Source organism: Nitrospira sp., assembly GCA_024998565.1.
GTDB lineage: Bacteria > Nitrospirota > Nitrospiria > Nitrospirales > Nitrospiraceae > Nitrospira_A.
In genome coordinates, this window is sequence record JACOEM010000004.1 from 170,502 (window position 1) to 227,054 (window position 56,553).

The 56,553-nt window shown below is 58.9% G+C and carries 56 protein-coding genes and 3 tRNA genes (2 of these 59 running past the window's edge); 28 read left to right on the forward strand and 31 right to left on the reverse strand.

The window, feature by feature from the left end:
* Positions 1 to 246 carry the start of a nucleoside triphosphate pyrophosphohydrolase gene (gene mazG, locus H8K11_08800; GenBank protein MCS6263846.1) on the reverse strand. Its footprint begins 660 nt before the window's first position, so the window shows 246 of its 906 coding nt (coding positions 1-246); it begins with the start codon at positions 244 to 246; its stop codon lies beyond the left edge, outside the window.
* Between the two features lie 131 nt (positions 247 to 377).
* Between mazG and H8K11_08805 the strand changes: the two genes are divergently transcribed.
* From H8K11_08805 to H8K11_08830, 6 genes are all read left to right on the forward strand, one after another.
* Positions 378 to 806: a DUF1844 domain-containing protein gene (locus H8K11_08805; protein ID MCS6263847.1), complete on the forward strand. Its 429-nt coding sequence runs from the start codon at positions 378 to 380 to the stop codon at positions 804 to 806.
* A 207-nt stretch (positions 807 to 1,013) separates the two neighbouring features.
* A complete protein-coding gene (locus tag H8K11_08810) occupies positions 1,014 to 3,311 on the forward strand; it encodes a HAMP domain-containing protein (protein ID MCS6263848.1) in 2,298 nt (765 codons plus the stop codon).
* Positions 3,312 to 3,344: 33 nt separating this feature from the next.
* The gene (locus tag H8K11_08815) at positions 3,345 to 4,745 is read left to right on the forward strand and encodes a sigma-54-dependent Fis family transcriptional regulator (protein ID MCS6263849.1); all 1,401 of its coding nucleotides are present in this window, start codon (positions 3,345 to 3,347) and stop codon (positions 4,743 to 4,745) included.
* A 219-nt stretch (positions 4,746 to 4,964) separates the two neighbouring features.
* Positions 4,965 to 6,002, forward strand: a complete 1,038-nt coding sequence (locus H8K11_08820) for a phosphoribosylformylglycinamidine cyclo-ligase (GenBank protein MCS6263850.1) — start codon at positions 4,965 to 4,967, stop codon at positions 6,000 to 6,002.
* Complete coding sequence (locus tag H8K11_08825) at positions 5,992 to 6,666, forward strand: phosphoribosylglycinamide formyltransferase (GenBank protein MCS6263851.1); 675 nt, start codon at positions 5,992 to 5,994, stop codon at positions 6,664 to 6,666. The genes H8K11_08820 and H8K11_08825 overlap by 11 nt, the downstream gene beginning before the upstream one ends.
* A gap of 72 nt (positions 6,667 to 6,738) precedes the next feature.
* Positions 6,739 to 6,814: transfer RNA gene (locus H8K11_08830), tRNA-Ala, on the forward strand.
* Here H8K11_08830 and H8K11_08835 read toward each other — a convergent pair.
* A complete protein-coding gene (locus H8K11_08835; GenBank protein ID MCS6263852.1) occupies positions 6,793 to 8,478 on the reverse strand; it encodes a recombinase family protein in 1,686 nt (561 codons plus the stop codon). The genes H8K11_08830 and H8K11_08835 overlap by 22 nt on opposite strands.
* A 578-nt stretch (positions 8,479 to 9,056) precedes the next feature.
* Here H8K11_08835 and H8K11_08840 point away from each other — a divergent pair.
* Positions 9,057 to 9,560, forward strand: a complete 504-nt coding sequence (locus H8K11_08840) for a JAB domain-containing protein (protein ID MCS6263853.1) — start codon at positions 9,057 to 9,059, stop codon at positions 9,558 to 9,560.
* A gap of 215 nt (positions 9,561 to 9,775) precedes the next feature.
* On the opposite strand, the gene H8K11_08845 is transcribed toward H8K11_08840, so the two are convergent.
* The 7 genes from H8K11_08845 to H8K11_08875 all read right to left on the reverse strand — a co-directional run bounded on the left by H8K11_08845 (position 9,776) and on the right by H8K11_08875 (position 14,629).
* Positions 9,776 to 9,988, reverse strand: coding sequence for a hypothetical protein (locus H8K11_08845; protein MCS6263854.1), 213 nt, complete (start codon positions 9,986 to 9,988; stop codon positions 9,776 to 9,778).
* A 160-nt stretch (positions 9,989 to 10,148) separates the two neighbouring features.
* Positions 10,149 to 11,153, reverse strand: a complete 1,005-nt coding sequence (locus H8K11_08850) for a hypothetical protein (GenBank protein MCS6263855.1) — start codon at positions 11,151 to 11,153, stop codon at positions 10,149 to 10,151.
* Positions 11,154 to 11,232: 79 nt separating this feature from the next.
* On the reverse strand, positions 11,233 to 11,508 hold the full coding sequence (locus H8K11_08855; protein ID MCS6263856.1) for a DUF2523 domain-containing protein: 276 nt from the start codon (positions 11,506 to 11,508) through the stop codon (positions 11,233 to 11,235).
* Complete coding sequence (locus H8K11_08860; protein ID MCS6263857.1) at positions 11,505 to 12,755, reverse strand: hypothetical protein; 1,251 nt, start codon at positions 12,753 to 12,755, stop codon at positions 11,505 to 11,507. Before H8K11_08860 ends, H8K11_08855 begins: the two co-directional genes overlap by 4 nt.
* 109 nt (positions 12,756 to 12,864) lie before the next feature.
* The gene (locus H8K11_08865) at positions 12,865 to 13,128 is read right to left on the reverse strand and encodes a hypothetical protein (protein MCS6263858.1); all 264 of its coding nucleotides are present in this window, start codon (positions 13,126 to 13,128) and stop codon (positions 12,865 to 12,867) included.
* Between the two features lie 200 nt (positions 13,129 to 13,328).
* Positions 13,329 to 14,321, reverse strand: a complete 993-nt coding sequence (locus tag H8K11_08870; protein ID MCS6263859.1) for a replication initiation factor domain-containing protein — start codon at positions 14,319 to 14,321, stop codon at positions 13,329 to 13,331.
* Positions 14,318 to 14,629 carry a helix-turn-helix domain-containing protein gene (locus H8K11_08875; protein ID MCS6263860.1) on the reverse strand — a complete coding sequence of 104 codons (312 nt, stop codon included), beginning with the start codon at positions 14,627 to 14,629 and terminating at the stop codon, positions 14,318 to 14,320. The genes H8K11_08870 and H8K11_08875 overlap by 4 nt, the downstream gene beginning before the upstream one ends.
* Positions 14,630 to 15,402: 773 nt before the next feature.
* Between H8K11_08875 and H8K11_08880 the strand changes: the two genes are divergently transcribed.
* Positions 15,403 to 22,578: a VCBS repeat-containing protein gene (locus H8K11_08880; GenBank protein ID MCS6263861.1), complete on the forward strand. Its 7,176-nt coding sequence runs from the start codon at positions 15,403 to 15,405 to the stop codon at positions 22,576 to 22,578.
* A 7-nt stretch (positions 22,579 to 22,585) separates the two neighbouring features.
* Entirely contained in the window at positions 22,586 to 23,170 is a 585-nt protein-coding gene (locus tag H8K11_08885) for a hypothetical protein (GenBank protein ID MCS6263862.1), read from the forward strand.
* A 611-nt stretch (positions 23,171 to 23,781) separates the two neighbouring features.
* Here H8K11_08885 and H8K11_08890 read toward each other — a convergent pair.
* The 5 genes from H8K11_08890 to H8K11_08910 all read right to left on the reverse strand — a co-directional run bounded on the left by H8K11_08890 (position 23,782) and on the right by H8K11_08910 (position 28,270).
* A complete protein-coding gene (locus H8K11_08890; GenBank protein MCS6263863.1) occupies positions 23,782 to 24,111 on the reverse strand; it encodes an Hpt domain-containing protein in 330 nt (109 codons plus the stop codon).
* On the reverse strand, positions 24,108 to 25,877 hold the full coding sequence (locus H8K11_08895; protein ID MCS6263864.1) for a response regulator: 1,770 nt from the start codon (positions 25,875 to 25,877) through the stop codon (positions 24,108 to 24,110). The genes H8K11_08890 and H8K11_08895 overlap by 4 nt, the downstream gene beginning before the upstream one ends.
* Positions 25,878 to 25,959: 82 nt before the next feature.
* Positions 25,960 to 26,964 carry a diguanylate cyclase gene (locus H8K11_08900; GenBank protein MCS6263865.1) on the reverse strand — a complete coding sequence of 335 codons (1,005 nt, stop codon included), beginning with the start codon at positions 26,962 to 26,964 and terminating at the stop codon, positions 25,960 to 25,962.
* Between the two features lie 44 nt (positions 26,965 to 27,008).
* Positions 27,009 to 27,656, reverse strand: coding sequence for a response regulator (locus H8K11_08905; protein ID MCS6263866.1), 648 nt, complete (start codon positions 27,654 to 27,656; stop codon positions 27,009 to 27,011).
* Between the two features lie 164 nt (positions 27,657 to 27,820).
* On the reverse strand, positions 27,821 to 28,270 hold the full coding sequence (locus H8K11_08910) for a GatB/YqeY domain-containing protein (protein ID MCS6263867.1): 450 nt from the start codon (positions 28,268 to 28,270) through the stop codon (positions 27,821 to 27,823).
* 173 nt (positions 28,271 to 28,443) lie between these two features.
* Between H8K11_08910 and H8K11_08915 the strand changes: the two genes are divergently transcribed.
* Positions 28,444 to 28,656, forward strand: a complete 213-nt coding sequence (locus tag H8K11_08915; protein MCS6263868.1) for a hypothetical protein — start codon at positions 28,444 to 28,446, stop codon at positions 28,654 to 28,656.
* Between the two features lie 27 nt (positions 28,657 to 28,683).
* Here the strand turns inward: H8K11_08915 and H8K11_08920 are convergent, their stop codons facing one another.
* Positions 28,684 to 30,114, reverse strand: a complete 1,431-nt coding sequence (locus H8K11_08920) for an MFS transporter (protein MCS6263869.1) — start codon at positions 30,112 to 30,114, stop codon at positions 28,684 to 28,686.
* A 194-nt stretch (positions 30,115 to 30,308) separates the two neighbouring features.
* On the opposite strand from H8K11_08920, the gene H8K11_08925 reads away from it, so the two are divergent.
* The gene (locus H8K11_08925) at positions 30,309 to 30,950 is read left to right on the forward strand and encodes a hypothetical protein (GenBank protein MCS6263870.1); all 642 of its coding nucleotides are present in this window, start codon (positions 30,309 to 30,311) and stop codon (positions 30,948 to 30,950) included.
* A 79-nt stretch (positions 30,951 to 31,029) separates the two neighbouring features.
* Positions 31,030 to 31,305, forward strand: coding sequence for a hypothetical protein (locus H8K11_08930; GenBank protein ID MCS6263871.1), 276 nt, complete (start codon positions 31,030 to 31,032; stop codon positions 31,303 to 31,305).
* A gap of 6 nt (positions 31,306 to 31,311) precedes the next feature.
* Here the strand turns inward: H8K11_08930 and H8K11_08935 are convergent, their stop codons facing one another.
* A complete protein-coding gene (locus tag H8K11_08935; protein ID MCS6263872.1) occupies positions 31,312 to 31,809 on the reverse strand; it encodes a glutathione peroxidase in 498 nt (165 codons plus the stop codon).
* A gap of 141 nt (positions 31,810 to 31,950) precedes the next feature.
* The gene (gene htpX, locus H8K11_08940; GenBank protein ID MCS6263873.1) at positions 31,951 to 32,868 is read right to left on the reverse strand and encodes a protease HtpX; all 918 of its coding nucleotides are present in this window, start codon (positions 32,866 to 32,868) and stop codon (positions 31,951 to 31,953) included.
* 215 nt (positions 32,869 to 33,083) lie between these two features.
* Between htpX and H8K11_08945 the strand changes: the two genes are divergently transcribed.
* The 3 genes from H8K11_08945 (at position 33,084) to H8K11_08955 (ending at position 35,025) form a co-directional block, all read left to right on the forward strand.
* Complete coding sequence (locus tag H8K11_08945) at positions 33,084 to 33,530, forward strand: cupredoxin domain-containing protein (GenBank protein MCS6263874.1); 447 nt, start codon at positions 33,084 to 33,086, stop codon at positions 33,528 to 33,530.
* Positions 33,531 to 33,581: 51 nt separating this feature from the next.
* Positions 33,582 to 34,583, forward strand: a complete 1,002-nt coding sequence (locus H8K11_08950; GenBank protein MCS6263875.1) for a squalene/phytoene synthase family protein — start codon at positions 33,582 to 33,584, stop codon at positions 34,581 to 34,583.
* Positions 34,584 to 34,653: 70 nt separating this feature from the next.
* A complete protein-coding gene (locus tag H8K11_08955) occupies positions 34,654 to 35,025 on the forward strand; it encodes a hypothetical protein (protein ID MCS6263876.1) in 372 nt (123 codons plus the stop codon).
* A gap of 132 nt (positions 35,026 to 35,157) precedes the next feature.
* On the opposite strand, the gene H8K11_08960 is transcribed toward H8K11_08955, so the two are convergent.
* From H8K11_08960 to H8K11_08975, 4 genes are all read right to left on the reverse strand, one after another.
* Complete coding sequence (locus H8K11_08960; protein ID MCS6263877.1) at positions 35,158 to 35,454, reverse strand: hypothetical protein; 297 nt, start codon at positions 35,452 to 35,454, stop codon at positions 35,158 to 35,160.
* A complete protein-coding gene (locus tag H8K11_08965) occupies positions 35,451 to 35,834 on the reverse strand; it encodes a hypothetical protein (GenBank protein ID MCS6263878.1) in 384 nt (127 codons plus the stop codon). Before H8K11_08965 ends, H8K11_08960 begins: the two co-directional genes overlap by 4 nt.
* Positions 35,835 to 35,897: 63 nt before the next feature.
* Entirely contained in the window at positions 35,898 to 36,248 is a 351-nt protein-coding gene (locus H8K11_08970; protein ID MCS6263879.1) for a (2Fe-2S) ferredoxin domain-containing protein, read from the reverse strand.
* A 38-nt stretch (positions 36,249 to 36,286) separates the two neighbouring features.
* The gene (locus H8K11_08975) at positions 36,287 to 36,655 is read right to left on the reverse strand and encodes a hypothetical protein (protein MCS6263880.1); all 369 of its coding nucleotides are present in this window, start codon (positions 36,653 to 36,655) and stop codon (positions 36,287 to 36,289) included.
* A 162-nt stretch (positions 36,656 to 36,817) separates the two neighbouring features.
* Here H8K11_08975 and ald point away from each other — a divergent pair, with 162 nt between their 5' ends.
* From ald to H8K11_09025, 10 genes are all read left to right on the forward strand, one after another.
* Positions 36,818 to 37,921: an alanine dehydrogenase gene (gene ald / locus H8K11_08980; protein ID MCS6263881.1), complete on the forward strand. Its 1,104-nt coding sequence runs from the start codon at positions 36,818 to 36,820 to the stop codon at positions 37,919 to 37,921.
* Positions 37,922 to 37,956: 35 nt separating this feature from the next.
* Positions 37,957 to 38,033 (forward strand) — tRNA-Pro (locus tag H8K11_08985).
* 440 nt (positions 38,034 to 38,473) lie between these two features.
* The gene (locus tag H8K11_08990) at positions 38,474 to 38,764 is read left to right on the forward strand and encodes an acylphosphatase (GenBank protein MCS6263882.1); all 291 of its coding nucleotides are present in this window, start codon (positions 38,474 to 38,476) and stop codon (positions 38,762 to 38,764) included.
* Between the two features lie 11 nt (positions 38,765 to 38,775).
* Positions 38,776 to 39,774, forward strand: a complete 999-nt coding sequence (locus H8K11_08995; GenBank protein ID MCS6263883.1) for a sigma-70 family RNA polymerase sigma factor — start codon at positions 38,776 to 38,778, stop codon at positions 39,772 to 39,774.
* A 24-nt stretch (positions 39,775 to 39,798) separates the two neighbouring features.
* Positions 39,799 to 40,314, forward strand: a complete 516-nt coding sequence (locus H8K11_09000; GenBank protein MCS6263884.1) for an adenine phosphoribosyltransferase — start codon at positions 39,799 to 39,801, stop codon at positions 40,312 to 40,314.
* 210 nt (positions 40,315 to 40,524) lie between these two features.
* Entirely contained in the window at positions 40,525 to 40,995 is a 471-nt protein-coding gene (locus tag H8K11_09005) for a TraR/DksA C4-type zinc finger protein (GenBank protein MCS6263885.1), read from the forward strand.
* Between the two features lie 119 nt (positions 40,996 to 41,114).
* Entirely contained in the window at positions 41,115 to 41,813 is a 699-nt protein-coding gene (gene queC, locus H8K11_09010) for a 7-cyano-7-deazaguanine synthase QueC (GenBank protein MCS6263886.1), read from the forward strand.
* 96 nt (positions 41,814 to 41,909) lie between these two features.
* Positions 41,910 to 42,086 (forward strand): hypothetical protein, encoded by a 177-nt coding sequence (locus H8K11_09015; GenBank protein ID MCS6263887.1) that lies wholly within the window; start codon positions 41,910 to 41,912, stop codon positions 42,084 to 42,086.
* 26 nt (positions 42,087 to 42,112) lie between these two features.
* Positions 42,113 to 42,505: a cytochrome c gene (locus H8K11_09020; protein ID MCS6263888.1), complete on the forward strand. Its 393-nt coding sequence runs from the start codon at positions 42,113 to 42,115 to the stop codon at positions 42,503 to 42,505.
* 189 nt (positions 42,506 to 42,694) lie between these two features.
* Positions 42,695 to 43,522 carry a hypothetical protein gene (locus H8K11_09025; protein ID MCS6263889.1) on the forward strand — a complete coding sequence of 276 codons (828 nt, stop codon included), beginning with the start codon at positions 42,695 to 42,697 and terminating at the stop codon, positions 43,520 to 43,522.
* A gap of 85 nt (positions 43,523 to 43,607) precedes the next feature.
* On the opposite strand, the gene H8K11_09030 is transcribed toward H8K11_09025, so the two are convergent.
* Positions 43,608 to 44,339: a hypothetical protein gene (locus H8K11_09030; protein MCS6263890.1), complete on the reverse strand. Its 732-nt coding sequence runs from the start codon at positions 44,337 to 44,339 to the stop codon at positions 43,608 to 43,610.
* A gap of 298 nt (positions 44,340 to 44,637) precedes the next feature.
* Between H8K11_09030 and malQ the strand changes: the two genes are divergently transcribed.
* The 3 genes from malQ to H8K11_09045 are packed head-to-tail and all read left to right on the forward strand — an operon-like array spanning position 44,638 to position 49,496.
* The gene (malQ, locus tag H8K11_09035; GenBank protein ID MCS6263891.1) at positions 44,638 to 46,899 is read left to right on the forward strand and encodes a 4-alpha-glucanotransferase; all 2,262 of its coding nucleotides are present in this window, start codon (positions 44,638 to 44,640) and stop codon (positions 46,897 to 46,899) included.
* A 30-nt stretch (positions 46,900 to 46,929) separates the two neighbouring features.
* Positions 46,930 to 48,081 (forward strand): hypothetical protein, encoded by a 1,152-nt coding sequence (locus tag H8K11_09040; protein ID MCS6263892.1) that lies wholly within the window; start codon positions 46,930 to 46,932, stop codon positions 48,079 to 48,081.
* Between the two features lie 20 nt (positions 48,082 to 48,101).
* On the forward strand, positions 48,102 to 49,496 hold the full coding sequence (locus tag H8K11_09045) for a sigma-54-dependent Fis family transcriptional regulator (protein ID MCS6263893.1): 1,395 nt from the start codon (positions 48,102 to 48,104) through the stop codon (positions 49,494 to 49,496).
* Between the two features lie 7 nt (positions 49,497 to 49,503).
* Here the strand turns inward: H8K11_09045 and H8K11_09050 are convergent, their stop codons facing one another.
* The 9 genes from H8K11_09050 to H8K11_09090 all read right to left on the reverse strand — a co-directional run.
* Entirely contained in the window at positions 49,504 to 49,950 is a 447-nt protein-coding gene (locus H8K11_09050; GenBank protein ID MCS6263894.1) for a hypothetical protein, read from the reverse strand.
* Positions 49,947 to 50,201 carry an Lrp/AsnC ligand binding domain-containing protein gene (locus tag H8K11_09055; GenBank protein ID MCS6263895.1) on the reverse strand — a complete coding sequence of 85 codons (255 nt, stop codon included), beginning with the start codon at positions 50,199 to 50,201 and terminating at the stop codon, positions 49,947 to 49,949. The genes H8K11_09050 and H8K11_09055 overlap by 4 nt, the downstream gene beginning before the upstream one ends.
* A gap of 126 nt (positions 50,202 to 50,327) precedes the next feature.
* Entirely contained in the window at positions 50,328 to 52,040 is a 1,713-nt protein-coding gene (locus H8K11_09060) for a hypothetical protein (protein MCS6263896.1), read from the reverse strand.
* A gap of 107 nt (positions 52,041 to 52,147) precedes the next feature.
* On the reverse strand, positions 52,148 to 52,642 hold the full coding sequence (locus H8K11_09065; protein ID MCS6263897.1) for a response regulator: 495 nt from the start codon (positions 52,640 to 52,642) through the stop codon (positions 52,148 to 52,150).
* Between the two features lie 37 nt (positions 52,643 to 52,679).
* Positions 52,680 to 53,483 carry a hypothetical protein gene (locus H8K11_09070; protein MCS6263898.1) on the reverse strand — a complete coding sequence of 268 codons (804 nt, stop codon included), beginning with the start codon at positions 53,481 to 53,483 and terminating at the stop codon, positions 52,680 to 52,682.
* A 203-nt stretch (positions 53,484 to 53,686) separates the two neighbouring features.
* Positions 53,687 to 54,376 carry a hypothetical protein gene (locus H8K11_09075; protein ID MCS6263899.1) on the reverse strand — a complete coding sequence of 230 codons (690 nt, stop codon included), beginning with the start codon at positions 54,374 to 54,376 and terminating at the stop codon, positions 53,687 to 53,689.
* A gap of 867 nt (positions 54,377 to 55,243) precedes the next feature.
* A tRNA-Arg gene (locus H8K11_09080) sits at positions 55,244 to 55,320 on the reverse strand.
* Between the two features lie 110 nt (positions 55,321 to 55,430).
* The gene (locus H8K11_09085; protein ID MCS6263900.1) at positions 55,431 to 55,721 is read right to left on the reverse strand and encodes a hypothetical protein; all 291 of its coding nucleotides are present in this window, start codon (positions 55,719 to 55,721) and stop codon (positions 55,431 to 55,433) included.
* Between the two features lie 201 nt (positions 55,722 to 55,922).
* On the reverse strand, positions 55,923 to 56,553 hold the end of the coding sequence (locus H8K11_09090; protein ID MCS6263901.1) for a DUF4340 domain-containing protein. Its footprint extends 740 nt past the window's final position; only the last 631 of its 1,371 coding nucleotides appear in the window; the start codon falls outside the window, past its right edge — the gene reads right to left on this strand; its stop codon occupies positions 55,923 to 55,925.

The window sequence follows — 56,553 nt, forward strand, 5'->3', positions numbered from 1 at the left end:
GTCGATGGTGAAGGTGCCCGCTTCAGTGCCGATCTGGCTGTGAAACAACACCTGCAACAGGACGTCGCCCAGTTCCTCCTTCAGCTTGGCGAAATCCTGCCGGTCGATGGTGTCGAGGGCTTCATAGGTTTCTTCGATCAGGTAGGGCTTGAGGGATTCGTGGGTCTGCTTGCGATCCCAGGGGCAACCGCCCGGCGCCCGAAGCCTGGCCATGATGGCCACGACATTATCGAAACGTGCTGACATGCGATCCCCTCCGTCGCGCCACTCTAACTGAGTTTTTCAGCACCTTCAACGGGGCCTCTCGTCTTGCGCCTCTTCAGGCCCTGTGGTAGGGTACAGCCCTGCATTTTCCATTAGTTGATCGGAGGTTTTTTATGGGTGATGACAAGGAGCAAGGATTCGTCATCCGCGATCGTCGAGGACGGGGTGAAGATGTCCCTCCACCGGCTCAGGCGGCTACGCCTCCGGCAGCAGAGCCCTCGGCCTCCGCACCTCATCATGACCATGATGCCGATTCTCATACGCATGCAGGACATTTGCCGGTCAACTTTTCCTCCTTCGTCATCTCCATGGGGAGTTCGGCTCTGATGCTGATGGGGGAGCAACTCGATCCTCAGCAGCCAGCCATGCCGCTGAACCTTCCTCAAGCCAAAGAAATCATCGATCTACTGTCCATGTTGGAAGAAAAAACGAAGGGCAACCTCACTCCGGACGAGCAGGTCGTGATGAAAGACATGCTCTATGCCTTGAGGATGAAATTCGTCAGTTTGACCTCCGGGAAATCGACGCTTCACACCCCGTAGCCCCGTGAGTTGCTTCAGCGAGCCGTCCTGCTTTGCGGTGTCGGTCCTTCCTTCGGGTGATACTGTGTCCTGCAATGCTCCTGCTCCCGGCCGTTATGCTCGATGAAGCGAGGGTCGGGTTCCGCGCGCCCTCTTTTGAGACTCCACCTGGAATTGGTTATAGTGAGGCAGGATCGAATGGGCCGGGCGTGAGTCGGAGTATCGAGAATGCCTGAATCGACGGATATGACGAAGCTCATCCCCCCGGGGGTGCTACGGGAGAAAGAGCCGTCGACGCCTGCCTCCATCGAGAGCGAGCGGCGGAAGCGTCATGTTCGGCCCGTGTGGATCGTCCTGATCCTGCTCCTGCCCTGTCTCGCCCTCACCTTTTACTACGCTCAAATGGCGGTGCCGGTCGGGGAGGAGTCGGATTCCTTTCTCCCCAGCACCGGGTATGCCTTCGTGCTGCTGCTGGTCAATCTCGACTTGATCGGCTTCGTCGTCCTGACGCTGCTCCTCTCGCGCAATCTCATCAAAGCCTATTTCGAACGGCGACATCGGCTCGTTGGGTCGGGGTTCCGCGCGAAGTTGGTCGCCGCCTTCATCGGCTTTTCCCTGATTCCCACCGTGCTCCTGGCCCTGGTGGCCAGCGGCCTGGTCAACAAGGCGGTCGATGTCTGGTTCAACGACCAGATCGAGCACGTGATGAAGGATTCTTACGAGGTGGCGCGTATGCACCATGCCGGTCATGTGTCCCTGGCGATCAACAGCGCACGCGCCATCAGCCACGAGATTTTTCGCGAGGAGTTGCTCTTGCCCGAGCAGCGGGATTTGCTGGTTGCGGCGATCGCCCGGAAGCGCGCGGAATATGCCACGGCCGGGATCGAGGTGTTTTCCTCGAAGATGGAAACGTTGACCAAGTCGCTGGATCCAGAGGTGCCGGTGGCGGTGCTCGATCTGCCGATCGGCCAACTGGTGCTACAGGTGATCAACGGCAAGCAGGAACTCACGTCCGTCCAGGAAGCACAGACGGGACGGCTCGTGAGGGCCGGTGTCCCGATCGCCTCCAGCATCCGCCGTGGGGAAATCGACGGGGTGGTGGTGGTCGATGCCTATGTGCCGGAGTCGTTGCTCGGCAAGATGGAGAGCATCGGGCGTCAATATACCGAATACAAACAGATGAAGGCGATGAAGAACCCCATCAAGGCAGGCGCGTATCTGCTGGTGGCGGTCATCACGGTCATGATTCTGTTCAGTGCGACCTGGTTCGGGTTTTATGTGGCGCGTGGCATTACCGTGCCGATTCAACGGTTGGCCGAGGCGACGGAGGCGATCGCTCAAGGGGATTTGTCCGTGCGCATCGAAGCCAAGGCGACGGATGAGATCGGCACCCTGGTCGAATCCTTCAATCGCATGACCGCCGATCTGCAGAGCAGCAAAACGAAGGTGGAAGAAGCGAACGTCTCGCTTCGGCAATCCAACCTCGAGCTGGATCGTCGACGCGCTTACATTGAAACGGTGGTGGATACGATCGCCGCGGGACTGCTCTCCATCGACCGGCAGGGGATCATTACCACCTTCAATCCCTCTGCGGAGCGTATGCTGGGATTGTGGGCCGATCGGTTTCGGGGCCGGTCCGCCAACGAGGTGTTCAAGGAATACAAACTGGATCTGTTCCAGTCCGTCTACGATCGGATGCTGGTCGATCAGCGAGACAATATTGCGCTCGAAGGACAGTTGGATTTGCAGGGGCGGTTTCTGACCATCGGGGTGCATTGCTCCCGCATGAAGGATGAGTCGAACAAGGACCTCGGGTTCGTGCTGATTTTCGAAGACCTCTCAGAATTGATCAAGGCACAGAAGGCAGCGGCCTGGCGAGAGGTCGCGCAACGGATCGCTCATGAGATCAAAAATCCGTTGACGCCTATTCAGCTCTCGGCGCAACGGCTGCGAAAAAAGTTCCAGGATAAGGCTCCGGATTTCGATCGCATCTGCGACGAGTCCACGCAAGTCATCATCAACGAAGTCGGCAGCCTCAAACAAATGCTGGACGAGTTCTCGAAGTTTGCGCGGATGCCGGCCCCGCACATGACGGTGAACTCGCTGGATGATGTGGTGAAAGAAGTGGTGGCGCTGTATGACAGCGCGCATCGCGAAGTGGAATGCGTGGTGACGCTCGATCCGGATCTGCCGCTCTTCAATTTCGATCGGGAACAGATCAAGCGTGTCCTCGTCAATCTGTGCGATAACGGGATCCACGCGATGAACCACAAGGGACATCTGTGGATCACGACCCGGTATGACACGAAACAGCGTCGCGCGGTCGTCACGGTGGCGGATGAAGGGACGGGTATCGCGCCGGAGGATCAAGAGAAATTGTTCGTGCCCTATTTTTCCCGGAAGAAAACGGGGACCGGGCTGGGACTGGCGATCGTGCGGCGGATTGTGACCGATCACGACGGCCAGATTCACGCCGGAAACCATCAGCCCAAAGGGGCCTTGTTCACGTTCGAATTGCCGGTGTGAACGGCTCCTGCCGACGCGTAGTGTGGAGAAGACATGTCTGCTTCGATTCTGATCGTCGATGATGAAGTCTCTATCCTGAACTCCTTGAGCAGCATCCTGGAGGATGAAGGGTATGAGGTCAGCGTGGCCAAGAGCGGCATCGAGGCGCTCAAGCTCTGTGCCGTGAGCCCTCCCGAACTGATGATGCTGGATATCTGGATGCCCGACATGGATGGGTTGGAGACGCTCCGGCGTTTGCGGGAGCTGGTGCCTCAGACGCAGGTCATGATGATGTCTGGGCACGGGTCGATCGAGACGGCGGTGAAGGCCATCAAGCTCGGGGCCTACGATTATATCGAAAAGCCGCTCTCGCTCGAAAACGTGACGCTACGGGTCAAGCATGCCTTGGATCAGCACCGGCTTGAGCAGGAGAATCGGACGCTGCGCACGAAGGTGGAGCGGAAGTTCGAACTGATCGGGCAGTCACCGGCAATGCGGCAGCTCAAGCAGATTATTGAAACGGCGGGGCCCACGAACAGCCGGGTCCTGATCGGCGGCGAGAACGGAACGGGGAAGGAGCTCGTCGCCAGGGCGATCCATCAGCACAGCGCCAGGGCGAACCGCCCGTTTGTGGCGGTGAACTGCGCCGCCATCCCTGAAACCTTGATCGAGAGCGAATTGTTCGGGCACGAACGCGGGTCCTTCAGCGGCGCCACAACGATGAAGCGGGGTCAGTTCGAACAGGCCGACGGCGGGACCCTGTTCCTGGACGAAATTGCGGATATGAGTCTGAGCACCCAGGCCAAGGTCTTGCGCGCCCTTCAAGAGCAGCAATTTACGCGGGTCGGCGGGACCAAACTGATCAAGGTCGATGTACGGGTCCTGGCGGCGTCCAACAAGGATCTGCTGAAGGAAATCGAGAAGGGCACGTTCCGGGAGGACCTGTTTTACCGGCTCAACGTGGTACCGATCGTGGTGCCGACCTTGCGGGATCGCCGTGAGGATATCCCGCTGCTCGTGAAACATTTCCTCCATGTGCATGCCGAGGAGCAGGGCTTGAAGATCAAGCAAGTCTCGCCGGAGGCCATGGAGGTGTTCATGCAGTATGAATGGCCGGGCAACATTCGCGAATTGCGTAACCTGATCGAGCGGCTCATGATCATGGTGCCAGGGCCGGTCATTGAGGCCTCGCATGCGTCGGTGGCGTTGCAGGTGCGTCCTCAGCTGTCCGCTACGCAGCAGGCGGCCGGGGCGCAGGCGCCGAATTCCCTCTTGACGAGGCACTACGACTCGCTTCGCGATGCCCGCAATGCGTTTGAAAAGGAATTTATCGCCCGCAAGTTGCGTGAACATCATTGGAACATCTCCCGCACGGCTGAAGATCTGCAGATCGAGCGCAGCCACTTGCATCGCAAGATTAAGTTGCTCGATGTCGAGATGCGGCCCGAGATGTAGCCGGGCTGCTGAAACAGGTCCCCAACATCGTTCTCGGCTCGAATCGATCCTCAACCTACCCCAGAGGGTACGCCTCCGGTTCTTTCTCGCCTGCGGCCTTGTTGGATGACCTGTTTGAGCAGCCCCTGTAGTTTGACCGTTGAGAGTCACACGAAGGGTGTGAACGCGTGAGACTAATTGTTGACCCGCTATCAGTCAGCTCGTTAAGATGCGGCCCCAATGACTACCTATCGTGATGCCGGTGTCGATATCGATGCCGGCGATGAATTCGTCGAGCGGATCAAGCCGCATGTTCGGGCGACCTTTCGCCCGGAAGTGATGACCGATCTGGGCGGCTTCGGAGGCCTGTTCCGATTCCAGGCGAATCGCTACCAGGATCCGGTGCTCGTCTCGGGCACCGACGGAGTCGGGACCAAACTCAAAATCGCCTTTCTCATGGACAAACACGACTCGGTCGGGATCGACCTGGTGGCGATGTGTGTCAACGATATTGCCGTCAGCGGCGCAGAACCGCTCTTCTTTCTCGACTACTTTGCGACCGGGAAATTGTCATTGAAGACGGCAGAAGCCGTGGTTCGCGGGATTTCCGACGGTTGCCGCCAGGCCGGCTGCGCCCTCATCGGCGGAGAAACCGCCGAGATGCCCTCGTTCTATGCGGAAGGCGAGTACGACCTGGCCGGTTTTGCTGTGGGGGTAGTCGATCGCCCGAAGATGATCGACGGCCGGCAGATTGTTCCCGGGGATGCCGTGATCGGGTTGGCCTCAACCGGTGTCCACAGCAACGGCTTTTCGCTGGTGCGCAAGGTGTTGTTTGAGAAAAGTCGACTGACGGTCGAGAGTGTGATGCCGGAACTCGGCGGTGCGCTGGGTGAGACCCTGCTGACGCCGACGCGGATTTATGCCAAACAGGTGCTTTCGTTGGCCGAGGCTTGCCCGATCAAGGGGATCGCGCACATCACCGGCGGTGGAATCACCGAGAATCTGCCACGCGTCTTTCCGGCCCGCTGTGGGGCGCGCATTCGACGAGGCTCATGGCCGGTGCTGCCGATTTTTCAGACGATTCAGGAACGCGGGAGCGTGGATCTGAGCGAGATGTACCGCGTCTTCAATATGGGCATCGGGCTGATTCTGGTCGTGGCTCCGGAACATGTCGATAGAGTGATTGCCAAGGCCGTCGAATTAGGCGACCGGGCCTATTACATCGGCGACATGATGGCGCAGTCCACGGACGAGGGTGTGGTCGAATATGTCGGGTAAGTCGCCTCGATTAGTGCGGCTCGGTGTGCTCGTCTCCGGCCGGGGATCGAATCTGCAGGCAATCATCGATGCCATCGAGGCGGGGACTCTGTCGGCTGAAATCGCGGTCGTGCTCAGTAATAAGCAGGATGCCGGCGGGCTGGAGCGGGCGCGAAAGCATGGCGCGCCGGCAGTCTGGCTCGATCCGAAGCCCTATGCCGGCCGTCCGGACAGTCGCGAGGCCTACGATAAAGCGGTATTTGAGGTGTTGCAGAAACACGAAGTGGATCTCGTGCTCCTGGCCGGGTACATGAAGATCGTCACGACCGTGCTGATCTCGGCCTACGAGAACCGGATGATGAACATTCATCCGTCCCTGCTTCCGTCGTTCCCTGGTCTGGATGTGCAGAAAAAAGCCATCGACCACGGATGCAAAATCGCCGGTTGCACCGTGCACTTCGTGACCGAAGGGGTCGACGAGGGGCCGATCATCATTCAGGCGGCCGTGCCGATCCTCGAAGGAGATACGCCGGATACTCTGGCGACTCGCATCCTGGAACAGGAACACCGGATCTATCCTCGCGCGATTCAACTCTATGCGGAAGGCAAATTGCGCGTGGAGGGACGGCGGGTATCGGTGGCGGAGGCAGGACCGGTGGCGACAGGATTTCACAACCCCGGATAAAGTCTTGCGCCGATCTGTAACTTCGTATGGAGACCCGGGCTCCGGTTGTGTATAATGCCGCGTGAGAGTTGTGGGGGGCTAGCTCAGTTGGGAGAGCACTACGTTCGCAACGTAGGGGTCGGGGGTTCAACTCCCCTGCCCTCCACCACTTTGATTGATAACCTTCACGCCAGTCAGTAAACGGTCGAATGTTCCCGTGGCAGTGAATCGATAGCCTCGCTTCCCGCCCTCCTCGACGGGCTCGCATGAAATGTGACCGTCAAGCAGTTTCCTGAGCATCTGGCGCGCGAGCGGAACCTGTCGGGTGAGCAAACCAGGGATATCTCCTAAGCGGGTTCTCAATTCCTTGACCAGCTGCTTCTCGTTCACGTAAGCCATTTGGGCAAGCTGGTCCAGTCTCGTCAATTCCCCTAGCAACGTCTTCTTCCTAGCCTCCTCCTGGCGGAGTGATGCGTCAATGGCATCTGTTGCCTTGCCATTCGCTATATGTTCCACCAGGTGATGCAGTCGTGTTTCAATTAAAGAGAGTTCCCGTTCAATAGTGACGCGTTCGTCAGGTAGCTTCTTCTGTTCTTTCCTAATTCGCTCCAAGGCCTCCGCAACGGAGGCTTCCAGGACCTGATCGTCTAGCATGTTGTTTATAGCGTGCAGGATGGCTGAGTCGAGAATATCCTGGCGGACTTCCACGTTGTTACTGCAGACGGTATGACCTCGTTTGTGGTGGTAGGCACAGCGATACACGGTGCGGTCATAGCGTTGTTTCGCAGTTCGCTTTATTGCCACGATCGAACCACCACATACGATGCACTTTGCAATGCTGCTGAGTAGATAGGAAGACCGGTGATCTTCGCCGGTAGGTCGTGAAATGAGGCGACCACCTTCCCCGCGCAGATAGGCATTCCTATTTTGTGTTCTACGCTGTTCAACCTGCTCCCACAGCATGGAGGAGATGATCCTCAATTCTGGTGCGTCGATACGAAGCCATTCCGATTGAGGACGCTTTCGTTGCTTCCGCGTTCCGCCGAGTTGAATTGCTTGGGTTCTATTCCAGAGGACCATACCTCGATAAAGGTCACGTTGGAGAATGTCCCGAAGCGCTGTTGGGCACCAGCCAAGATTCCCACCGTGAGGAGGCGAGACGCGATCCTCGTTTAACGCCTTAGCGATGCTTGCCAGACCAAAGCCTGATGCGTACATTTCGAATATTCGCACGACTGTTTTAGCTTGTTCGGTATTGATCCTTCTAACAACGTGCTGTCGGTGCGGGGTACCATCATTGTTCGCTTGGCTGCTGTAGACGGGGACGTTATCGTAGCCGAAAACCTTGTTGCCCGTGACGTGGAGAGCTTTGGCTTTTCGGAGCATGGCATCATAGGTACGCTGGCTCGCTTTTTCTCGCTCCATTTCTGCCGAGAAGTTCGTCAGGCTAAGCATCACCTTGTCGAGGGCATTATCAAGCTTTCGTTCTTGGTCAGTAAGATAGAAGAATATCCGCACGCCGCTATCGATGATTTGCTTGAAGGCATAGCTCGATTGGATAGCCTCACGGCCCAATCGAGACTCTTCGCTCATGATCAGCACTTGGAACGCTGGACGAGGCTTAAGCGCATTCATCAATCTTAGGAAACCCTGCCGCTTGAGGAATTCTGCGCCGGATATGCCGTCATCAGAATAGATATGTTCCTGCGCAACCGTCCAACCCTTTCGGACGGCAAACTCCGTTGCGTGCTGAATCTGCCGAGTAACCGATTTCTCCTCATCGTTAAATCCGACCTGTTCCGTGGATTTCCTGGCGTAGATTGCCGCAATCATCTCAGCCTCCTTCATCACCCGCTCACCTTGAGGTTCATACCCACTAGGTGACTATTCCAGAGCTCAGGGATTATTCGTTTCTGTCTGATGAAGTCAACTTCAATTTACGGTTGGTATGGGGAGGGGAACTAACCGTAAATCGGCTAAGTGATTGAAGATCAGCGAGAAGTGCCTCCGCAAGAATTGCAGATATTTCGTTGCGTAGGCGAGGGGAGAGGGGGGAATTGCCAGAATCTGAGTGGCCTACGCTTTCCCTTGTATTGATGAGCAGTTTTGGGCTTGTGGGTTCCAACTGAACTGTTACTCCTGATCTTGTCGTACCAGGGAGAGTCTCACGACACCACCATCCCCCCGACTGAAGCGCCCGCCGTTCCGTCGGCTTAGGACGAAGATTGAGCCCCCAATGGGTACGACTCGGGGCCGGGGAGCAGCGGAGCAGGCCTTCCCGGTCCCCTCCGTGCCGGTCTCCGCCCCTCCAGGCCTGCCCGCTGCGAGAGCCCCGTGCCGCCTCCTTCGTTACGCCCCACCCTTGGTTGGTGAAGGGTGGGGCTAGAACATAATTTCAGAAGGAGGCGGACATGTCCGTTGATAGCTCTCTCGGTTCCTCGAACGGTGTACAGCCACTGAAACCGGTTCGCAAATACGGAATCCCTCGGTACCGTGTGACCCTCGTGCGCGAGGGCCGTGCCATTCCAGCTGCGGAATCGGTGCATACGTCGGAAGGCGCTGCGGCGATCCTCCGGCCGTTGTTTGCCGGTCTGGATCGGGAACAGTTCCTCATCTGTGGTCTCGATGCGAAACATGGTCTGATCGGGATCAATGTGGTCTCCACTGGCTCGCTCAATCTGACCATCGTCCATCCTCGCGAGGTCTTCAAGCCGCTCATCTTGATGAATGCCGGTGCCTGGATCTGCGCCCACAACCACCCCTCCAGTGACATCGCGCCGAGCCCCGAAGATCGCATCTTGACCAAACGGCTGCGTGAAGCTGGCGAACTCTTCGGCATCACCCTCCTCGACCATCTGATTCTGGCCGAAGAACACTACTACAGCTTTGCCGACCAGGGCTGGCCCGGCGCTTAGCGCAGGAGCCGCAATACCCAGGCGGCCCCGGCGGCCACCAGCGCGAGCCCGATCGCGGCCGTGCCCCAGGCGACCAGGTCCACAGCCAGTGCATTGCCGATCGTTTGAATCTGTTGCGCCGTCATTCTGCCTCCTCATTGTCATCGCTCTCAGCCTGTTCTCGTTTCTGGATGAAAAAAGAGGCAGGCTGCTGCCAGCCTGCCTCGATGGGCTCGCTAGCCCACAATCGCGCGTACGCGCTTAAAGGCGTAAATCGCCAACGCCACGCCAATCAAGGCCGTGGCCCACAAGAGCAGATCGGCCCGCACCGTGGCCACATCCGCCGACACCGGAAACAACTGCGCCTGTGAGAGCGCCGGGACACCCAAGGCGAACACAAACGCCATGAGCAGCCCCCCGAGCCCTTTCACCCAACCCCATCCCTTCATACGGCACCTCCTTGTGCTGGTGGTGGTTCCGTCCACCCACGCCACCGGATGACTCGCCGGCGGACGAGCGCCTCAGTAAGTCTGAGGCAGAATCAACTTGATGATCAGGCCGACGGCAAAACCGCCGAGCCAAAAAATGGCCGTGAAATAGGTCATCGCCTCAATCGCCGGCAGGTCCATAGAACACTCCTTCGCCAATCAGTCGCATCGATCCTTCTTCGTACACTTCGGAGACCGACAGGCCATAGCGCCCGGTAATCTGCGCGGCGGTCAGGATCTCGCCGCTGTCCAAGAGATACCGCCAGCCTTGACGGTCCTTGCTCATTCCGGCACCGCCAAGAATCCGGACCGGTCGTCTCGGTGGAACCGGAGCCGCAGGAGGTGACGGAGCCAGGCCCAAGGGATTGAGCAGGGTGCCCGAGCCTTGAACCGATGGCCCCGACGCGATGGACGGCACAGACGGTGATCCGGCGGGAGTCGGCTTCGTGGAGCCCAGGGACGACCAAGGCCGCCAAACCATGAGCGTCAGAGCAAACAGCCCAGCCGCGATTCCGATCGCCACCCGCGCCGACTTGAAGACGGTATGACTGCGTTTCTCTTCTCGAATGGCTGCTGACGCGTAACTCGAATAATACGCGTAGATGGCCGGGGAATAGGTGCCGACGAAAGCCCGGATCACCTCGTGGTCCTCCGGATTCCCACGCACCTTGCCCTGATACTTTTTCGACAGGCCCACGAAAGCCAGCTTCCGAAACTTCACGGTCGCTTCGATGAGCCGTGTGACTCCTTGCGACATCTGCCGGAAGTCCTGACTCATGAGCAGGATATCCACGCCATAGTGCCGATGCGTTTCGAGCCAACGCAGGAGACCCGGTTCCACCTTCTGCATGGACCGAAAGACGGTTTGCGCTTCATCGATAATCACGGCCGAGCCGGGTTCGACATGGGGAAAGGCTTGGAGGACCTCGACGGAGTCCTTCCAGATCGTGATTTGTTGTTCGAGGGTGTCGAGGGCGATCCCCGTGAAGAGGGACAACCGGTCCAGATAGATGCCATCCACCGCGATATAGAGCCGCCGGCCTTGTTTCACCCAGGGCAGGAACTTCTCGCAGATGGCGTGATAGGACTTGCCTGAGCCTGGCACCCCTTCATACAGTTCGATCATCGAAGACTCCTGAGATAGACCCAGATCCACAGCGCCAAGATCACCGTCCACGCATAGGCCCACCCGATCACGAGCTGGTTCATGAGCCCCACCGCACAAACGGAATGGTTTGGAGAATGAATCGCGTGCCCATGGCGCTCGCCACGATGGCCAGCGCCTGACTCATGCCCGTCGCGCCCAGCACCCACGCGTATTGATCAGGAATCACCGGCAGGATGAGCCCTGCCGTGCCGATGGTGGCGAGCGTGCTGTCCGCCACAGAGAGAACAGAATCCCAGATGCCCAGGCCCCAATCCGTGAGGGAGAAGAAGAACTCCTGCAGCCAGCAATAGATGAGGGTCAAAATCGCCGTCATGTCGTCTGGCCTCCTCCCACAAAGATGATGCGGTAGGCGGCGATGGAGGCTGTGGCAATCACCAAGGTGCGCAGGACGGTGAAGAACCAGGCCCATTGATTAAAGTCCACTTGCTGGCTGCCGAAGAAGGCCGACGGTAAGGCAATCACCGGCAAGGTCGATGGCCAGGTGAGCGACTTCAAGAGATTCAATGTGCCGAGTAACCCACTGCTGGCCCAGATGGTCTGATGCGCTTGCAGGACCGTCCCAAATGTTCGGTTTTCATGTGCCCCGACCGCACAGGAGGTCGTGGCTTGGGTTTCTTCGTGCTGCGTCGTCGAGCCGTCTGGATTCTGTGTTGTCGTTGTGGTTGTGGTCGTCGTCTGCTGTTGTGTATTTTGCTGCGGCGTACTGGCCGGGGGTGGGACCGTGTCCACCACGACGATATCACCGGCAGGGACCGGCTTCGGTTTCACGGTCGTCGGCATTTCGGTCGGCGTCACCGCTTGGGAGATCGTGGTATCGGCCGGCTGTGTCGTACCGATGGTGCCGACAGGATTGGTGTGAGCCTCGACCGACTTCGGATCGCTGGCCGGAAGGCCTCCGACGAAGTTGGCCACTTGCTGCTGCGTCGGCGAAATCAAACCCTCTTGAATCGGTGAGGTGGAGCCGGGAATGCCTGTTCGATGGCAAACATACAAGGTATATCCGCCGACGGCCGGACCATTCACAAAGAAGTTGCCGGTAAAGAAGACGGCCGTACTGAGACTCTGAAACGGCCCGACGACCCAATCATGCTGATATTCCGTATCGACTGCGCACAGCGGAACATTGGTTGCGCTGAATTGAATGGTCGCATTGGGATAGGCCGGATTCCCTGGCGTGTTCGTGCCAAAGCCGGGGAACGTCTGTACGCCGGCATTCGTGCTTGCGATCTGCCACCCGCCTGGCGTCGAGGCGGCAGTTTTGACCGCTGAAAGATCGGCCTGTGAGTAATACATCTGGGCGAGCACCAGGCCGGCACTCACCCCCAGAGCCGCCCACCCAACCGGACCGGCCACCATGCGAACCGCCATCGAAGTGACCGACGGCGCGAGCGCAGCGGTCGCGACTTGGGAGGCTAGCGCCGACCGTTGCGCCGCCAGATAAGCAATGCGTTCGGCCTGAGCCACCACCCGCGAATACTGCGTCGCGGTCTGGCCTAACGATTCGCCTGGCGCGACACAGAGTGAGACGAGCAGGGCCCAGACAAAACCCAGATATGTCATGAGGGAAAGTAATTTCACAACCGTCCGACTCCAAGGCCGGCGAGGAAGGCCAGTAACAAGACCGCCACGAGTAGAATGGTGAGATCCACTGGCCTTCCTCCCCCTGCGATTACTTCAGGACTTCCAATCCAGACAAATCGAAGAAGACGCGGCCCGTCTGCTCGAACTTCCGCACTTCGATGGAGGCACGGGCCTGTTTGCCTTCGGCCTGCTTGCAGACCTCGATCAATGGCATCTGATCCTCCGGAATCCCCAAACGCAGCACTCCCGGATCTTTGCCCTTCACATAGAAGTCCACCGATCTGTAGACCTTGCCTTCCCGGCTCCTCCGTTCCACATAGCCCTGCACTGCGCCCTCCGCTTTGACTTGCATCGTCGAGACCTCCTGAATAGTGAGTGAATTTCGAGTCAGCCAAGCGCCTGACCCATACGCCCCGGCCTTCGGACCGGGCTTTTGGCTTCAAACAGAATTCCGAATCGCATGCCGTACAGCTCAGATACAGAGCGCCCTGTAGCCACTTGCACCGACAGCCTCTGGTTCCACATCCTGGACACATGCGTCGCCACGACCCGTTATGAAACTCTAAGGACATAGGGGGTCCCTCGCTTACGCTGCTTCAGCAACGCATAGTGCTTCTGTGTCCATCGTTTGGTACCCGCATAGATCATCTCGAACAGAAACTGATCCCCTCGACAGGCAACGACGACCGCCAGCATGGGACTGATGGCGTTCGCGAGCCAGGCCGCCACATCATCCAACCGCTGCTGAATCCGTTCGACGACGAGCCGGCATCGCATGAAGCCTTCGGTGAGGGCTTTCCACCAGCCCACTAACGGCGCTCGGTACTTCTCGTAGGATTCGGCCTCTCGCGTGGTCTCGCGGAAATCGACGTAGGAACGCAGCACGCCAACCAAAAACGCCCGCCAATCTTCCGGATCGAGGGTGAGGAGCGCTTTTGCGCAGGCTTGAGCCCGATCCTGCTTGAATTCCAATTCCCAGCGCACACCGTACAATCCCGCGTCGTCTCGGCCTTTGGTTTGGAGTTCCAGCCGCTTGTCATAGACCCGCAGCATCGTTTGACTCTCGCGGCTCCCAAAGTAGAGTGTCTCTCCGGTCCGGACGCCCTCCCGATGATTTGAGGCTTGGATGACTTTGAATTGCTTCGATCGGCTCACTAATTGTCCGGCCTCCACAGCCAGGCGGACGGTCTCCACTGCGACAGACGCCTCCCGGTCGTCCAGCGCCACATCGATGCGCGTGACATGGCCTTTCTGGGCAAAGATCCAGGCCAGCACGGTCTTCAACTTGGTCTCGTCCCACTGGGAGACGATCCCAGCCGAGAGATCCACATGCACTTCTTTCGGATTGCGAGGGGCACCCGTCCCCAACTTCCCAACTCCGGTCTTCCCCTGCGTCATGAACTGCGCGATGGGATAGCCACGAAACCCGGTCTCACTCTGGAACCAATCACCACCAACTAGCGCAATCACCTCGGCGACGTCAGCCTTTGGCAGCGTGAAGGCCAACCAATCGATGGTCTGCGTGAACCCTCCAGAACCTGTCATTTCTTCCTCCTTGGGGCCTGTGCGATAGACGCCCCCGTCTTACCCAGTCGGGGGCGGGGCCGCTGCGCGCGCCGCCGGCTGGCGCCGCCGGTCGCGCTGCGCTGTCCCTCCTTCTTCGTGGAAACGACACCGGTCAGACTGTGCCCCTTGGCCTTCAGGGCCTCCTTCACGCGTTCGAGGTCGAAGCGCACAAACCGACAGAATCGATCCACGGGAATCTCCCCCTTGCGGTACGCCCGGCGGATTGACTTCGGACTGACTTTGAGGACGGCGGCTAGCTCATCGACGGTCAACCAGGTTTGTTCCATCACGTCTCCTTTGCGTTGCGGCACACGATGCATGGCCGAACCATACGCATCGGCGTGCGGTGGTGAAAGAGCCCGTTCGTGGACACTAGGGGACAGCAGGGGACACTGGGGGACAGGAGTTCACGGTAGAAAAGACCAGCACGCAGAACGCCGTCAGGAGGCTGTCGGGGCGAGATCGAAGGATCACCACAATCTCCTCATCGCAGACGGCACTCACGCATGCCGCTCCAGACGTGGCGAAACCAGCACGCCTGGATTTTAGAGCAACACATCCAGACTTGAACGCTATGGGGAAGACGTGAGTGTGGTCACTACGTAGTCGCATACCTCGTCATCGTGATTTCGGTAAAAATATGCCGCTAGGGCCAAAAAACATGCGCTAGAGATGAATGGCCCTATTTGGCGAAGCAGGTACTGCTGTTGCCCCGTCAGCCCGACAGTGGCTCTCATACTCTGCAATTCAAATGCACACCATGGCATCCCCGTAACGACACGGAATTGTGTGGCTTATCGCGTGGGGAAGGCCCGAGAAGTCAGGCGGGCGCAAAAAACGGTCTCTGGCAGTCGAAATTTGACAGGCCTTATTGATCGGATTGCATGGCAGTTTATCTGACGCGGTTGGCTCGAACGCAGCACGATCCATTTTTACATTTTGCTGTGGCAATTCCAGGTCTGGTGGTAATCAACAGCATCTACGTAGTGCGAGAACGCAGACATTTGAGAACACATTCATGATTCAAAATTCGTATCCATCTCGAAGAGGAGTGCTCCCTATGTGGCCTCATAACACCCGTTGGTTGTCTCTGGTGATGCTCTGCGCCAGTCTTGCAGGTGTCGTTATGCCGGTTGCGGCGAAAGAGACGGACACGGCTGAGCCGATCCAGGGAATCAGCGCGTCGGTCCAGCCCGATCTGTTCACCGGCGTGCTGACGACCAGTGTCCCGCTCCTCGTGCCGCCGGGGCGCCACGGGATGCAGCCGACACTCGCTTTGGCGTATGAGAGCAGTGGCGGTAACGATTGGGTCGGGATGGGCTGGAAGTTGGGCCTCGGCGCCGTGGAGCGGCAAACCCGCTTTGGGGTGGATTACGCCGCACACGACTATACCCTGGGCGTGAACGGTATCGCTGGGGATCTGGTGCCCGCGCCGTCACCGGCTCCCAGCACGGAGTACCGACTGAAAATTGAAGGCCCGTTTGTGCGAGTCCAGCGACTCACCGCCGGGGATGGCCAACAATATTTTGTCGCGACAGACAAGTCCGGCACGACCTATTCATTCGGGCAAACGGCAGCCTCTCGCGTCGTTGACCCGGCTGATGCGGCCCGTATTTTTAAATGGGGCCTGGATCGCGTGGAAGATCGGGACGGCAATTATCTGACCGTCAGCTATACCAAAGACCAGAACCAGATCTATTTGAACGAGGTGGCCTATGCCGGCAACGGCAGCACCACGCCAACCAATGTGGTGACCTTTCACCTCGAAGACCGTCCCGATACGCAAGCGCTGTATGTACCGAACTTCAAGGTTGTGACGGCGAAGCGGCTCAAATCGATCGATGTGCAGGCCAACAGCGCACGGGTGCGCGCCTACCAGGTGACCTACGCCAGTAGCCAGACCACCGGACGATCGCTCTTGGCGTCGATCCAACAGTTTGGGAGTGACGCCGTCTTCAATGGCTCCTACGCGATCACCAGTGGGACGGCGTTGCCGCCGGTAAGCTTAGGCTATGAAGCTGAAACCATCGCGTTGGGGGAGGACAGTGTCTGGGGAACCAGAAGTTATGGGATCAATTGTATCGGCACACCCAACTGTCGCCCGGCGGTGAGTTTTGCCGATGTGAACGGCGATGGCCGAGCCGATGTGGTCTATGAACGGACCGATGTGACGGAATTTCGCGTCCTCCTCTCGTCCGGGACGAGTTTTGGCACCGATACGGCCTGGGGCTCGCGGGCCTATGGCGTGGCCTGTGCCGGGGCCTCCAATTGTCTGCCGAACTTCACCTTCGCGGACGTGAATGGAGACGGCAAGGCCGATTTTATCTATCAGCGTACGGATGTGGACGAGTTCCGCGTGCTGCTGTCCACCGGCACCGGCTTCGGGACCGATACGGCGTGGGGCTCGAAGAGTTACGGCGTGGCCTGTCTCGGCAACTCGAATTGCCGACCGGGCTTTGCCTGGACGGACGTGAACGGGGACGGCAAGGTGGACTTTGTCTATCATCGATCGGATGCCGATGAATGGCGCGTGCTCCTGTCCACCGGCACCAGCTTTGGGACGGATACCGCGTGGGGGACGAAGGCCTACGGGATTGCCTGCATCGGGGCGACCAATTGTCAGCCGAGTTTTAGCTTTGTCGATCTCAATGGGGACGGCCGCACAGATCTCGTCTACGAGCGCACGGGGACGACGGAATTCCGCGCCCTGCTGTCCACCGGGACGGCCTTTGCCACGGACACGGCGTGGGGATCTCGGGCCTATGGGATCGGCTGTGCCGGTGCGTCGAATTGCGTGCCCGCCTTCGGGTTCTTCGACGGCAATGGGGACGGCAAAGCGGATTTTATCTATCACCGCGTGGATGCCAATCAGTTCCGTGTCCTCCTCTCGACCGGCAGCGGGTTCGACACCGATACAGATTGGGGTGACAAGGATTATGGAGTCGCCTGTGCCGGGTCCAGCAACTGCCAACCGGCGTTTGGCTATTTTGATACGAACGGGGATGGCAAATCGGATTTTGTGTACAACCGCGACAATTCCAATGATCTCCGTGCGGTCGTGTCCAACGGAGCCGACTACAATCCTGACGCCCTGTGGGGGACTCGTGGAGCGGGCATCTCCTGTGTGGGCCCCCCGACCTGCCAACCCAGTTTCTCCTATATCGATGTCACCGGCGACGGCAAAGCCGACTTTACCTATATCCAGTCGGATAACAATAACCTGCGGGTGGCGCCGAGTGGTCCCGGTAAGTTTCTGCTGACCTCCGTCACCAACGGACTCGGCGGGGCGACGACGATTGCCTATGTCTATTCGCCCCAATATACGAACACCCAGCTTCCCATCCCGCTGGCGACGGTGAGTTCCCTCACGACCTGCGACAACTGGAGTGGATCATCCTGTACCGGGACTTCCTCCGTCACCTCTTATCTGTATAGCGGCGGGTTCTATCACATTGCCGAACGGGACCTGCGGGGGTTCAACTACGTCAAGGTCACCGGTCCGACCGGCCCCAGCGGCGAACAAGCCATCACCGAAACCTGGTTCCATCAAGGCAATGATGTCGCGGTGGACACCAACAATCCCAATGTGGCCGTCGGCTACACCAAGGGCTTGGCCTATCGCGTCAAGGTCACCGATGCAGCCGGGTATATCTTTTCGAATACGACCACGGCCTATGTGGCCGACAGCGACAGCGCCGCCCCCTACTTTACGCCGGTGGCCCAGGTGGATGGGTCGCTGGATAACGGGGCCAAACAAACCCGGACGGTCTATGCCGACTATGACGCCTATGGCAATGTTCTGCGCGAAGACCAGTCTGGTGATTTGAGCACGACCAGTGACGATCGAACCGTCGTACGGACATTCGGCAATAACACGACCGATTGGCTGCTCGGCTTTCCGACCAGTGAGACGGTTTATCAAGGTATCGGGCTCAGTCCACAGGTGGCTCAATCCACGTTCTATTATGACGGCACGACGAGTTGTACCACCGCCTCGACCAACCAGACGCCGACCAAGGGACATCTGACCCGCACCGTGCGATGGCTCAACGGCGGGACGAATCCCGAAACCCGGATGGCCTATGATGCCTATGGCAATCTCGCCTGTACGCGGGATGCGAACGGCAACACCACCACGCTCACCTATGACGCGACCAACACCTTTCCCACCACGGCGACCAATGCGCTGAGCCAGGTCACGACGACTCAGTATTATGGCGTTGGCGGTCAAGGTCTCACGAACGGGGTCTTCGGACAGGTCAAGAGCGTCACGGACGCCAACAGCCAGACGGTGGCCTATGAATATGACACGCTGAGCCGCCTGACGAAGACCACGGCGCCAGACGGGCTCGTGACAACGACCACCTACAACTATGGCTCCGGGTTTTCCGTCGGCACCCAGCATGTGCTGACCAGCAGTTCCGGTGCCGGCGTGACGACGGCCTTGACCAGCGCGAACTACTTCGATGGTCTGGGTCGCTCAGTGAAGACAGAGTCCAGCGGGCCGGACAGTGCCACGATTGTGACGGAACTGGAATATGACATTCGGGGCGCTGTGCGTAAACGGAGCTTGCCCTACTTCAAGACGGTCGAATCCGTCACCGGTCGCTGGTCCACGCTGCAATACGATGCGTTGGGTCGGCTGACACGCCTCGACTTGCCAGACGGCACCCGGAGCTTGGCCTGTACCAGCGCCTGGGTGACGGTGGCCATCGATACGGCCAATCACCGGAAGCGCGAGACCAAGGATGCCTACGGCCGGACGGTCCGTGTCGATGAGTACCAAGGCACCACCAGCACCTGTGACACCACCGTCGGCAGCCCCTATGCCACGACGACCTATCAATACGATACGCTGGGCAACCTGCTGTCCGTCACCGATGCCAAGGGCAATGTGACGACCATGACCTACGACACCCTGAGCCGCAAGACGGCCATGCATGACCCGGACATGGGCGACTGGAGTTATCTCTACGATGCCGTCGGCAATCTGACGAAGCAGACGGATGCAAAGAGCCAGTTGCTTTGGTTTCGCTATGACGCCCTCAACCGGCGCACGCAGAAGGATTTTACGACGCAAAAATCCCCCGGCGCCGGGGATGTTGTCTACACCTACGATGGCGGCACGTACAATCGGAACGGTCGCCTCCAGCAGGTCGTCGATGCCTCGGGCACCGTGGTCTTTCGCTACGATGCGCTCGGGCGGATCACGCAGACCGACAAGACCCTGGATGGGACGACCTATACCACGCAGAGTACCTATGACGGATTGGGCCGCCTCCTGACCGTGACCTATCCCGGTAGCCCGACGACCGTGATCAGTTATGCCTACAACGGGCCGCTGTTGGAGAAGGTGTTCGATGGCACGACGACCTATATTCAGTACAGCCAATATAATGCGCTCGGTCAGGCAGGGCTGACGCGCTATGGCAATGGTGTGACCACCACGAAGACCTACGCCCAGACCACCAACACGGTCTGTTCCCAACAGAATTTCCGCCTCTGCACTCTGAAGACAGCCGGACCGGCGGGGGTGCTGACGGCCAGCGCGGCGGCTCCCGGAACGGCCGTCAACCTGTCCACCGAAGGCACCACGGATTGGGCACACTGGGGGTTGACGAATGCGTCCAGCTTTAACCACAAGAGTGGCGTGACGGCGCAGATCAGCACGTTCTTTGCGGTGGGCGGCGGGACGGCCCAGCGCTTTGACGATAATCCCACCACGTATACGTGGACGGGTGGAACCCCCACGTCCAGTGCCACGAACAGTCCGACCGGCGTCTACATCGTCGGGCTGAACAAGGGCTTCCAGCTCACGGTTCCCGCCGACACCACGCCTCGCACGGTGAAGCTCTATGTGGGCGGGTGGGGCGCGCAGGCAAAATTCGAAGCAATTCTGAGCGATCAGAGCGCGGCAGGATACACGGACACGTCCTTCAACGATTCCGGCAGTGGGGATGGGACCAACCGCGTCTATACATTGACCTATCAGGCGGCATCTCCCAATCAGACCCTCACGCTCACCTGGACGGTGACGGGCATGAATGACTCTCAGTGGGGGAACGTGTCCCTGCAAGGAGCGACTCTGGTCACGGGGTCAGTCAGTGGCGCCCTCGCCGGGGGTCTCGCCACGCCCAGCGCCACGGTGACGCTCTCGACTGAAGGCACGACGGATTGGGCCCATTGGGGCCTGACCACCGCCAGTAGTTTCAACCACAAGAGCGGCATCACCGCACAGATCAGCAATTACTCGGCTCTCGGAGGAGGCACCGCCGCACGCTACGACACCAACCCCAACGGGTACAGCTGGACAGATGGCACGCCGACGGCCAACGCCACGAATTCGCCCACAGGTCTGTACATCAATGGCTTGAATAAGGGGTTCCAGATCACGGTGCCGGCCGATACGACCTCACGGACCGTCAAGGTCTATGTCGGCGTCTGGGGCGCGCAAGGCAAACTGGAAGCCACGTTAAGCGACAGCAGTGCCAGCGCCTATGTGGACACCTCCGTCACCGATCCGGGAGGGAGTTCAGATGGCATCGCGCGCGTGTATACCTTGACCTATCGGGCTGCATCGTCGGGTCAGACCCTCACGGTCAAGTGGACCGTGGAGACGATGCATGAGGCGCAATGGGGGAATGTCACCTTGCAAGCGGCCACGTTGGTGACCAACAGCAACAGCGGCACGGTCTATCAAGATCTGCAGTATGCCTACACGGCGGATGGGAATCTCACCACCATTGCGGACCATACGGTCGCAGGCGGGGTCGGGGACCAGGCCATGACCTACGATAGTTTGGACCGGCTGACTGAGGCCGAAGGCCCATATGGGAGCGGTGGGGCGACGGCGTCGATCACCTATAGTTACAACGAAATCGGGAATCTGACGGCCAATTCACAGGTGGGCAGTTATACCTATCCCACCAGTGGCTCAAGCAGCGTGCGCCCGCATGCCGTGAGCACGGCAGGCAGCAACACGTATAGCTACGACGGCAACGGGAATATGACTGCCGGGGCGGGCCGATCATTCACCTACAACCTGGAAAACAAACCGCTCACGATCACGATTGGCGGACAGACAACCACGTTCGTCTATGACGGCGATAATGGGCGGGTGAAGAAGGTCGTGGGGAGCACGACGACGCGGTATATCAGCCGGCTCTATGAATGCGAGAATGCCAATTGCTCGCGGATGATCTTTGCCGGGTCCGAACGCGTGGCGACGCTGCCAGCGAGCGGAGGCATCCACTATTATCACCAGGACCATTTGGGCTCGTCGTCTGTCATTACCGACGAGAGCGGTGCAAAGGTCCAGAATCTCTCGTATTTTCCGTACGGTGCAACCCGCACGAACAGCTCACCGGTCACGCCGGCGGTGGATGTGCCGTACAAGTATACCGGGCAGGAACTGGATGCCAGTACGGACCTCTATAACTATGAGGCGCGTCAGTATGAGGCTTCGTTAGGACGATTCGTTTCTCCCGATACGGTGGTGCCCGATCCGTTCAATCCGCAAGACCTCAATCGCTATGCGTATGTGCGAAACAGTCCCTTCAATTACACGGACCCAACGGGGCATCTTACGTGTGAGAATCAGTATACCAGCGACTGTATCAGGCAGTGGCTTTATGATCTCTTCGGCGTGGACCGCACTGGCACTCCACCGACACAACCGCCACAATCGCCTCCCCCCGACAGTCCGCCTGTCGTGCCAGTCCGTGAAGTGACCGTGAACGACACGCGGCTGCCTCCGCCCATTCAATTGCCGCCCTTAGACTTCTTTCCTCCGTCGCCACCGCCCTCACTCCCGAATTGGGGAGTTGGACCGCCTAGAGGTGAAGACACCAGGAATATTATCAACGAAATAGCCCAAGATGTCGTCGGGTCAGCGCTTCTGAGCGGACAGATGGCGGCAGTTGGGAAAGTTTCCTTGAAGGCGATCATGAAGGTAATCAATGCGGGCAAGTTGTTAAAGTCTAGCAAATCTTCTAAGTTGTACGAGCATGCCGGTCCCATGGGGAAGGAAGAGAAGGACCGCGTCTTCAAGTCTCTCACCGTCAACACTGAGGTCGAGAAAAAAGATACCAAAAAAGGTCCGGTATACATGGCCGAAACTGAAGAAAGTGGGCTACTAAAATCCAGAGATTTCTCGTCTGGAGTTCCACCAGAAGGAAATCGACCGACGATTGACCTCGAGCTTCCCGGTCAACCGACAATTAAACTTCGGTTTTAGGTGACGCATGATCAATGAATCAGTGATCTCAGTACCCCGCGACGAATTCAACAGGGACCTGCTCGCGCTGCACAACAGAGTCTTCTCACAAGCTGAAGACAGCCTCGTTCTTGCAGACATGTTAAGGCCGTTTGTCGAATCATCCTGGGAGACCATTCTGGTTCCTGGACACATTTTTGCCATGGACGAGGCTGCATTCGCGGCGCTCGCCGGCGCGGCGATGAAGATGGGCGATGACCGCATGATCGTGACGGAATCAGAAACATTGCCTCACTATGGGGATACCTTTCGGATCGTGTGGGATCAAAAGGTGCTAGAGAATCTTAGAGGTCTTTCATATATCACTGGCATGGAGCTGCATGTCTATGGCCAGTCTGGGACGTGGGGACTGATGTGTTATTTGAATGACTTTAGCCTGCTTGGAGGAACCCCTGCGGTGATGACCGCCTATCTCGAGACGGTAGGCGGTCGAGAACGAGCCAGAACTCAATTTATTGCCTACGCGGCAGACGCATGGTTCGAAATACCTCCTATGAAGCAGGTTCAAATCCTGAAACGAGTCGGCTGGTCATTCGATGATGCGGCGACCTGAAGCAACGATAAAGTAGGTGTTGGTAGCCTGCCTAACGACTGCTGTTCATGAGTGTTCTATATCGGACATCCTATTTGTAAGTCATTGTAAAACCGTGTATGGGATTGAAATGTTTCAGTACCTAATACATTGTTTACTTGTCGACTGGAGCCCTTTTAAGGCAAGACCTTGGCGCTCAAATACAGCCAATACAACTACGCCGCAAACGCAACCCCTGAAATTTTAAACGAAACCGCTTGTGCCAACGATGGGTGTAGCGGCTGCCCTCCACCAAACCTCATCTGTGCGATCCGAATCCAATCGGTTAGCTCCTTCCGTCCTGATCAAACCCGACACACCTCCTTGGGTGCCCCCGCATAGCCTTCTTTCCTGTCCCTGTTCTCATCACGAATTCTCCTCAGCATACTTGGCCGCAATCTTCAGTCTCTGCTTATGGTAGATCTCCGCAACGATCTTCCGCAGCCGGAATTCCTCGCGACTGCTCCTGCTGTGCCTGCATTGTTGCTGGGTACGCTTGGGCTTGTGCCGTCTACAATGTAGCGGGTCGAGCAGTCTGGAAGAGAGCAAGTCGCACGAATGAAGGGAGTAGAGCTAAGGGACGGGTACTGAACTCAGTGGATGTAGACAATCTCGACGCGCGCGAGGAAATCCTTCAAGCCGTTGAGTTGATCGTGTAGCGCCGAGAGATTGTGTGCCATGGCGGCCCGCTCAAGTTGGTCGCCGATCACGCTGATCTGATCGAAACCGTACCCGCCGCCGTCGCCTTTCATGCGATGGCCAAGCATGCGAATCGTGTTGAGATCGCCCTGCTTCAGGCAGGACTCGATCGTGGTGAGATCCCGCTGCCGGTTGGCGAGGAACCCGGGGATGATGGCTTCAAGGCTGGAATCAATACGGACGGGGATCTTGTCGGGGCCTGGTTCAGCATGATGGTGCATCATTGCGCTCGCGTCTTTTCATAGGCCAGGAGTAATTCCAGCAGCGTGGTTCGTTTCAGCGGCTTTGTCATATGGGCATTGCAGCCGGCTTCGAAGATCCTTGCCGATTCTTCTTTGAGTGCCAGGGCCGTGAGGGCAATGATTTGAACTGCGGGAAGACCTTGTTCCTGCTCCCAACGCCGAATGGTTCGTGTCGCGGTCAAGCCGTCCATGACCGGCATCTGCATATCCATGAGGATGAGGTCATAGTGCCCGTTTTGAAATTTTGCGACGCCGATCTGCCCGTTATCGGCCAGATCCACTCGATGGATGGTGTTCTTCAGATAGGACTGGATCAACACCTGATTGTCCGGCGAATCCTCCACCAGCAAGATCCGCAGGGATCGTCCTTGGGGTGTGACCGGGGGAGCGGCGCCTTGCGGAGAAGGTGAGAAGCCACTCTTACTGCGACCCAATGCGATGCTGATGGTTTGCTGAAGGTCGGAGCGTCGAATCGGTTTGACCAGGTAGCCGCCCAGGCCGAGGTCGTAGGTCTTGGCGATGTCGTCGGCCCACCGGTCGGAGGCAAGCATGATGATCGTGAGGTTGCTCAGCCTCGGATCGGCATGGATGCGTTCGATGACCTCAAACCCGTCCATTCCGGGCATCCGGCAATCGAGCAGGAGCAGGGTGAACGGGGCGTCGGACTTCAGCGAGACTTCCAAGGCCTCCATGGCCTGCTCGCCGCTGTCGGCTTCCACCACGGTCGCACCCCACCCGAACAGGGTTTCGCGCAGGATCAGCCGATTGGTCGGGTAATCGTCCACGACCAGGCAGCGGAGTCCGGCCAGGTTCATCGTGCCCGACACTTTCGATGGCGGCGGGGCTGTTTGCACGCCAAGCTGGACCACGCAGTGGAACGTGCTGCCTTCGCCGAGGGTGCTTTCCACCCAGATCCGGCCGCCCATGAGGGCTGCCAGCTGTTGCGAGATCGACAAGCCCAGCCCCGTGCCGCCGTACTGGCGGGCAATCGTGCTGTGCGCTTGCGTGAACGTGTCGAAGATGGCTTTGATCTTGTCGTGCGGGACGCCGATGCCCGTATCGCTGATCGAGAATCGAATCGCGCCCGGCGTTCGAAGCTCGGGATCGTTGGTGATACTCATGACCACCGAGCCCTTCTCCGTGAATTTGATCGCGTTGCCCAGCAGATTGAGCAGGATTTGGTAGAGACGGTTGGGATCGCCGATGAGATGGCAGGGGACATCGTTGGCGAGGTGGCAGACGAGTTCGAGGCCTTTCTCGTTGGCACGCAAGGCCAGCATTTCACTGGTTTTGTCGATCAGCTCGGACAGGTCGAAGTCGATCGAGTCCAGGTCCAGGCGGCCTGATTCGACTTTCGAGAGGTCGAGGATGTCGTTGATCAGGCTCAGCAGACTGGCTCCGGCGCGGCGAAAGATGCGCAAATATTTCCGTTGTTCCGGAGTGAGGGTGGTTTCCCACAGGAGATCGGCCATGCCGATGATGGCATTCATCGGGGTTCGGATCTCGTGGCTCATGCTGGCCAGGAACTCGCTCTTGGCACGGTTGGCCACATCGGCGGCATCTTTGGCCCGTTGCAGTTCTTCGACGCGGCGCTGCAATTCTTTGGAGACACGCTGAAGCGCCCGCTCGGCACGCAGGCGCGCGGCCTGCTCGCGTTGCAGCGCGGTGGATGGTCGGGAAGCGGTGCGGGAGAGACGTGCGGGAGGGCTCGAGGCGGTTCGTCTGGTCTGCGTGATACGTTTCGCCATGGCGTGGTCCGGTCGTCTCAGTCCGGCATGACCGCTCCGTCTCGCGAGTGGGTGACATGATGGTCGCGACGGCGGGAGGTCATCAATCTTTATGCGTGTGGTGCACGAGCGTCAGGACTCCGGCTTGCTTGGCTCGATTACGCCCTTCCTGCTTGGCCTGGTAGAGGGCCTGGTCGGCAGCCCTGATGAGATCGGTCGGCGCGGCGACGCGGCTTGGCACGGTGCAGGCGAAGCCGAGACTGATGGTGACGGGATCGCCGTTCGGATGTTTCATCTCTGCTTCACAGACTTTGCGCCGGAGCGTATCGGCGACCTGGGCCGCGCCGTCTACCGTGGTGCCGGGCAGCACGATGACGAACTCGTCGCCTCCGTACCGGGCCACCAAGTCGCCGGGGCGATTGACGTGGCTGGAGATGAGCTGGGCCACCTGGCGAAGACATTCATCTCCGGCCTGGTGCCCATGGCTGTCGTTGTACGTCTTGAAGTAGTCGATATCGAGCATGATGAGCGACAGCGGGGTCGATTCGCGCGCGGCCCGGCGCCATTCCTGGTCCAGAAAGTCGTCGAACTGGCGTCGATTGGTGATCCCGGTGAGCCCGTCGAGGCACGAGAGTCGCAACAGCATCTGGTTGGCTTCCTGCAACTGGCGCATCACCTCCAGCAGTTCCTGCTCGCGCGCGCGGCGCCGTTCGATTTCATGGACGAGGCGGAGCACGCACCGGACGCGGGTGAGCAGCTCGATCTTACTGATGGGCTTGGCGACGTAATCGATCGCCCCCGCCGCAAAGGCCAACTGCAGATCGACCGGATCCGTTTTTACGGTCACCATGATGATCGGGATGTCGCGATAGCGTTCGACGGCTTTGATCTGCCGGCAGGCTTCAATGCCGTTGGTGGCCGGCATGACGATATCCATCAGGATCAAATCCACCCGGCCCGCCATTTGCCGGGGGCCGTCGAGCCCCAGCAACCGGAACGCCGCGGCGGCGGACTCCGCCACAAAGGTTTCTTCGTAACCGGCATTGGCGAGGATGGATTGGATCAACAGACGATCGTCCGTCGAATCATCGACGATCAGGATACCCATGGTCAGTGTCTCCCTGAAAGTGTGTCGTAGGACGATGCTAGCAGCTAGTCTGGGTAAACGCCAGGGTAATGCTTTTTAATGCAGGGGGTGCAGAGACCATGACTGAATTCGGCTTCCGAATGTTGCTGGATATATTCTTCCAATTGTTGCCAGAACCCCTGATCGTTCCGGATTTTCTTGCAGGAGGCGCAGATCGGCACCAGGCCTTTCAGCACCTTCACTTCCCGCAGCGCCTGCTGGAGTTCGGCATTGCTGCGGCGCAATTCCATTTCGCGGGTTTTGCGGCAATCCATTTCTTTTTTCAGCATCAGCGCGGAATTCACCCGGGCGAGCAGCTCCACACTGTTGACCGGCTTGGTAATGTAATCCATGGCCCCGGCCGCAAAGGCCGCCTGCAGATCGCCCAGTGCGGTCTTGGCCGTAACGACGATCACCGGAATGTCCCGCAGGCTCTCCAGGCTCTTGATCCGTTGGGTGGCAGCGACGCCGTCGATGCCCGGCATGAGAAAGTCCATCAAGATGAGATCAACGGGCGGAGTGTGCTGAGGCGGCTCGGGCTGATCGATGCCAAGCTGGTCGTAGGCTGCTGTCGCCGAGTCTGCGATGAACAGGTCCAGATGGCCGGCTTTCTTCAAAATGGTCTTCAGCAGCAACTGTTGGTCGGGAGAGTCGTCGACGATCAGGATACCCATCCGCGGCCTCGTCTGGTTGGGGGCGTGGGAGCAGGTCCTGGACCTGCCTATCGGGCATGGTGAAAGCGGTTCATGCCCAGGGTTGCATCGATGTGATGCGACCTGTCAGAGCCGTATCGGCAGAATCGAGTAAGAGATTAAGAGTGGTGGTGCCGGCGGCACATTTAACGTTGAAGAGCGGCTTTGACCAGATCGCTGACGACTTTGCCGTCTACGGATTGGCCGGCCAAGCGGGCCATGACGGCTTTCATCACCTGGCCCATGTCTTTGAGAGACGTAGCGCCGGATTCCTTCACCGCGGCGTCGACGATCCGGGCCAGTTCATCGGAGGAGAGCGCGGCGGGGAGATACCCCTCGATGATGCTGATCTCCTGCCGTTCTTTCGTCGCCAGGTCCTGCCGGTTGCCCTTTTCGAATTGCTCGGCGGCTTCCTTGCGTTGCTTGATGAGCGTGGTCATGATCCGGCTCATGGCGGCATCGTCCAGATCTTGTTTCAGCTCGACTTCCTTGTATTGCACGGCGGCTTTGATCATGCGGATGACGTCCATGCGCAGTTGGTCTCGCGACTTCATCGCTGATTTGAGATCTTCGGTCAAACGGTCATGTAACGACATCGGGTTCCTTTCAGGAGGCGTCGGTGCTTATCGCGGAGGATAGCGTCTTTGCCGGAGGCAGTCAACGTGTGTGGGCCGGATGCGTTTTCGTGTTGAGCGCGGCGCAGCACTATCCCATAATGCCTTGTCAGGTCTGTGTGTAACCGGATGGGCTGATCGAAAGGGGGCGTGGCATGGAGTACAGGAGCGGCAGCGTCGGTGCGGGGATGCGCGTGATCGGCCTGTTGGGAGGATTGATGGCGGTTGGGGTGCTCGTGGCTGGCTGTGCGAGTGAGAAACCGAAACCCATGGCTCAACCGTCGTTGGAGCAGGTGAAGGGCAATGCCGATCGGGGGTTCGATAAGCTCAAGCAGGAAGAACGGGAACATAAGCCGGCCGGGATGTAGTCAGTCAAGGCATGGCGACGCGAACGGTTAGGGCGCGACGCGAGAATTTCTCCAGGGGAGCAGCGCCACGAGTGGCTTCACCAGCGGCAACTCCCACATCAGATGCCCTTGTGGCGGCGTCCCGATCTCTCGTGGCTCGCCGAAAGTTTTCAGCATGCTGAGGGCAATCAGCAATCGTAGCGCTCCGGAGAGGCAGAACAGGAACGGCAGGTTGGATGCTGGGGCGAGTTCCCAGAGGCCGAGCGAGAATTGCGCCGGGAGGATAGTGGCCAGCCAGCTGCCGGTCAGCGCCCCGATGCCCCAGCCGATGGCGTTGGTGGCATTGGCCAGGGCTACGCCTCTGGTGCGCTCGTGCGGACGGAGCGAGTCAAAGACATAGTTTTGGAGTCCGAGCGACAGTCCCGCCCAAATTACCCCGCCGAAAAAATTCAGGCTCAGTAGAAACAGATAGTGTTCGCTCAGCAAGTAGCCCATCGGCAGGAGCGGGACCGCCAGGCCTGTGACCATGAGCAGGGTCTTGTTCCCGTATCGATCGCCGATTTGCCCCCATGGGGCGAGGGTGAGGAATTGCGCCGAGATGCTGCTGGCCATCCAGCCTGCATACTGCAGGTAAGACCAGTGCAGATCCCGCAACAGGTAGACGACAAAGAACGGGCCGGAGATCAATACGGAGAAGTGCATGAGTCCTGAGAACAGCAGGAAGTGCCGGAAATCCGGCGTGGCGCTCTGAGCAAGAAAATGCCTGAATCCATGCGGAGCATCGATATGATGCACCGGCACCAGTTCGGAAACCCTGGTCTGGCAGCGGGTCGCTCCCACTCGCGCGGCGGCCGCACCGAGAAAGATGATGAGGAACCCGATCCAGCTGAGTTCCCATTTCTGCCCCAGTGTCAGGACCATCCCGGCAATGCCCAGGACCACAAAACTCGTCAACGCCGTCACGCGCGCTCGCTGGGCAAAGTAGGCCCCCCGGTTGCTCGTTTCCACGACATCGACTAACAGGCTATTCCATACCGGCGCCGTGGCATGTCCGAAGGCGAAATACAGCATGACGCAGCCGATCAGCAGCCAGGGACCATGCTCGGGCATGAGCAGGGGAAGCGAAAGGATCGGTAGCCAGCACAGGGCTTGTGCCCAGCCTCCACCGATCAGGAGTTGCGCAGGCATGCGGAGATATTGGAGCAGTTTCACGGAGAGGAGCTGTGCCATCATGCCGACCAATTGAGGCAGGGCGGACAGGATGCCGATGTGGAATGGAGAGGCATGCAGAAACAGCGCAAAGGCCGAGAAATAGTGTTCCCCGCCGCCCTGCGCGGCCGCTTGAAAGGCCGCATCGCGCACACCGTACCGGCGGCTTTCAGCCTTGGGATTTTGATCGGACGACTGCGCAAGATTGCCTGAAGGCTCAAGGTCATGAAGGGGGAGAGGCGCCTGCTGTTGAGGGACTGGTTGGTTCATGAGGTTGTGGATGGCAACGGAAGTATGTTGAGCACTATGATACGTGATGGTTGTCCGGATTATATCAGAGCCATTCAACATGGCCGGGGTTTGGAATGAATCCCTGCAGGCCGGTTGACCCCCTTCTCCACAGTGAGTACGATAATCCTATGGATCTTCCGATCTCAGTTGCATGCGGTCAATCAGTCAGGGGAATGAACGGACGGTGGGGCCTCTGCCGTCTGGCCGTCATGGTTGGTGTGATGGCGGGAGTGGGATGTTCCGTTGCGGTCGTGGAAGCACGGGACCTGATGGTTCCGAAGGAGCAGGCCACGACAGAGTTTGAACCCACCGAAACGCCCTCATTGGATGTACAACAAAAAGGCGTGCCTCAATCGCTGTTCACATGGATCAAGATGGCGCGCGGTTATGAGGTGGAGTGGGACACGTTCGGGAGAAAGGGATGGTACACCCAGGATCCCCGCTTGAAGCCCATTGCTCCGGGAACCACGCTGTTCTCTCCGGATACTCCGGCCGTCTATATCGTCTTTGAAGTGGCACCGCTTGAGGACCCGGCACAGTTTGCCGCTCAAGTGTTTTCCGTGGGCGCAGACGGAAAGATCGGCGATCGTGCAATCGTGATCGATAGTCTCGAGGTGCCGGGCCACGAGCGCTATGGTTTTCTGGAGTTGAAGAAACCGTCTGAGCAATGGCCGCAGGGAAACTATCTGGTCAAGATTTATATTACATCGTTAGGTCAGCAGCCCTTTCATGCCGTGAATCAGGTCGGGACCATGCGTTTTGCCGTGACCGACCAACCGCCCGCGCCCGCCTCGTCCGATTCCCCGGCCCGTTGAATATTCCCCGTCGCTTGGTCTACCTTCACTCACCGCCTCTTGAGGGCGCGGTGCGATTGTTTTACCCGGGAGCAGGTGCATGAAAGAGACCGATGCGGAAAAACTGGCGTTGTTGTACGAGCGGTTCTGTGATGTCTGCCTGGTTGAGAAGGAAGTGTGGACTGAAATCTATATGCCGCGGACGTTCAAGGACGGGACCGCAGTTCGAACCAATCTGCAGGACAAGTATGACGTGATCATCGACGATCAGGCGGTGGAAGATGCTTTGGAGGCGAATATCCCTCTTGGGAAGGCCGCACTGAGTGCGGCCATCCAAGAGTATCGAGCGCATGTCAGTTTTGTGAAGAAAAGCTGACCGGTCTTACTGCTTCGTGAGAAAGCGCTCTACGTCTTTCACCACTTCGTCGGCCACCGGTTTCGTGCGATGGTGGTAGCGCGCGACGACGTTGCCTGAGCGATCGACGAGATATTTCTGAAAGTTCCATTCCACTTCACCGGGGAACGGGCTCTGTTCGGTGAGGTACCGGTACAGGGGATGCTTGTCGCTCCCCTTCACGCTGATCTTACTGAAGAGCGGGAAGCCGACACTGTACTTGGTCAGGCAGAATCCCTTGATCTCCTCGTTCGTCCCCGGCTCCTGCTGGCCGAAATTATTCGCCGGGAAGGCCAGAATCTCAAAGCCCTTATCCTTGTACGTCTCATACATTTTCTCGAGGTCTGAATACTGCGGGGTGTTCCCGCAGAAGCTGGCGGTGTTGACCAGCATGATGACCTTTCCCTTGTATTGACTCAACGAGACGGGTTTCCCGTCGATATCGTTCAACGTGAAATCATAGACGGTCGAAGCTTTGGCAGCCATGCGCGTTGCTCCTTGTTCCGCCGCATCGACCGAACCGAGGCCCGTTGCAAGGGCGCCAAGCCCGAGACCCACTGCGAGTCCGAGGACCAGTACCTTCCATGAACAAGTCGGTCGAGAGATCGGCATATGAAGGCTCCTTGGTTAGAGACGTTCCAGCGCCGCGACACGCTCCTCAATGGGAGGATGCGTCGCGAGTAAGTGCAGAAACCCGGAGGTGTTGCCCGAGATCTTCATCGTGGCCAACGCATCTTGGGTCGAATATTCGAACTGGGCCCGGTTTACCCAGCGATCGATGGCCTGCAAGGCCTTGATCATGGACTCCTTCCCGTACACCTTAGCCGAGAAGGCATCGGCGGCATATTCCCGACGGCGGGAATGCCAGCTGACGACCAGCATGGCCAACACGGACAAGACCACCTGCAAGAAAATGTAGACCACGAAGCCGAGGATCGGGCTGCCGCTCTGGCCCTCTTCCCGGTCACCGCCCTGTGGCTGGGCTACCATTTGATACACAAAGTTGCTGATGTAATGGACGAAGGTGTTCATCAAGCCGGCGAGCACCGTCGTGGAAAACATATCGCCGTTGAAGACATGCCCCATCTCGTGGGCGAGCACCGCCTTGACTTCGTCTTCCCGCAGGTTGGCCAGCAACCCGGTCGAGACCGCGACCATGGCGTTATTCTTGCTCGGTCCCGTGGCAAAGGCATTCGGGTCAGGTGATTCATATACCCACACTTCGGGCATGGTGATATGGAGCCGTTCGGCAATCTCCCGCACGGACCCGTAAATCACCTGTTCCGCGTTTGTGCGTGGCTGGGTAATTTGAACGCAATCCAGCATGGCGCGGGCCATTTGTTTGGAGAAGAGCAAACTGATGAATGCGCCGCCGAACCCGATGACCAGCGACCAGACCAGCAGTTCCTGACTAAAGGCTCCCCGGACATCGATGCCGAAAGCCGGCAGGACGACGTTGACGAGCACTCTGACCGTAATCGACAGGGTGAGATAAATGAGAATGTTCGAAATGAGAAGCAGCCCGATACCCTTCAACGACTTCATATCTGTCCTCCTTGGAGGTCCGTTCTCCTCGCTCCCTCGTTCTACGGAGAGGAACGAACCTTGGATGTTATTATACCGGATCCTGAGCTGATTATTGGCCCCTGGGCATGGGGATTTCTTGCGTCTCGCTGTGGAGAGATAATACCAGGTTCCCGGTCAGTCAAGTCGACGGCTCGGTTGACCGGCTCCGCGAGCTTCTGCTAGAACCGTTGCCTATGAGCAGGGCCTCTGGTTTTCTGCAGGTCGGGTTGGTCTGCGCGCTGATGTGCGGCGCGGTCATCGCCCCTGCGCTCGTGCATGCTGCCGATCAAGCACCTCAGGTTCCGCCGCTTCAGGTGCCGGTTGATCAACTCGACGGCATTCAGCGGGCGACCCTCATCCTCGACAGTTACTCCTATACGCCCGGTCATGTGATCGTCCAGGCCGGAAAGCCGGTTGAATTGCTCCTGACCAGCATCACCACGATTACCCCGCATAACTTTATCCTCACCAACGAGGCTGCGGGGTTATCGATCGAACGGGATGTGTCCTCGGGCCGTACGGTCACAGTGCAGTTTACGGTGAAGACGCCCGGTCGGTATCCCTTCTATTGCGACAAGAAGCTCCTGTTCTTTCCGAGTCATCGGGAGAAGGGGATGGAAGGTGTGCTGGAAGTTAGATAAGAAGGTTGCCCCACGGCTATCGACTCCGCAAGACACGAACTGCTTCACGGCATCCTCAAGCAGGTTTCCCGGTCGTTTTATCTGACCCTCAACGTGCTGCCGGCGACGGTGCGCGACCAGATGGGCTTGGCCTACCTGTTTGCGCGTGCCGCCGACACGATTGCCGATACCGATCTGATCGGCCGCGAACAGCGCCTCCGCTATCTCACCCAGTTTCGAACGCAGTTCAGTTCCAGCGCTGCGGCGCGGAGTGACGTGCACGCAATTCAAGTCGGCTTGATTCCTCATCAAGCCGACTCCGCAGAACGCGTGTTGCTCCAGCGATTGGAAGATTGCTTGGCCCTCTATGATCAATTCGATCCAGCCGATCAAGAACGGATTCGATGGCTGATGGGAGTGTTGCCGGACGGGATGGCGATGGATCTTTCACATTTTCAGGGCGATTCGGCTCAGGACCTGACGGCGTTTCAGACCCTGGACGAATTGGATCAGTACACGTACTACGTCGCCGGTTGTGTCGGTGAATTCTGGACCCAAATGGTCTGCGCACATTGCCCGTCGATGTCGGATTGGGATGTGAAGAAAATGTCGGCCATCGGGGTGCGATTCGGCAAGGGATTGCAGCTGACGAACATCGTGAAGGATCTGGCCCGAGATCTCCACCGCGGCCGCTGTTATGTGCCTGAACGGCTTCTCCGTGAGGCGGGCCTGACTCCGGTTGATTTGCTGAATCGAGAGAACCTGCCGAAGTTCAGACCGGTATTGATGCGCTTGATCAACATGGCAATCGAACACTTGGATCAGGGCTGGATGTACACCATGGCCCTGCCGCGCCTTGAAATTCGTCAGCGATTGGCATGTATGTGGCCGATTCTGTTGGCGGGTGAAACGCTGAAACGTGTGGCGGCTGCGCCGGATCTCCTCGACCCGGCGGTCAACATCAAAGCGCCGCGCTCTGTCGTCTATCGCGTGATGGCGATGACCACCGTCACGGGCGGTTGCGGATACGTAGGGACGGCCTACTGGGGGCGCTTGCGGAAGCAGATCGTCTGATCAGGGCATCGTCGACCTGCCGACATTCTGGAGGGCGACCGTTGCCGTGAAATGTGTTGCGGAGCACTGGATGATCCGACTGCTCGGTGCGATGTATGGAGTGGTTGCCATATGGTTCACTCCGGCCATGGTTCTGGCGGTCCTTGCGCTGCTCGGTCTGCTGGTGAATCCTCGTGTGATCGGACTAAGGCATCTGCTCCTTGAAGTTGCAACCGTGTCGTTCCAATTCGGATGCGCTGTGCTCGCGTCTGTGGGGTTATGGCGTTTGCGACGGTGGGGCCTGAGGGTGGCGTGCGCCTACAATCTGGTGTGGGCCGCAGTGCTCAGCAGGCATGCCCTTGAGAGCGGAGGAAGTCTTTCGTTCCAGGCCACGGTGCCGCTCGCGTTGGTGCTGCTGGCTGTACTCCTGCTGCTGCCCGCGGTTAGAAGTGCGACATTCTAGGGGGCGGAGGCAGGGCTGAATCGGACAGATGCTCGGCACAAGCCAGTGATCATGCCGTTGCGGTTCCGCCCCATCAGGATCGGCGCTCATGTCGTCCAGTGCGTGGTGCGCCGTCCGTCATGCAGACTTCCTCTACTTCTTCTGCGGCTCCAGCAATTTTTCGCCTTTCTTGAATACCGCATAGATCGCTTGTGACGGGCAGGCGTCCAGGCAGAGCCGGCAGCTTTCCAGGCAGCGGGAAGGATCGAATTTGTAGGGCGGTGTGGAGAGCCAGGCGCTGGTCGGGCAGATGGGGACGCAAATGGCTTGATGGGTGCACCGGTCGGGATGGCGAACCAGGTGATCGCGAATAACCAGCATGGGTTTCACTCCTTCGAAGAGACCTTGGGAGAAGATCTCGAACATGTTTTTCTGTGGGAGACTGCTCACTTCCACTCCTTGACCAGGTCTTTGAGCCGGTCTTTCAACTCTGGGATCTGTTCCATATTGTTGCGAATCGCCCCGAGAATATTTTCCAGGCGGGCGGTGCGTTGTGCATCCTTGTCTTTCTTCAGCAGCTGATCGTATCCGATATAGGCTTCGGGGTGTTTTGGCTCGAGGTAGCTACGGGCTGCTTGCAGGGCTTCACCCAACTCATAAGGCTCCGTCGTCAGCGGCGGAAGCACCACAAACGAACCGTCTGTGCAGATCAGTGCGGCCGCGCCGGCCTTGCTCTTGAGCGGGGTGACCGCTTCGACCGTTTTCCCGGCGAGTGCTTCCCAGTGACGGAGCAGTCCGGGGAAGGCTTTCATAAAGGCCACCTTTTCCATGTTGGCCTTCCATTTCTCGTCGGCTGGCATTGAGATCTCGCGCGAGTCAGCAGGGTGATGAGTTTAGGCTTTCAACGGAGAGAGAAGCGGGAGCGGGGCCTGGTCGGCCATCAAGAGTCGTTCGACCACTTCTCCCTTGACGATGTGCCGCTCCATGATTTCCTTCACGTCAACTTCGGACGTCACGCGATACCAGATTCCCTCGGGATAGACCACCACGGTCGGACCCTGTGCGCAATAATCGAGACAGCCGGCTTTGTTGGCGCGGACGACGCCTTTCAGATTGAGTCGCTTGGCCTCCTGCTTGAAGCAGGCGTGGAGCGCATCGGAGCCGAGCTTGGAGCAGCTGCCGCGCGGGTCATCCGGTTCGCGTTTGTTGGTGCAGACAAAAATATGTCGCTGATAGCCGGTCATGTCAGCAAGTCCGAGGTTCCAGGGTGCGATGTAACGGATCAGGCGCGGGCATGAAATTGCTCGATCAACTGCTTCACGTCCGTCGAGCTGAGGAGTGATGAGCCGGCGGCCTGGGTGCCTGCGATAGCGGCAATTTCAGTGAGGCGCAACTGCGCCCGTTGCTTGGCTTCAGGTTCCGACAGGGCGGAGGCCTGCCCCTTGGCGAGTTTGTCGAATTCAGCGCGGATGTCGCGGAAGTCCCGCTGCAGATTCTTCATCATGGAGCAGGGTTCACAATACCATTTCGGGCTTTGATCCGAAGCGGGGGACAGCCGGTCATAGGTCCGCCCGAAGAAATCTTTTCCCAGCGAAAACTTCATCAACGGTGCGCCCGCGGCGCTGCAGGCATTACAGGATCCGGCGTCCATGCGTGAGGTGCTCCTCTTAAGGGGAAATGGTCGATAGTCTGCGAATCTTACCGCACTGAACTTTCGCGTAGCAAGGTGCGCCGCTTCCTGACGGTAAACCCGCTCGGCCATGTATAATGCGGGGTATCAGGGTAAAACGGTGTGGGGCGCAAGGAGGCGGCTATGATCATCGGGGTTCCGAAGGAAATTAAGGACTACGAGTATCGGGTGAGTCTGACGCCTGACGGCGCTCGTGTGTTGCTGCAGGCGGGGCATCAGGTTGTGGTAGAGCCGTCGGCGGGGCAGGGGAGCGGATTTTCAGACGACGCGTACCGGCAGGCCGGCGCTCAGGTGGCCGGCTCCAAAGCCGAGGTGTTTCAGCAGGCGGACCTCATCGTGAAGGTCAAGGAGCCGCAGTTGTCCGAGTGTGCGCTCTTTCGACCAGGGCAGGTGCTGTTTACCTATCTGCATCTGGCCTCGTTGCCGGATCTGACCAAGGCGTTGGTCGCGGCCGATATCATGGCCATTGCCTACGAGACCGTCGAGGCCAGAGATCACAGCCTGCCGATGTTGCGGCCGATGAGTGAGATTGCCGGGCGCCTGGCCGTGCAGGTCGGAGCCCATTATCTCGGGACGGTACAGGGAGGGCGCGGTCTCCTGCTGGCCGGCGTGCCCGGGGTACCGCCGGCTCATGTCGTGGTGTTGGGCGCCGGCGTGGTGGGAACGTCGGCAGTCAGAATCGCCGTGGGCATGGGAGCGCGGGTGACCGTCATCAATCTGGATCTTGATCGGCTTCGGTTTCTCGACGATCTGTACGGCGGACGAATCGCGACATGCGCAGCGACCGAGTCGGCTATCGAACGCGCCGTCGTCGATGCCGATCTGGTCATCGGAGCGGTGTTAGTGCCGGGGGCGCGCGCGCCGAAGGTCGTTTCGAGAGCACTCGTGAAGAAAATGAAGCCGGGTTCCGTGATCGTGGATGTGGCCGTGGATCAAGGCGGGTGCTGTGAAACCACCAGGCCGACCACGCACTCGGAGCCGGTCTATGTGGTAGATGGCGTCCTGCATTACTGCGTCACGAACATGCCGGGCATCGTGCCTCACACCTCAACTCTAGCCTTGACCAACACCACGCTCCCTTATATAGTCCGGCTCGCATCGGAGGGAGTCGAGAAAGCCATTCGTGCAGACTCCGGTCTTGCCAAGGGTGTGAACGTGATGAACGGTAGAATTACCTGCCAAGGTGTGGCCGATGCACACGGCTTGCGTTTTACCCCTGTGATGTAAGACAATCCGGCTTCCCGTTTCTGGTTCTGCCCGGTCGGGGCGTAGCGCAGCCCGGTAGCGCACTGCGTTCGGGACGCAGGGGTCGGAGGTTCAAATCCTCTCGCCCCGACCAAACAGAGCTTGTTCCGGCGTCTCCTTAGCCAAAGCTCTCCCCATTATCGCCGGCGGATACACACCTCCCGCAAATTCTACTTGGGTCAAACCGCACCTCGAAATGCGCGCCGTCTCTGTCTCCTCCCAGCACAACACAACGCACGTAGAGGCTGCTTGATCCGGACATAGCCGCAATAGGGTGACGCGCTTCGCCAGTCTCCGCCGGTTGCCACCCATTTTCACTGTGACTCTCCTGCTCTCGCCGCGTATCGGCTCGGCCGTCTATGCACGGGCTCATGCTTCGCCAGGTACCTGCCGATAAGGTAGGCGTATGAGTCTAGTGATGCCGCGTAAACTTGCAAATCGCGTGACGCTCTCCGGGAGCTGTGAGAGTATCCAATGCTAGGCGTGGCACTCGCTCTGCGCGTGACGTTCGACCAGTGGGAGGGCTGCGAGACGATGACCGACACCGGCGAATCAGTGCGCGCGAGAATTCTTGTCAGCGGGCGTGTGCAGGGGGTTGGGTATCGTGCTTTTACCTGCCGGATGGCGGTTTCGCGTGGAGTGACGGGTCACGTCGAGAATCTCGATGGCGGGCAGGTCGCGGTGGATGCTGAGGGGAACCGGGGTGTCCTTGAGGAATTCCTGTCGGATCTCAAGAAGGGCCCCGTCGGGTCGCGTGTGACGCAGGTGCAGGTGGAGTGGAGTCGCGCGACCGGCCGATCTCAGGCCTTTACGATTAAGCAGTAGGTAACGGAATTATGGCTCGACGTGCAGCAGTGCGACAGGACAGCGCAGTGAATTCACCCGTCTCGGCTCGCCGCCCGCGCGTGGCGCGCGGGGAAGAGGACGAAGATGCGGAGTCGGGGAGCCACGCCGAGGCCGAAGAGTCCGGAGCGGACAATCGTCCGGCGGAATCCGGGCGGGCCGAGGGCCTCGACACGATCAAGAGTTATCTTCGAGAGGTGCGCAAATCGACACTGCTGAATTTCAAGCAGGAACAGGCATTGGGCAAGCGGGTCATGGCGGGCGACGAAGCGGCGCGCCAGGAAATGATCGAGGCGAATCTCCGCCTGGTGATCAGTATCGGCAAGCGGTACATGAACCGGGGGTTTCCCTTTGCGGATATCGTCGAAGAGGGCAACCTTGGCCTGATCAAAGCGGTAGAGAAGTTCAATTACAAGCGGGGGTTCCGCTTCAGTACCTACGCCTCCTGGTGGATTCGCCAGTTTATCGAACGGGCCATTATCAATCAGGGGAAGCTCGTCCGGTTGCCGGTCCATGTCGTCGAACGGTTGAACCGGTATCTGGGTAAAGTTGAACAACTGGTCCATGAGCTGGGCCGGGAACCAAGGGCCGACGAAGTCGCTGCCAAGCTGAAAACCAGTGTTGCGGAAGTCGATGATCTGAAGCAGCTGGTCCGCACCACCTGCTCCCTGGACAGCCCGATCAGCGACCGGCAGGATACGTTTCTGCGCGATGTGATCGAAGATCCGCTCTGCCTGACGCCGGCGGAGACGACCGAAGGCGTGATGCGGCGGGCTGAACTCATGGCCTGGGTGAAAGAGCTGCCTGAAAAGGAACGCACCGTGATTCTGGCGCGATTTGGGCTTGACGGGGCCGAGTCGCGGACGTTAGAAGAGATCGGCCAAGAGATGGGGCTGACCCGTGAGCGGGTCCGCCAGATTGAAACGGCTGCACTGGCCAGGCTCCGCGGCATCATTGAACGGAAAACCATGAAGCGGGCGGATCTCTTATGAGGACGTCCCGATTCGATTGCACGTATGAATTACAAAGCCCTCATTCGAGAAGTTCCAGACTTCCCTAAGCCCGGTATCCTCTTCTACGACATTACGACCCTTCTCAAGAATGCGCAGGCCTTCCGCTCCATCGCGGATGAGCTTGCCGCTCGTTACGAAGGACAGCGTATCGCAAAGATCATCGGGATCGAATCGCGCGGCTTCATCATGGGCGGCACGTTGGCGGCCCGTCTTGGCGCCGGCTTCGTTCCGGTGCGCAAGCCGGGGAAGCTGCCCGCCGATATTTATGAAGTCGAATACAACCTGGAGTATGGATCCAGCGTGTTGGCGATTCATCGGGATGCTGTGTCACCCGGGGAGCGAGTATTGATTGTGGACGACCTGCTGGCCACAGGCGGTACTGCAGCGGCCACGATCGACTTGGTGCGGCAACTCGGCGGGGAGATTGCGGGGCTGGACTTTCTGATCGAGCTGAAAGGCCTCAACGGACGTGACCGGCTGGCGGGTTACGACGTGCATTCGATGATCATATATCCGTAAATCCCCAAGATCTTGGGGAGCCAGGTACTTGTCAAACGATCTGTAGCGTGATATACCTGCCAAACTTTTTCGCCTTGCACTCATCACGAAAGGGCATGAGACTCTATGGCGACGAAAGTCCACGCGAAGAAAAAAACACCAACGACGAAAGCAAAAGCCCCCGCTCCCGAGAAGCCTGTGAAAAAAGAGCGGCCGGCTCCGGTTACTGCTATGACTGAAAAAGACGAAGACAGTGTTGCCGCGCGTGTTGTGGCAGCGCTTACACTGAAAGAAACACCCAAGGAACGAGAAGAGCGTCAGCGCCGGCGTGAAGTCCTGCAGCGAATGCTCCTGAGCAAACGCCAAGAAATCATGCGCGAGATCGAGGGGAACCTCGGCCAGTCGTTGACCGAAGATCAGCAGCGCCGCTTGGAGTCCGCCAGGGATGTGGGGGATCAAGCCCTCATGGATCTGGATCGCGAACTCGGCATTTCGCTGATGGAGATGCGGAACCGGAAGCGCCAGGCCATCGATGAGGCGTTGACCAGACTCAGCGAGGGCACCTACGGGATTTGCGCGGAATGCGGCATCGAGGTCAGTGAAAAGCGGTTGGAGGCGGTGCCGTTCGCCAAGCTCTGCGTCCAATGCCAGTCTCGACAGGAATTGCTCGAGAAAATCGAGAAGGAAGAGGATCGCGACTAGCTCACAGGAGCCGGCCGCATCCATTCACCATCCCACTTCAGCTTGCGACGCACCTCAGCCCGTGATCGTCGGTCGAGTGTCCAAACCTCAGTAGTCTGCCCGGCCCTTACCTGTTCCCTATGAGTCACGTCGATTCGAAGGCGGTGATCCTGCTCAGTGGTGGGTTGGATTCTACCGTCACGGCTGCCATTGCCAAGCAGGATGGCTACCGGCTGTATTGTCTGACTATCTCCTACGGCCAGCGCCACCATGTTGAAGTCGAGCGGGCGAGGGCCGTTGCCCAGGCCTTGAGTGCCGCCGCTCATGTGGTGGTGGACGTGGATCTGCGGGCGTTCGGAGGGTCCGCTCTCACCGACGATGTGACGGTGCCCAAGGACCGCAGCCAAGAGGACCGGGCGGGTGGAATTCCCGTCACCTACGTACCGGCTCGCAACACGATTTTCTTGTCCTTGGCCCTGGCATACGCCGAAACGCTTGAGGCGCAGAGAATTTATTTCGGTGCCAATGTGCTGGATTATTCCGGTTATCCGGACTGCCGACCGGATTTTATCCGCGCCTTTGAAGTCGTCGCCAGGCTTGGCACTAAGATGGGCATTGAGGGGCGGGCTGTCGAGGTGTGTGCGCCTCTGCTGATGCTGTCAAAAGCCGAAATCGTGCAACGTGGACAGGAGCTGCGGGCTCCCTTGGAACTGACGCATAGTTGCTATGACCCCGGCGCTGGTGGCGTGGCCTGCGGCCGGTGCGACAGTTGCCGGATTCGGCGTGAAGGCTTCCGCTTGGCCGGAGTTGTGGATCCGGTCTCCTATGCGATACTCTAACGACCATCGAGGCGACTAAGCTGAAGGTCGCGTTGTGCCGTGAGCCCGGTTTGTACTTTCCCCTGCGATCACACAAGAGTCTGGAGAGCTGCGCCTATGACGCCTGAAGAATTTTTCATGTATTTGATCATCGCCCTGGTGATCGTCACACCGATCGCGGCGCGGCTGTATCGGCGGTTGACGCTGAATCGCACGACGCAAATGCTACGGGATCAACTACAGCAATCGCAGGGACCTCGGACGACAACCCCGCCTTCTGAGCCCCCGCGATGAAGCGAATCAGAGTCAGGAGTATTCAGATGAAGGTCTGGGTGATGGGAGTCGGGTTTGCGGTGATGGTCGCAGCCCTGGCGGCTTGTGAGTCCAATGCAACCAACCAAGACGCGGCAAAGCCGGCCGGAGGGGCGACACCGGCAGAGGTACAGGTCGGTGAGGCGAAATTCACTGCCACTTGTGCCGCCTGTCATGGTGTGCGTGGTGTCGGGACCAAGCAAGGTCCGCCGCTGGTGCATAAGATTTATGAACCGAATCATCACGCCGACATGGCGTTTCAGCGGGCCGCGGAAAACGGTGTCCGCGCTCACCACTGGGAGTTCGGCAACATGCCGAAGATCGAAGGCGTGACGTCCGGAGACGTGGAGCATATCATTCGATATGTGCGATGGTTGCAGCGGGAGGCCGGGATTTATTAAGGTCACGGCCGGTTCGTATCCCCCCGTCGGCTGTCTGTTCACCGTCGACCACTTGCCCTCAACACCCCTTCGTTTGACAATCTCTGCGTGCGGTTCGTAAGGTATTTGCATGCCATCATGAGGCCGTTGACGCCCGCAGTACGTCGCCAGGCGGGCCTCGGTGGTCTGACCTTTTCACAGGAGGAACCTATGAGACACGGAGCCTGGTCCATGCTCGGGGCTGTGGGGGTATTGCTGCTGACGTCGGGTTGCGTGGCCATCGAGGCCGGCCATGAGGGGGTGATGGTCGAACAACCATTCTTCTTCGGCCACGGAGGCGTTGATCCGGCTCCCTCCAAGACCGGCCGGGTCTGGGTTGCGCCGACGACGAAGGTCATCGAGGTGGATGTCCGGCCATTGCAGTATTCCGAACATTTCGACATTATTTCGGCTGAAAACGCTCCGGTTTCCTTCGATGCGTTTATGATCGCCAATGTGGTCGAAGGGCGCTCGCCGGAGATCGTCGGTCGCTATGGCACCAACTGGTACCAAAACAACGTGAAGGAAGCCTTCCGCACGTTCGTTCGGGAAGAAGTGCAAAAGTACCCGCTGTTTCAATTGACGACCGATCCGACGACCAGGACGAAACTGCAGGACGCCATTGCGCGTGAAGTGCAGACCAAACTCATCGATAAGCAAAATATGCCGATCCGGCTCAATCGGGTCGTGGTCGGCAGCATTCTGCCGCCGAAAGGGGTCGTCGAGCAGACGACTCAAACCATCATTCAGGAGCAGCGCAAGATCACGATGGTCGAGTTTCAAAAGGCGGAAGAGGCGCGTGAAAAAGCCGAAAAGCAGCGTGGGATCGCCGATCGTGCCTATCGGGAATCGTTGGGACTGACGGCGCCGGAATTCGTCGATCTGCGCCGTATCGAAGTGCAGAAGGAAATTGTGCAGCACTCGCCTTCGGCTTTGACGGTCATCATGGGGTTGGAGCGTGTCGGCATCAACATGCCGCCCCTGGCGAGTGATCGGTAAGACTCAGGGATGACACTGGCTTGGGTGTAACGGGATGGGGGCAGGAGCGGACGATATCCGGTCCTGTCCCCGGAGACTCGGTGAATTACTTCACCACCCAGACACGGTAGGTTTTTGCATTGAGTGGTTTCGCGATTCGCAGTGTGCCCACCTCGCCTGGATTCATGACATCTTCACCGGTCGCGGTTTTCCTGGCCGGATGACGACTGCTCCGTACCAGGATGCCCTGATCGTCATAAAAGTCCACCATCACATCCGCTGATTCTCGCAAGCTGCCTTGGTAGGCGGTTCCCAGCCAATCAAGACGCTTGAGCGCCTGGTATACGATAACGAGTGTGCCATCGGCTTCTTCACGCGCGCTGACGATTTTCAGCGCCCGATTCTGATCCAAGCCTGGTTCGGTTCCGCCCGCCGTCTGTGCGATCAGCACCCGTTCCACCTCATCTGCATGGAAGACGGCCTTCACCTTACAGTACACCGTGCGTCCCGTTTCGCTCTGCTGAACGATCTGTTGATCGGTCACATGCTTCGAGGCGAGGGTATGCACCAGATTGCGGAATAGCTTCGAGTCGACAATCGAGGCGGTCTGTTCTCGCACTGCCGCTGAGGTGCTGATGGCCTGATACAGCGCTTCGGTGCAGGCATGGTGCCTGGCTTCTGATGCGGTTTCCGGCTCGTGATAGGCGTACCGATAATCTCCGGTGACATCGACCCGAGAGTGTTCTGGCAAGGCCTGAGCCGGTGCGGCAAACATGAGACATTGAACGGCGATTGCGAGCAAGGCACCGCTTCCTGATAGCGACAGCTGCGGGGTCATAGGAGCCACCTCCCTTTCTGTGCCCGGTTCCACCTGATGAGTAAAGACAGTCGCCGCCTCCCGACGCTGAGATTATGCTACCACGCGTGAAGGGGCGCAGCAATGCGACGTCGCTCGGCACTCTCGCCCGGAAGGGCACTTCTATTGATCGGTCATGAGCCTCGTCGTGTGGAGGGCCGTGTATCGGTTAGACGGTCGCCCGCGTGCTCAAGCGGGGTGGGTCATGTCGCAACTCTGCGGAAAAGCATAGGATACCTTGACTTGATGGAGGTCTTCACTCACACTCGGGCACGACACTATGTATGACGGCACCGAGCAAGATCTGCTTCGCCTCCTCGCCTCACGGGCCGGTATTTTACCCGACTATCACGACATCGCCGGTACTCTCCATGTGACCAGTGACGAGACGCGTCGAGCCATTCTGTCCGCCATGGGTTTTCAGGTCGGATCGGGTGCGGTCCTGTCTCAGGAGCTGACCGCCTTCGACGAGGCGCCCTGGCAGCAATCCTGTGATCCGATTCTCATTCTCCAACAAGGGTATGGCCCCACGCAGTGGACGTTTCGCCCTGCGCTGGAGGAAGGGGAGGAGCAACACGTTGCGGTAGCCTGGACTCTCACGGATGAAAAAGGGACCATCGTTCATCGTGGCGAAACCGGCCCCGGCCTGAATCCATGCGAGGTCCGTTCGCTGGCCGGGCGGCGGATGGTGCGCGTTGACCTGCCGCTGGTTCAGAACCTGGAACTTGGCTATTACGATTTGTCGGTCAGCACCATGGGCAGCAAGGTGGTGACCAGGGGTACGCTCCGCGTGGTCGTGGCCCCGCCGCATTGTTTTGTGCCGGAGGAGCTGGCTCGGGGTGGAAAGGTGTGGGGCTTGGCAGTGCAGCTCTATTCGCTACGGTCGCAGACCAATTGGGGCGTGGGCGATTTTACGGATTTGTCCCGGTTGGTCGAATGGGCAGGCAAGGAGCTGGGAGCCGGCATCATCGGGCTGAATCCATTGCATGCGCTGAAAAATTCGCGTCCCCACCATCTCAGCCCTTATTCCCCGACCAGCCGCCTGTTTTTGAACGAGCTGTATATCGACCTCGATCGGCTCCCGGAGTATCACGCGTCGCCGGATGCGCAACGGCTGCGGAACAGCGCAGAGTTTCAAAGGGAACTGGAGCAGGCGCGCGCGGCCGACCTGGTGGATTCAGAATCTGTGAACAAGGCGAAGCGCACGATGCTGGACCTCGCCTACCGACAGTTTCTGAAGGATAACTATACGGGAACCGAACCGTCGCTGGAGCCGACCACTGCGCGTGGGTGGCTGTTGCACCGGTTTATTCGAGATGAAGGAGAATCGCTGGAGCGATTTGCGGTATTCCAGGTGCTGGAAGAGGAACGACGCCTGATCGAGCAGTCGCTCAAGCTGTGGCCTGAGTGGCCAGACCAGTACCGGACTCCCGATTCGCCGGCGCTGCGTGAATTTTCCAAACGGCATCGCAAGCGGGTCCGGTTTTTCCAGTATATGCAGTGGGTGGCGGCGGATCAGTTGCGAACGGCCAAAACCCGGGCGGCACAGGCGCACATGACGGTTGGCTTGTATCCTGATCTCGCACTGGGCAGCGACCGAAATGGCGCGGAGGCGTGGATGCTGCAGGAGGTGCTCGCGCTCGGCGCGGACTGCGGCGCGCCCCCGGATGCATTTGCGCCGCAAGGGCAGAATTGGGGGTTCGCTCCGTTTCATCCGTTGCGCCTCAAGTCCACAGGCTATCGCTCGTTCATCGAGTTGCTCAGGAAAACGCTCCGGCAGGGCGGGGCGATCCGCATCGACCATGTGATGACGCTGTTCCGGCTGTTCTGGGTGCCGCGCGGGATGAGTGCAGAGGCGGGCGCCTATGTGCAGTATCCGGCGGAGGACCTGCTGCGGATTCTCGCGCTGGAAAGCCTGCGCGCGCAGACTCTGGTGATCGGAGAGGATCTGGGGACGGTGCCGGACTATGTGCGGGAACAGCTGGCGCGGTATAAGATTCTCTCCTATCGAGTCTTTTATTTCGAACGGAACTGGGATGGGGCCTGCAAGTCTCCGTCGGCCTATCCCGAGCAGTCGCTCGCGGTCGTCACGACACACGACCTTCCGACGCTGACCGGTTATTGGACGGGAGAAGATATCCGATTACGGGCTAAGCTCGGCATGTATGCGAGCGACCAGGCCGTACAGCAAGCCTTCGAGGAGCGCACGCGTGACCGGGGACATATCCTTGGGGCCTTGAGCGGGGCGGGGTTGCTGCCCTCCGGGGTGAGCGATCAGCCTGATTCTGTTCCGGTGATGACGCCCGCTCTGTGCCGCGCGATTCATGTCTACCTGGCGACGTCGCCGGCCTGGGTTGTCATGGCCAACCTTGACGATGTGATCGGTGAAGTGACACAAATGAATCTCCCTGGCACCGTGGACGCCTATCCGAACTGGTCGCGCAAACTGTCGCTGTCTCTGGAGGAGCTCCAACGGGATGAACGCGTACAAGCACTCGCCGCAGCCATATGTGCTCTCCGCCCTCCGGCTGCAACCGCCTGAACTGTCCTTCCTGCGCGGCACGAGATCGTGATGAAGAGCCGGAATCAGGTGGTGCTGGCCATCGCCGCAATCCTCTTCCTGATCGTGATGGTGATGGAATGGATGTTCCCGCTGAATGTCGTCGGCGCGTTCGGTTTCGTGTTGCCGATTCTGCTGGTGGCCACAGTCCGAAGTCGGCGGCTCATGGTGGTGACGCTCGCACTGTGCATCCTGGTGACATTTGTCGGTCTCTTCCAGCCGGGCAAGAAGCGAGAGCGGTTTACCGCCGTCGTGTTTAATCGCATTATGGTGGCCTGTGTGTTGACCGGGGTGGCCTATATCGGTGTGACATGGGAGGAGCGGAAAGCTCGCGAGGAAGCCGCCAAGGCTGCCCTGGCGACGCAAACCGAACACCTGTTGCTGGCCAATACGCAGCTGGTCGAGATCAAAGACAAGCTCGCGCGATCAGAACGGTTGGCGGCCGTGGGGCAATTGGTGGCGTCGGTGGCGCATGAGGTCGGGACGCCGTTACATTCGATTGCCTGGCATGTGGAGGCGCTCGCGGAAGAGCCCGGTGTCACGCCTGCGATGCAGAAACGCATCGGTATCATCGATGAACAGTTGAATCGCGTGGTGCGGATCATTCAAGATCTCTTATCGTCTACCCGACAACGCAAGCCTGAGCCGACATGGTATCCGGCAGAACGCCTGATCGAGCCGGTCGTCGCGCTGATGGAACCGGGATACCATGCCAAGGGTGTGACGCTTCACACCGAGGTGGCGCCGGCTTTGCTGGTGTGGGCCGATGCCGAAAAGATCCACCAAGTGTTGGTCAATCTCCTGAGCAATGCACTCGCGGCCACCGGGGCCGGGGGGCATGTCACGGTCGCCGTGACCATTCGTCAAGCTTCCTCGGATGAGATGGAGGGCGCATCCTGCACCGGCCGACCCGATCTCCGGACGGTCGTCACGTTGGTGGTGAGCGATTCAGGCTGTGGGATGCCTCGGGAGGATGTCGAGCGAGCCTTCCAACCGTTCTTCACCACAAAAGCCGTGGGGAAGGGTACCGGATTGGGCTTATTTCTGAGCCGGGAGGCTGTGTCTGCTCACGGCGGCCGGTTGACACTCGAGAGTGAGATCGGCAAGGGCACGACGGTGACGGTGGTGCTGCCTGGTTTGCCGTCCGACTCGGCTGCGGTTTAGCGGTATAGAGAGGGAGAGTCATGAGTCAGGCGAAGTTATTCGTAGTGGATGACGACGAGGCCGCCAGAACCTTGTTGGCGGAAGCGCTGGTAAAGGAGGGTTATGAGGTGGAGGCCTTCTCCAGCGGCCAGGCTGCGGTGGAGCGCGGCAAACAATCGCGGGCCGATGTCGTCCTGACCGATATCCGGATGGAACAAGGCGATGGATTTCTCGTGCTGAAGGAGTTCAAGAAGTTCAGTCCGGACACCTCGATCGTGTTGCTGACCGCGTTCGGATCTCTGGAGGGCGCGATCGAAGCGATCAAGCAAGGGGCCTACGATTACCTGGCCAAGCCGTTCAAGAGGGACGAAATCCGTCTCGTCGTCCAGCGCAGTCTGGAGCATTGTCGCCTGGTGCGGGAAAACGCCCGCTTTCGCGAAGATGCGCGCGCCCGCGAACCCTGGTCACAGTTGGTGGGCAGCAGCCCGGCGATGCTGGAGGTGTATAAGCTGGTGGCCCGTGTGTCCGAGGGGCGCAGCACGGTGCTCATCGAAGGAGAAAGCGGAACAGGGAAAGAATTGATTGCGCGGGCTGTCCATTTGAACAGTCCGCGTCGCGACAAACCGTTCATTCCGGTCAATTGCGGCGCCTTACCCGATCATCTTCTGGAGTCGGAAATGTTCGGGTATGAGAAGGGCGCGTTTACGGGCGCCGTCGGAGCCAAAGCCGGGCTGTTCGAGGCCGCCGATGGCGGTACGCTGTTTCTCGATGAGATCGGCGATCTCGGCCAGGCGCTTCAAGTCAAGCTCCTGCGGGTGATGCAAGAGCACGAGGTGCGGCGTGTCGGCAGCACGGCATCGGTGAAAGTCGATGTGCGCATCATTGCCGCGACCAATCGGGACTTGGCTACGCTCGTGAAGGAAGGCAAGTTTCGCGACGACTTGTACTATCGTCTGAATGTGGTGCGGATTGTCCTGCCGTCTCTGGCTGAGCGGCGTGAGGACATCACGATGCTCGCGCATCACTTTCTGCAAAAATATGCCAAGCAGTCGTTGCATGTGAGAGGGTTTTTGCCGGAAACGATGGCGCTGTTGAAACGTTATCACTGGCCGGGGAATGTACGTGAACTGGAGAATGCGGTGGAACGGGCGGTCTCGCTCAGCCATGGCCCGCTGTTGCTTCCCGAAGATCTCCCCGAGTCGATCAGGGTTGAGCCGGATTCAGGTGAGCTGCTCAAGGGGCAACCGGCCGAGGGGGATCACGACGAGCTGTTGACCTTGGACGAGGTCGAGAAACGGCACCTGGCTCGGGTCCTCAAGGAGACGCGAGGAAACAAGGTCAAGGCGGCGAAGATCCTGGGGATCGATCGGCGGACGTTATATCGAATGGCGGAGCGATTCGGATTGGATTTCGGCGATGAGACCGAGGAAAAGTAGGACGACCTTACAATAGTCGAAGCGCGTTCTTGAGCAGGCGAATTTCGTTCGCGGCGCTTTGCGGCAGGGGTGTTTCTGCATCCTCCCACGAATCGAATATCCCGTCTTTCTCGCGATGGAACACTTGCAGCCATAATCGTGTGGTGCTGTCGTCCTGCGGGACGACCCGTGCTTCGACCCGAGTCTTCCCTACGCCGAATCTCCAGCGCAATAGTCCGTTCCAAGGGCTTCTGATCTCCTGCCGCATTCCGGTCGTGATGTTGCCGGTGTCATCTTGGTCGACCGTATAGCCCCCTTGGGTCAGGACATCGGACAGTGCCGTTTTTACCTGCTCGGCAGGAACCGGGAGTGTCACCTCCATCACATCGGGCTCCGGGGCGGGTGGGCCCCCCGCACATCCGGCGAGCGCTGCGACGAGAACGAACGCCGTGATGGCAGAGACACGAGTACTCATTTCGGTTTGCCCTCCTGAAGGCGATAGACCATGTGCGTATCCGTCTGATCGACACCGGGGATGGCGTGAATTTTCGCGAGCACGAGTTGGGTCAGTGCGTCCTGGTGGGGAATTTCAACGATGGTGAAGATGTCGGGCTTTCCCCAACAGGGGTCGATTTGTTTGATTTCCTTAATATCCCCAAGGGCTTTGACGACATCAGCGGTTTGGCCGGGATGTACGTTGATCAATACATAGGCTCGGTCCGGCATGGAGTACATCTCCCGTGAGGTGGTGGGGCGTCAACGCCTGCCAACGAATCGAAACCTAGCGGATTGCTCAGGATGAAGTCAACAGAACGCCCTCGGCTCGAGCAGGATGGCCGGTGTCGCGCGTTGTTACTTGGGAGCCACGATAACTTCTACTCTGTACATGTCGCCGACTGTCGAAAGATCTGCTTCCAACCCCCGGGGATTGCCCACTCGCCCGTCAGGATCGTAGATGAAGCACAACAACGTGGCTCCGTTCGGACGCCCGGAGTAATGGGCTTTGTCTGTGGCGATCTGCTCGGCGATGTCTCTGCTCGTCAATCCTGAGCGAGTCTGTTTGACCACCACCACCGTTTTTTCCCAGTCGAGGAGATAGCTCGTCCGACGAGTACCGTTGGCATAGGGCGGCGTCCATTCTTCCGTGCCCACCTCATCGAATTGTAACCGGAGAAGCGCGTAAAACAGGTCCTGCAGATCGTACTCGTCCGTGATCTCCAGTGTAGGCCGGTATTCTTTGCGCAGCCGCAGTTGTCGGGCGACCAGGTGGAATCGCGCACACATTCGGCGGAGTATGTCGAGCGTTGCGGTCTCCGATTGATGGCTGTTCGTCTTCGTATCCAGCGGTGTGGTGAGCGCCGTTGGTGTCTTCGGTGGTTTGGCGGGAGATCCCACAGGCGGTTCCGGTTTGAGTCCGGGGGCTGATGTAAGTGCGGGCATGGCTGGTGTGAGCGATACCTCGGCTCGAACTTCGTGAATGCGCGGCTGAGTATCGCGCGCGTGGTTTTCCGCTGCGATCTCGATTGCGGTGTGACTTGCCGGAATCACTGCGACGGGGGCCGGCGCCGGTTTGTGTGCCGGGATGTCTGATGGCTTGGAGGCCTGCTGCGGTGTCGGAGGGGGCTCGATAGGAGCAGTCGGCACAGGTGTCGGGGCGGGACTCATTCGTGGAACGGGGGGAATGGTCCCCGATGGAATCGTAGACGGCGCCGGTGCCATTGTCGAGAGTGAAGTCGGGGCGGTCTCGCCGCGCATTGCCTGCTCAGAGGGCGTTGGGCTGTTCGTTGGTGGCGCGGCGAGAACAGGTTCTGTGGACAGTGATGGTGACGCGGGCAGGGATGCCGGCGCAGGTTTCTCAGTCGGGAGCTGGGCAGTTTCAGCCAGTACGGAGTGCAGCGTGGATGATGGCGGTTGCGGGGGCAGGCGTTGTATCGATGTATCGCGAATCGGTTGTGAGGCGGTGCCTTGGTTGACCGGCGGGGAGGCGGAAGTGGATGAAACGGGTGTTGTCATGACGATCGGAGCGATGGGCTGAGCGGGTTGGCTAATGCTTGTCGTCGCCACTGCGACGGTTGCCGGAGCGTTGGTCATACTGACGGTCGCGAGGGGGGCGGTGCTTGGAGCCTGGAGTGGCACGACTGGAACAGCGGGTTGGGTCGGAGGAACTGCCGTCAGTGTGGGGCGTTCAGGGGCTGTCGGTGGAGGTGGCGCGGTTTCGGCCGGTGCGATGCCCAAAAGCTCTGCCTTCTGATTTTCAAGCTGCACGATCAATTCTTTGAGCAGAGTGGTGCTCTGTGCGGACTCCGTGCGATTGCCGATTCGGAGCTTGTGATTCTTGTGGGCCTGGTATTCCGGCGACTTTTCACCGAACAGTCGCCGGATCGATTCCCGAAGGGAAAGCTCGGTTCTGGCGCGGACTGCGTCACGATACGGGAATCCATCTCGGCTCAGGTCATCGATCTGTGAGCTCAGTTCACGCAACGTGGTGATGCCGCGGCTGAGTTCTTCAACGGCGTTCTGTTTCGATCGGCCGCGTTGAGGTTCGCTTGCTCTCGCTCGTGCCATGTGTCTTGTTCCTCTGTTGAGAAAAGTCTATCCAAGCGGGTGATATCTGGCAAGAAATCCCTGCTTCTATCCGTGAGCCGGGAGGCAGGGACGGGCGGTGCGGGCGGTTAGTCAATCCACTCGACATCGCCGTGGACGGGCCGCGTCGCATTTTTCTGATCGGGAGCGGCGGGAGGACCGGCCAAGACCTGTCGGACCACCGATAACAGCGTTTCGCTTGTAAAAGGCTTTTTGAGAAATGGTAATCCCGCTCGTACGAGGCCGCGATCTTGTAACTCAGAGCCCGGGCTGCCGGACATGAGCAGGACGCGGATCTCGCGCTTGTCCTGCAGGAGCCGCTCAACCATGTCGAGACCGTTCACGCGGGGATAGGGGTTCTTGTCGACGGAAAGTTGAAAGCCCGGTGGGGGCAGAAAGACATCGGCGATCACGAGGTGGATCGGGTCGGGGTGTTCGGCACAGAGCCTGAGCGCTTCGGCACTGCCCGGTGCCTGAAACACCGTGTAGCCGGCGTCCCGCAACGGTTTGGTACTGACAAGAAGGGCGCTAGGGTCGTCGTCGACTATTAAGATCGTCGAGGGCTGTGTGTGACCGGGGGCCATGATGGACTCCTCTGTTGGGTGTCGGTATCCCGAGTCCTCAGAATGGAGGGTGTTGCTCCTTCAATCGTTCGTATTCGCGTTGTTCGCAACTGCCATGTCTGGGACGCAGGGATTCAGGCACCTCCGCAAAGCGGATGGTGCAATAGCGCTGAGCCTGCCGCCGCCGGTCGAGGTCTTGTTGTTCTTCGAGTTGCTGAAGTCGAACGGTGAGGTCGATGGCTGGAAGATCGTTGCCGACCGGATTGTCCTGGCGTGATGGGATCTGTTCATCCTCACTGGATCTGGGGTGGGGGCCGTTCAACCGCCAGCGTGTCAACACATCGTCCTGATTGAACACAATGATCAAGCCGAACTGGGAGTAGTCCCAGATCAGTTCTCCCTGCTCGGGGCGCGCCCAGATGGAGCGAGGGAGACCGTATCGATTCCAGATCTCGTCACGCAGCATGCCCACCCGTGGGGTGAGGTTCCGGATCGCCGTGATCTGCGCCTGTATCGGAGAAGTGTCTTTATGTTTCCCGAAACTACTGTGTTTGGAGAGTGATTCCAGCGCAGTGCGCGGCACCCGCAGCAATCGCCACACCGTGATAAGCCCCTGCGCGCAGTCAGCCGGATGCAGGTCTTCGAAAATCATCTGCGTATCGATGGGAAAGCCGCTGACTTCCTGGGTACGCGTGAAATTCTTGACCTCTTGGACGGCGGCGACGTATGCGCGTTGGCGCCCGTCTTCCACGTTGGGGGCGCATGAAGCTCGCCCTGTGAAGAACACGTCATCCCCGAAATGAAAGAGCGCCTGCTCGGTCCAGAACGGACGATTCTCCGCAGCCTGTGCCGTGGAGGTCACCGCAAGACTCAATAATGTGAGGAGAAGGTAGTGGGTCATATGCGCGGCCGGAGCAAGGACATTGCGGAACGGCACGCTTGCAGTATATCGCGTGAGGCAAAAAATACGACAAAAGACCGATTTTACACGTCAGGGGATTGTCAGGCAGAAATCGTGAGTCGGGTTCGGGGGCTGGACTGTAGAGCCAGGGTGGCGAGCAATAGTTAGTAGTTCATGGAGGGGGTTAAATTCTCCCTGCCTGAAGAGGCAGGGGCGGCGTGGGCCTTCGGTGGGCTCACTTCGGTGCTCATGAGGCCGGATCCCGGCGGGCACACGCTCTCCGGCGCGACAGCACCCGGATTGCGCAGACCCCAGGCCGTCGCGAGGGCATGACAGGTGAGGAGGCTGACCCCTTCCTCGATATTGCTGAAGCGTTCGGTCGATTGAGCCTTGCCGCTCCATTCGATTTCGCCGGTATTCACATCCACGGCTCTGAGGGCAACCGTGGCTGAATAGACCCGCTGGCTGTGAGGAAGGCCGCTACTCCAATCCAGGGCTTCCCAGGAACCCACCTCGGCATTGCTGAACACTACCAAGCGAGCGCCGACGAGTTTGGCCATCCGCAGCACATCCGTTTCCAGGTACTGGTAGCCCGTGAGGCTCACTTTCTGGTCAGCCGCCGCCTGCAACACCTTCGTCTGGTCCACGACGAGCACGCCCTTTTTGAGCAACCATGTGCTCGCACTCTGAACCGTGTCCGGGCGTCCGCCCCAAACGACCGCTCTGGTGTAGGGGGAAGGGAGTTTCGAGTGAAAGCCATCCGTCGTCGGGGTTTCGATGAACGCGTAGCCGTGGCAACCCGTTGTTGCCAAGAAGAGGAGTGACAGGCAGATGAACAGATTCGCCGGTTTCATGGGTCTCTTCGGAAGAGCATGTGCTACGAACACGTCGGGAGCCTAATCAAGAGACCGTTTGGACGACGGTAGTATACATGAACAATTCTACCTACGTCTGCTCTATTCGTCGAGCGGGCTCCGTTCTCGAAGCAGGGCGGGGTCCGCTACTCGTACCTACTTATGCGAATGGCATAGGGTTCCTTCGGCAAACCGGTCGAGGTGCTAGAGCGGTTGGGGTGAATGCCGAGGCAGGCGGTAGGGATGCGGAATGTGCCTGGATAGGCGGCGGTTCTGTTCACGGCTGACAGAACCGCCGCAGTCTCACAGGATCTCGACCTGCGGAAAGGCGTTTTGCTCGCCTGTCTTCTGGGGCCGGTCAGCCATGATCATGAGCTGGATGGCAATCAACGGGAGAAGCGCATAACCGATCAGGATCAACGGGAACTCAATCATGATGGAAACTCCTTTGTTATGCAGAGCCTCTAGTGCAATCTCGATACCGTGTCTTAGTAAGGCTATAACGCGTTGATTCTTATAGGTGCACGAGCGAGAAGCCATAAAACCAAAGTAGTCTCAGGCAAGAATCGATGTAGAGAACTGTGCAATGAGAACATTTTGCGCTGAGCCGGAAGGCCTAAGGGTAGTTGTACAAAAGGGAGACGTCGGTCGGGCAAGCGCGCCTAATTCGGATAGACATCAATGTGTAGGGGGCATAGTGACATGGGGAAGCGAAAGCGGAGCCCTGCAGGAAATCACTTCCACCAGGCGCGAAGCGCAGGTAGAGCAGGAGGATGATCGATGCACTACTTGGAGTGAGCGCGAAAGAATAGGCGACCGCGTGGTGAGCGAAGGACCTGAGCAGTCCAGGTTGAAGTGGAGATGGATTGGTGCCCCCGACACGAATTGAACGTGCGACCCGCGGTTTAGGAAACCGCTGCTCTATCCAACTGAGCTACGGGGGCGTGAGGATACGATACTGAAAGCGAGGAGGATTGTCTACCTTAGTGATGCGCCTCCGAAGGGGCTGTGGCCACCTTCGGAGGTGAGTCGAGCTCGAGTAAGCGAGAGGAGGCTAGCGTCGATTGGCTTGGTCGCGCTGGCAGCTCTCTTCGGCCAACATCCGTTGCCCGACGGAGCCGTCTTTGGGAATGCGTGCCAGGCATGCGTCAAGGCTATCGCCTGCAGCACCGGCCGCCGCCCGGTTTCCACTTTTCGCGGTGGCATTCCCGGCGATCGACTGACGAAGCGCTTCATCCCTCTGACAGCCTTCTTCCGCGAGCTGGCGCGTCCCCGCCGTGCCGCCGGATTGGATGCGTGCCAGGCAGGATTGCAGCGAGTCATAGGCCTGCGCAGAGGCTTTCATGGCAGCGCTCGATGAGGACGTCGATCCGCCACCGGTCATGGTCTCTTCCGTAGCACAGGCACTGAGTAATAACAGGGATAAGGACAGAACTACAGCACCGTGAGAACGCGAGTACGTCATTGAAGGATCCTCCTTGATCAAGAGCGATGGGCGCACAGTAGCATAAACCCTCTCTATCTGGAAACACCTCCGGAAGGTCGTTTAGGGGGGAGATCCCGGACTCTGGCCCAGGAGTGCGAGTCGGGAGGGGATTTGTTTCAACAGATCGGGCCGTACCTGGAATATCCCAGGAATTCGATGGCCGATGGCATAGACGAGTCCGCCGACCTGATTGCCCATCGCGAGGCGTCCGGCGACTCGCCCGTCCTTCCCGGTAGCGATGAATTCAGCCACGGGGGCGACAAGGCCATAGGGGGCCAGCGGACCAGCCTGCTTCAGCACTCGTTCTTCCGCCGGCAGATTAACGATACGGCTCACAACCAGGTCTGCGACGTCCTGGCGAAGTTTTTCAGTCGGCTGATCCTCGAGCACCCATTCGTTCCGATCATGAATGAGCACGTATTGCTCCTCGCGCGTTTTGATCGAAAGCATGGCGATGTCCCCGATATCGACGCCGAGCAGTCGCTTATCCTGGAGTGCGAAGAGGTCTTTGGTCAGATCTTTAATCGCCGAGGGGCTGATTTTGTAAATCGGCCCTTCTGCGCTGGTTTGGGCGTAGGCTTCCCCGCTGGTCGGATCCGGCTGAAACAGACGTACCACGTGCTCGACGCCGCCAGCTTGCAGCGTGACCTTCACTTTGGGCTTGGTGAGTGATGGCGCGAGCTTTTCGCGT

Coding starts and splice junctions, on each gene's coding strand:
- H8K11_08805 (MCS6263847.1), top strand. CDS start 378: ATGGGTGATGACAAGGAGCAAGGATTCGTCATCCGCGATCGTCGAGGA.
- H8K11_08810 (MCS6263848.1), top strand. CDS start 1,014: ATGCCTGAATCGACGGATATGACGAAGCTCATCCCCCCGGGGGTGCTA.
- H8K11_08815 (MCS6263849.1), top strand. CDS start 3,345: ATGTCTGCTTCGATTCTGATCGTCGATGATGAAGTCTCTATCCTGAAC.
- H8K11_08820 (MCS6263850.1), top strand. CDS start 4,965: ATGACTACCTATCGTGATGCCGGTGTCGATATCGATGCCGGCGATGAA.
- H8K11_08825 (MCS6263851.1), top strand. CDS start 5,992: ATGTCGGGTAAGTCGCCTCGATTAGTGCGGCTCGGTGTGCTCGTCTCC.
- H8K11_08835 (MCS6263852.1), bottom strand. CDS start 8,478: ATGATTGCGGCAATCTACGCCAGGAAATCCACGGAACAGGTCGGATTT.
- H8K11_08840 (MCS6263853.1), top strand. CDS start 9,057: ATGTCCGTTGATAGCTCTCTCGGTTCCTCGAACGGTGTACAGCCACTG.
- H8K11_08845 (MCS6263854.1), bottom strand. CDS start 9,988: ATGAAGGGATGGGGTTGGGTGAAAGGGCTCGGGGGGCTGCTCATGGCG.
- H8K11_08850 (MCS6263855.1), bottom strand. CDS start 11,153: ATGATCGAACTGTATGAAGGGGTGCCAGGCTCAGGCAAGTCCTATCAC.
- H8K11_08855 (MCS6263856.1), bottom strand. CDS start 11,508: ATGACGGCGATTTTGACCCTCATCTATTGCTGGCTGCAGGAGTTCTTC.
- H8K11_08860 (MCS6263857.1), bottom strand. CDS start 12,755: ATGACATATCTGGGTTTTGTCTGGGCCCTGCTCGTCTCACTCTGTGTC.
- H8K11_08865 (MCS6263858.1), bottom strand. CDS start 13,128: ATGCAAGTCAAAGCGGAGGGCGCAGTGCAGGGCTATGTGGAACGGAGG.
- H8K11_08870 (MCS6263859.1), bottom strand. CDS start 14,321: ATGACAGGTTCTGGAGGGTTCACGCAGACCATCGATTGGTTGGCCTTC.
- H8K11_08875 (MCS6263860.1), bottom strand. CDS start 14,629: ATGGAACAAACCTGGTTGACCGTCGATGAGCTAGCCGCCGTCCTCAAA.
- H8K11_08880 (MCS6263861.1), top strand. CDS start 15,403: ATGTGGCCTCATAACACCCGTTGGTTGTCTCTGGTGATGCTCTGCGCC.
- H8K11_08885 (MCS6263862.1), top strand. CDS start 22,586: ATGATCAATGAATCAGTGATCTCAGTACCCCGCGACGAATTCAACAGG.
- H8K11_08890 (MCS6263863.1), bottom strand. CDS start 24,111: ATGATGCACCATCATGCTGAACCAGGCCCCGACAAGATCCCCGTCCGT.
- H8K11_08895 (MCS6263864.1), bottom strand. CDS start 25,877: ATGGCGAAACGTATCACGCAGACCAGACGAACCGCCTCGAGCCCTCCC.
- H8K11_08900 (MCS6263865.1), bottom strand. CDS start 26,964: ATGGGTATCCTGATCGTCGATGATTCGACGGACGATCGTCTGTTGATC.
- H8K11_08905 (MCS6263866.1), bottom strand. CDS start 27,656: ATGGGTATCCTGATCGTCGACGACTCTCCCGACCAACAGTTGCTGCTG.
- H8K11_08910 (MCS6263867.1), bottom strand. CDS start 28,270: ATGTCGTTACATGACCGTTTGACCGAAGATCTCAAATCAGCGATGAAG.
- H8K11_08915 (MCS6263868.1), top strand. CDS start 28,444: ATGGAGTACAGGAGCGGCAGCGTCGGTGCGGGGATGCGCGTGATCGGC.
- H8K11_08920 (MCS6263869.1), bottom strand. CDS start 30,114: ATGAACCAACCAGTCCCTCAACAGCAGGCGCCTCTCCCCCTTCATGAC.
- H8K11_08925 (MCS6263870.1), top strand. CDS start 30,309: ATGAACGGACGGTGGGGCCTCTGCCGTCTGGCCGTCATGGTTGGTGTG.
- H8K11_08930 (MCS6263871.1), top strand. CDS start 31,030: ATGAAAGAGACCGATGCGGAAAAACTGGCGTTGTTGTACGAGCGGTTC.
- H8K11_08935 (MCS6263872.1), bottom strand. CDS start 31,809: ATGGCTGCCAAAGCTTCGACCGTCTATGATTTCACGTTGAACGATATC.
- htpX (MCS6263873.1), bottom strand. CDS start 32,868: ATGAAGTCGTTGAAGGGTATCGGGCTGCTTCTCATTTCGAACATTCTC.
- H8K11_08945 (MCS6263874.1), top strand. CDS start 33,084: ATGAGCAGGGCCTCTGGTTTTCTGCAGGTCGGGTTGGTCTGCGCGCTG.
- H8K11_08955 (MCS6263876.1), top strand. CDS start 34,654: ATGATCCGACTGCTCGGTGCGATGTATGGAGTGGTTGCCATATGGTTC.
- H8K11_08965 (MCS6263878.1), bottom strand. CDS start 35,834: ATGGAAAAGGTGGCCTTTATGAAAGCCTTCCCCGGACTGCTCCGTCAC.
- H8K11_08970 (MCS6263879.1), bottom strand. CDS start 36,248: ATGACCGGCTATCAGCGACATATTTTTGTCTGCACCAACAAACGCGAA.
- H8K11_08975 (MCS6263880.1), bottom strand. CDS start 36,655: ATGGACGCCGGATCCTGTAATGCCTGCAGCGCCGCGGGCGCACCGTTG.
- ald (MCS6263881.1), top strand. CDS start 36,818: ATGATCATCGGGGTTCCGAAGGAAATTAAGGACTACGAGTATCGGGTG.
- H8K11_08990 (MCS6263882.1), top strand. CDS start 38,474: ATGACCGACACCGGCGAATCAGTGCGCGCGAGAATTCTTGTCAGCGGG.
- H8K11_08995 (MCS6263883.1), top strand. CDS start 38,776: ATGGCTCGACGTGCAGCAGTGCGACAGGACAGCGCAGTGAATTCACCC.
- H8K11_09000 (MCS6263884.1), top strand. CDS start 39,799: ATGAATTACAAAGCCCTCATTCGAGAAGTTCCAGACTTCCCTAAGCCC.
- H8K11_09005 (MCS6263885.1), top strand. CDS start 40,525: ATGACTGAAAAAGACGAAGACAGTGTTGCCGCGCGTGTTGTGGCAGCG.
- queC (MCS6263886.1), top strand. CDS start 41,115: ATGAGTCACGTCGATTCGAAGGCGGTGATCCTGCTCAGTGGTGGGTTG.
- H8K11_09015 (MCS6263887.1), top strand. CDS start 41,910: ATGACGCCTGAAGAATTTTTCATGTATTTGATCATCGCCCTGGTGATC.
- H8K11_09020 (MCS6263888.1), top strand. CDS start 42,113: ATGAAGGTCTGGGTGATGGGAGTCGGGTTTGCGGTGATGGTCGCAGCC.
- H8K11_09025 (MCS6263889.1), top strand. CDS start 42,695: ATGAGACACGGAGCCTGGTCCATGCTCGGGGCTGTGGGGGTATTGCTG.
- H8K11_09030 (MCS6263890.1), bottom strand. CDS start 44,339: ATGACCCCGCAGCTGTCGCTATCAGGAAGCGGTGCCTTGCTCGCAATC.
- malQ (MCS6263891.1), top strand. CDS start 44,638: ATGTATGACGGCACCGAGCAAGATCTGCTTCGCCTCCTCGCCTCACGG.
- H8K11_09040 (MCS6263892.1), top strand. CDS start 46,930: ATGAAGAGCCGGAATCAGGTGGTGCTGGCCATCGCCGCAATCCTCTTC.
- H8K11_09045 (MCS6263893.1), top strand. CDS start 48,102: ATGAGTCAGGCGAAGTTATTCGTAGTGGATGACGACGAGGCCGCCAGA.
- H8K11_09050 (MCS6263894.1), bottom strand. CDS start 49,950: ATGAGTACTCGTGTCTCTGCCATCACGGCGTTCGTTCTCGTCGCAGCG.
- H8K11_09055 (MCS6263895.1), bottom strand. CDS start 50,201: ATGCCGGACCGAGCCTATGTATTGATCAACGTACATCCCGGCCAAACC.
- H8K11_09060 (MCS6263896.1), bottom strand. CDS start 52,040: ATGGCACGAGCGAGAGCAAGCGAACCTCAACGCGGCCGATCGAAACAG.
- H8K11_09065 (MCS6263897.1), bottom strand. CDS start 52,642: ATGGCCCCCGGTCACACACAGCCCTCGACGATCTTAATAGTCGACGAC.
- H8K11_09075 (MCS6263899.1), bottom strand. CDS start 54,376: ATGAAACCGGCGAATCTGTTCATCTGCCTGTCACTCCTCTTCTTGGCA.
- H8K11_09085 (MCS6263900.1), bottom strand. CDS start 55,721: ATGAAAGCCTCTGCGCAGGCCTATGACTCGCTGCAATCCTGCCTGGCA.